The organism is Vreelandella titanicae BH1 (assembly GCF_000336575.1).
Taxonomy (GTDB): Bacteria; Pseudomonadota; Gammaproteobacteria; order Pseudomonadales; family Halomonadaceae; genus Vreelandella; species Vreelandella titanicae.
Genome location: NZ_AOPO01000007.1, coordinates 114,555 through 172,225, shown reverse-complemented (window position 1 = coordinate 172,225; position 57,671 = coordinate 114,555). Strand labels below are relative to the sequence as shown.

The 57,671-nt window shown below is 53.8% G+C and carries 49 protein-coding genes and 1 pseudogene (2 of these 50 cut by a window edge); 2 read left to right on the top strand and 48 right to left on the bottom strand.

What is annotated here, in order from left to right; translation table 11 throughout:
* From HALTITAN_RS14505 to tssB, 26 genes and pseudogenes are all read right to left on the bottom strand, one after another.
* A protein-coding gene (locus HALTITAN_RS14505; RefSeq protein ID WP_009287545.1) for an SMI1/KNR4 family protein crosses the window boundary here: on the bottom strand, nt 1-286 show its 5' portion. Its footprint begins 236 nt before the window's first position; only the first 286 of its 522 coding nucleotides appear in the window; it begins with the start codon at nt 284-286; the stop codon falls past the left edge of the window.
* Nucleotides 287-306: 20 nt separating this feature from the next.
* Nucleotides 307-453: an HNH endonuclease gene (locus HALTITAN_RS26280; RefSeq protein ID WP_081742590.1), complete on the bottom strand. Its 147-nt coding sequence runs from the start codon at nt 451-453 to the stop codon at nt 307-309.
* A 507-nt stretch (nt 454-960) separates the two neighbouring features.
* A complete protein-coding gene (locus tag HALTITAN_RS14500) occupies nt 961-1,434 on the bottom strand; it encodes an ankyrin repeat domain-containing protein (protein ID WP_039859560.1) in 474 nt (157 codons plus the stop codon).
* A 2-nt stretch (nt 1,435-1,436) separates the two neighbouring features.
* A complete protein-coding gene (locus tag HALTITAN_RS26375; protein WP_081742584.1) occupies nt 1,437-1,664 on the bottom strand; it encodes an HNH/ENDO VII family nuclease in 228 nt (75 codons plus the stop codon).
* Between the two features lie 102 nt (nt 1,665-1,766).
* The gene (locus HALTITAN_RS24540) at nt 1,767-2,870 is read right to left on the bottom strand and encodes a hypothetical protein (protein WP_051052066.1); all 1,104 of its coding nucleotides are present in this window, start codon (nt 2,868-2,870) and stop codon (nt 1,767-1,769) included.
* A pseudogene (locus tag HALTITAN_RS26055) lies at nt 2,860-3,590 on the bottom strand (DUF2169 domain-containing protein). The gene HALTITAN_RS24540 and the pseudogene HALTITAN_RS26055 overlap by 11 nt, the downstream one beginning before the upstream one ends.
* A 141-nt stretch (nt 3,591-3,731) precedes the next feature.
* Entirely contained in the window at nt 3,732-4,067 is a 336-nt protein-coding gene (locus HALTITAN_RS14480; protein ID WP_027956904.1) for an antitoxin YezG family protein, read from the bottom strand.
* Between the two features lie 16 nt (nt 4,068-4,083).
* Nucleotides 4,084-5,787 (bottom strand): DNA/RNA non-specific endonuclease, encoded by a 1,704-nt coding sequence (locus HALTITAN_RS14475; RefSeq protein ID WP_039859556.1) that lies wholly within the window; start codon nt 5,785-5,787, stop codon nt 4,084-4,086.
* A complete protein-coding gene (locus tag HALTITAN_RS14470) occupies nt 5,777-6,931 on the bottom strand; it encodes a DUF2169 family type VI secretion system accessory protein (RefSeq protein ID WP_039859553.1) in 1,155 nt (384 codons plus the stop codon). The genes HALTITAN_RS14475 and HALTITAN_RS14470 overlap by 11 nt, the downstream gene beginning before the upstream one ends.
* A gap of 3 nt (nt 6,932-6,934) precedes the next feature.
* Complete coding sequence (locus tag HALTITAN_RS14465) at nt 6,935-9,154, bottom strand: type VI secretion system Vgr family protein (protein ID WP_039859551.1); 2,220 nt, start codon at nt 9,152-9,154, stop codon at nt 6,935-6,937.
* Nucleotides 9,144-9,284 (bottom strand): hypothetical protein, encoded by a 141-nt coding sequence (locus HALTITAN_RS25585; protein WP_161609183.1) that lies wholly within the window; start codon nt 9,282-9,284, stop codon nt 9,144-9,146. Before HALTITAN_RS25585 ends, HALTITAN_RS14465 begins: the two co-directional genes overlap by 11 nt.
* A 100-nt stretch (nt 9,285-9,384) precedes the next feature.
* Nucleotides 9,385-9,996: a GNAT family N-acetyltransferase gene (locus HALTITAN_RS14460; RefSeq protein WP_039859549.1), complete on the bottom strand. Its 612-nt coding sequence runs from the start codon at nt 9,994-9,996 to the stop codon at nt 9,385-9,387.
* Nucleotides 9,980-13,630, bottom strand: a complete 3,651-nt coding sequence (gene tssM / locus HALTITAN_RS14455) for a type VI secretion system membrane subunit TssM (RefSeq protein ID WP_039859548.1) — start codon at nt 13,628-13,630, stop codon at nt 9,980-9,982. Before tssM ends, HALTITAN_RS14460 begins: the two co-directional genes overlap by 17 nt.
* A 57-nt stretch (nt 13,631-13,687) precedes the next feature.
* Entirely contained in the window at nt 13,688-15,151 is a 1,464-nt protein-coding gene (tssA, locus tag HALTITAN_RS14450) for a type VI secretion system protein TssA (protein WP_051052064.1), read from the bottom strand.
* An 18-nt stretch (nt 15,152-15,169) separates the two neighbouring features.
* Complete coding sequence (vasI, locus tag HALTITAN_RS14445) at nt 15,170-15,763, bottom strand: type VI secretion system-associated protein VasI (protein WP_223828105.1); 594 nt, start codon at nt 15,761-15,763, stop codon at nt 15,170-15,172.
* A gap of 62 nt (nt 15,764-15,825) precedes the next feature.
* Nucleotides 15,826-17,409: a sigma-54 interaction domain-containing protein gene (locus tag HALTITAN_RS14440; protein WP_051052062.1), complete on the bottom strand. Its 1,584-nt coding sequence runs from the start codon at nt 17,407-17,409 to the stop codon at nt 15,826-15,828.
* 4 nt (nt 17,410-17,413) lie between these two features.
* The gene (gene tssH / locus HALTITAN_RS14435) at nt 17,414-20,035 is read right to left on the bottom strand and encodes a type VI secretion system ATPase TssH (RefSeq protein ID WP_039859547.1); all 2,622 of its coding nucleotides are present in this window, start codon (nt 20,033-20,035) and stop codon (nt 17,414-17,416) included.
* A gap of 8 nt (nt 20,036-20,043) precedes the next feature.
* Nucleotides 20,044-20,889 (bottom strand): type IVB secretion system protein IcmH/DotU, encoded by an 846-nt coding sequence (icmH, locus tag HALTITAN_RS14430; RefSeq protein ID WP_009287540.1) that lies wholly within the window; start codon nt 20,887-20,889, stop codon nt 20,044-20,046.
* Nucleotides 20,890-20,892: 3 nt separating this feature from the next.
* Nucleotides 20,893-22,227, bottom strand: coding sequence for a type VI secretion system baseplate subunit TssK (tssK, locus tag HALTITAN_RS14425; protein WP_039859546.1), 1,335 nt, complete (start codon nt 22,225-22,227; stop codon nt 20,893-20,895).
* A complete protein-coding gene (tssJ, locus tag HALTITAN_RS14420) occupies nt 22,227-22,766 on the bottom strand; it encodes a type VI secretion system lipoprotein TssJ (RefSeq protein ID WP_009287538.1) in 540 nt (179 codons plus the stop codon). The genes tssK and tssJ overlap by 1 nt, the downstream gene beginning before the upstream one ends.
* A complete protein-coding gene (gene tagH, locus HALTITAN_RS14415) occupies nt 22,763-24,214 on the bottom strand; it encodes a type VI secretion system-associated FHA domain protein TagH (RefSeq protein ID WP_009287537.1) in 1,452 nt (483 codons plus the stop codon). Before tagH ends, tssJ begins: the two co-directional genes overlap by 4 nt.
* A gap of 3 nt (nt 24,215-24,217) precedes the next feature.
* A complete protein-coding gene (tssG, locus tag HALTITAN_RS14410) occupies nt 24,218-25,237 on the bottom strand; it encodes a type VI secretion system baseplate subunit TssG (RefSeq protein ID WP_027956916.1) in 1,020 nt (339 codons plus the stop codon).
* Nucleotides 25,201-26,964 (bottom strand): type VI secretion system baseplate subunit TssF, encoded by a 1,764-nt coding sequence (gene tssF / locus HALTITAN_RS14405; RefSeq protein WP_022521992.1) that lies wholly within the window; start codon nt 26,962-26,964, stop codon nt 25,201-25,203. The genes tssG and tssF overlap by 37 nt, the downstream gene beginning before the upstream one ends.
* A gap of 18 nt (nt 26,965-26,982) precedes the next feature.
* The gene (gene tssE, locus HALTITAN_RS14400) at nt 26,983-27,414 is read right to left on the bottom strand and encodes a type VI secretion system baseplate subunit TssE (protein ID WP_022521991.1); all 432 of its coding nucleotides are present in this window, start codon (nt 27,412-27,414) and stop codon (nt 26,983-26,985) included.
* A gap of 15 nt (nt 27,415-27,429) precedes the next feature.
* Entirely contained in the window at nt 27,430-28,911 is a 1,482-nt protein-coding gene (gene tssC / locus HALTITAN_RS14395; protein WP_009287536.1) for a type VI secretion system contractile sheath large subunit, read from the bottom strand.
* Between the two features lie 53 nt (nt 28,912-28,964).
* Nucleotides 28,965-29,474 carry a type VI secretion system contractile sheath small subunit gene (gene tssB, locus HALTITAN_RS14390; protein ID WP_009287535.1) on the bottom strand — a complete coding sequence of 170 codons (510 nt, stop codon included), beginning with the start codon at nt 29,472-29,474 and terminating at the stop codon, nt 28,965-28,967.
* Nucleotides 29,475-30,116: 642 nt separating this feature from the next.
* Between tssB and HALTITAN_RS14385 the strand changes: the two genes are divergently transcribed.
* Nucleotides 30,117-30,635, top strand: coding sequence for an Hcp family type VI secretion system effector (locus HALTITAN_RS14385; RefSeq protein WP_009287534.1), 519 nt, complete (start codon nt 30,117-30,119; stop codon nt 30,633-30,635).
* Between the two features lie 139 nt (nt 30,636-30,774).
* On the opposite strand, the gene HALTITAN_RS14380 is transcribed toward HALTITAN_RS14385, so the two are convergent.
* From HALTITAN_RS14380 to rpsT, 12 genes are all read right to left on the bottom strand, one after another.
* Nucleotides 30,775-31,797: a tryptophan--tRNA ligase gene (locus HALTITAN_RS14380; protein WP_039859591.1), complete on the bottom strand. Its 1,023-nt coding sequence runs from the start codon at nt 31,795-31,797 to the stop codon at nt 30,775-30,777.
* Between the two features lie 149 nt (nt 31,798-31,946).
* Nucleotides 31,947-32,378, bottom strand: a complete 432-nt coding sequence (locus HALTITAN_RS14375) for a hypothetical protein (RefSeq protein ID WP_022521987.1) — start codon at nt 32,376-32,378, stop codon at nt 31,947-31,949.
* Nucleotides 32,378-33,487: a PilW family protein gene (locus tag HALTITAN_RS24535; protein WP_051052059.1), complete on the bottom strand. Its 1,110-nt coding sequence runs from the start codon at nt 33,485-33,487 to the stop codon at nt 32,378-32,380. Before HALTITAN_RS24535 ends, HALTITAN_RS14375 begins: the two co-directional genes overlap by 1 nt.
* Nucleotides 33,484-34,092: a type IV pilus modification protein PilV gene (pilV, locus tag HALTITAN_RS14365; RefSeq protein ID WP_236614962.1), complete on the bottom strand. Its 609-nt coding sequence runs from the start codon at nt 34,090-34,092 to the stop codon at nt 33,484-33,486. The genes HALTITAN_RS24535 and pilV overlap by 4 nt, the downstream gene beginning before the upstream one ends.
* Nucleotides 34,079-34,474, bottom strand: coding sequence for a type IV pilin protein (locus tag HALTITAN_RS14360; RefSeq protein WP_022521984.1), 396 nt, complete (start codon nt 34,472-34,474; stop codon nt 34,079-34,081). The genes pilV and HALTITAN_RS14360 overlap by 14 nt, the downstream gene beginning before the upstream one ends.
* An 81-nt stretch (nt 34,475-34,555) precedes the next feature.
* A complete protein-coding gene (gene ispH, locus HALTITAN_RS14355; RefSeq protein ID WP_009287532.1) occupies nt 34,556-35,560 on the bottom strand; it encodes a 4-hydroxy-3-methylbut-2-enyl diphosphate reductase in 1,005 nt (334 codons plus the stop codon).
* Nucleotides 35,561-35,571: 11 nt separating this feature from the next.
* The gene (gene fkpB, locus HALTITAN_RS14350; protein ID WP_022521982.1) at nt 35,572-36,018 is read right to left on the bottom strand and encodes an FKBP-type peptidyl-prolyl cis-trans isomerase; all 447 of its coding nucleotides are present in this window, start codon (nt 36,016-36,018) and stop codon (nt 35,572-35,574) included.
* A gap of 35 nt (nt 36,019-36,053) precedes the next feature.
* Nucleotides 36,054-36,551 carry a signal peptidase II gene (gene lspA, locus HALTITAN_RS14345; RefSeq protein ID WP_039859584.1) on the bottom strand — a complete coding sequence of 166 codons (498 nt, stop codon included), beginning with the start codon at nt 36,549-36,551 and terminating at the stop codon, nt 36,054-36,056.
* A 58-nt stretch (nt 36,552-36,609) separates the two neighbouring features.
* Nucleotides 36,610-39,441: an isoleucine--tRNA ligase gene (ileS, locus tag HALTITAN_RS14340; protein ID WP_176316388.1), complete on the bottom strand. Its 2,832-nt coding sequence runs from the start codon at nt 39,439-39,441 to the stop codon at nt 36,610-36,612.
* 7 nt (nt 39,442-39,448) lie between these two features.
* Entirely contained in the window at nt 39,449-40,486 is a 1,038-nt protein-coding gene (ribF, locus tag HALTITAN_RS14335; RefSeq protein WP_039859542.1) for a bifunctional riboflavin kinase/FAD synthetase, read from the bottom strand.
* Between the two features lie 66 nt (nt 40,487-40,552).
* On the bottom strand, nt 40,553-42,136 hold the full coding sequence (gene murJ, locus HALTITAN_RS14330; RefSeq protein ID WP_027956925.1) for a murein biosynthesis integral membrane protein MurJ: 1,584 nt from the start codon (nt 42,134-42,136) through the stop codon (nt 40,553-40,555).
* 84 nt (nt 42,137-42,220) lie between these two features.
* Nucleotides 42,221-42,487 (bottom strand): 30S ribosomal protein S20, encoded by a 267-nt coding sequence (gene rpsT, locus HALTITAN_RS14325; RefSeq protein WP_022521977.1) that lies wholly within the window; start codon nt 42,485-42,487, stop codon nt 42,221-42,223.
* Between the two features lie 295 nt (nt 42,488-42,782).
* Here rpsT and HALTITAN_RS14320 point away from each other — a divergent pair, with 295 nt between their 5' ends.
* Nucleotides 42,783-44,759, top strand: a complete 1,977-nt coding sequence (locus HALTITAN_RS14320) for a sensor domain-containing diguanylate cyclase (protein ID WP_009287531.1) — start codon at nt 42,783-42,785, stop codon at nt 44,757-44,759.
* A 17-nt stretch (nt 44,760-44,776) separates the two neighbouring features.
* On the opposite strand, the gene HALTITAN_RS14315 is transcribed toward HALTITAN_RS14320, so the two are convergent.
* The 10 genes from HALTITAN_RS14315 to HALTITAN_RS14270 form a co-directional block, all read right to left on the bottom strand.
* Nucleotides 44,777-45,532: an amino acid ABC transporter ATP-binding protein gene (locus HALTITAN_RS14315; RefSeq protein WP_039859541.1), complete on the bottom strand. Its 756-nt coding sequence runs from the start codon at nt 45,530-45,532 to the stop codon at nt 44,777-44,779.
* Nucleotides 45,529-46,197 (bottom strand): amino acid ABC transporter permease, encoded by a 669-nt coding sequence (locus HALTITAN_RS14310; protein ID WP_035538134.1) that lies wholly within the window; start codon nt 46,195-46,197, stop codon nt 45,529-45,531. Before HALTITAN_RS14310 ends, HALTITAN_RS14315 begins: the two co-directional genes overlap by 4 nt.
* An 82-nt stretch (nt 46,198-46,279) precedes the next feature.
* A complete protein-coding gene (locus HALTITAN_RS14305; protein ID WP_009287529.1) occupies nt 46,280-47,050 on the bottom strand; it encodes an amino acid ABC transporter substrate-binding protein in 771 nt (256 codons plus the stop codon).
* 235 nt (nt 47,051-47,285) lie between these two features.
* Nucleotides 47,286-47,540, bottom strand: coding sequence for an adenylyl-sulfate kinase (locus tag HALTITAN_RS26220; RefSeq protein WP_027956929.1), 255 nt, complete (start codon nt 47,538-47,540; stop codon nt 47,286-47,288).
* A gap of 378 nt (nt 47,541-47,918) precedes the next feature.
* Nucleotides 47,919-51,110, bottom strand: coding sequence for an FkbM family methyltransferase (locus tag HALTITAN_RS24530; protein ID WP_236614961.1), 3,192 nt, complete (start codon nt 51,108-51,110; stop codon nt 47,919-47,921).
* A 49-nt stretch (nt 51,111-51,159) separates the two neighbouring features.
* On the bottom strand, nt 51,160-52,473 hold the full coding sequence (locus tag HALTITAN_RS24525) for an O-linked N-acetylglucosamine transferase, SPINDLY family protein (RefSeq protein ID WP_009287527.1): 1,314 nt from the start codon (nt 52,471-52,473) through the stop codon (nt 51,160-51,162).
* Nucleotides 52,474-52,660: 187 nt separating this feature from the next.
* Nucleotides 52,661-53,854, bottom strand: a complete 1,194-nt coding sequence (locus tag HALTITAN_RS14285; protein WP_009287526.1) for a FliC/FljB family flagellin — start codon at nt 53,852-53,854, stop codon at nt 52,661-52,663.
* A 248-nt stretch (nt 53,855-54,102) separates the two neighbouring features.
* Entirely contained in the window at nt 54,103-55,494 is a 1,392-nt protein-coding gene (gene fliD / locus HALTITAN_RS14280) for a flagellar filament capping protein FliD (RefSeq protein WP_027956930.1), read from the bottom strand.
* A 203-nt stretch (nt 55,495-55,697) separates the two neighbouring features.
* On the bottom strand, nt 55,698-57,059 hold the full coding sequence (fliD, locus tag HALTITAN_RS14275) for a flagellar filament capping protein FliD (RefSeq protein WP_027956931.1): 1,362 nt from the start codon (nt 57,057-57,059) through the stop codon (nt 55,698-55,700).
* A 128-nt stretch (nt 57,060-57,187) separates the two neighbouring features.
* Nucleotides 57,188-57,671 carry the final stretch of a UDP-glucose dehydrogenase family protein gene (locus tag HALTITAN_RS14270; RefSeq protein WP_009287525.1) on the bottom strand. It continues 845 nt past the right edge of the window, so 484 of the gene's 1,329 nt are visible here — the last part of the coding sequence; its start codon lies off the right edge, out of view; it ends in the stop codon at nt 57,188-57,190.

Below are 57,671 nucleotides of genomic sequence, written 5' to 3'. Positions count from 1 at the left end.
CTTTATACATCACATTTTTCTTTATTAAATTATTCTTTCCACTTAAACCATAAAGAATCTCCAATGACTGAAAGCCATCTTCTGAATCAATCGGAGTTTTTTGTTTTGGCTTAAACATAGTCCCATTATCAAAAACAATTGAGCCATTATAATCATTTAACAGCAACACATAATCATCTGGTAGTCTGATATCGAGCTCTGAGCATACTTGCTCATAAGAACATTGCTCAATTGAATCATCTTTCAATGCCCTTGCCCCAAGGTTACTTAAAATTTCACTGTACATTAAAACCCTCCTCTAAGATCTTATGCAGATCCTATATGCGGTATATTTCCGTGCAACTTTGTAGGAATAAACTGTATTGTCACATTATCTAGATGATGTAGTGCTGTCCCCCTATGCCAGGTATAATTATCGCACTTGACCTCTTCGCTGCGGTCGTTGAGGGCCAGTAGGTCGAGGTCTTTTTGGACGAGGAGCCAGCCTGCTCCTCGCCGGTGGCATCTTCAAAGCGCAGTTCGTTAAAGCCTTTGCTTTTATGGCTCTGGGTGCGGATCACCATGCGGGTTTTGTTGGCCGGTAGCGGTTAAGGTGGCGTGTTCACCGCATAAAAGGTGTGCCCGGTGATCAGCGACTGATCTGGGTCAGGCCGCCCCTGGGGATCGCGATGCTGCCGTAGCCGCCGCCCGCCCAGCCTTGAACCACGCGTATCCAACGGCTTCGTTAGAATCGGTCTGAATTCAGACGGGACGAACGGCTGACACAGAATTCTGAACACTACCGGTCTGCATGATACAGGCTTTTGAATACATTACTCATAGGCAGTTACAGAACTTGGTTCACAGGCTCATATTTCAGACGTCAACAGTCCGAAAGCCTGAAGGTTGTGACGATCGAAAAGCTCCGGGTAGTCACCTCGAAGTATATCCTCAATCTGCCTTGGAGGCTCGTCTTTGATACTACTCATTCTCAAGCATTGTGATCAATCCGAAATCTTTAATTTGCTTGGCGAAATCAAACTGGGACTTTCCACTATCATTTTTATGGTTGGGGTTTGCGCCGTGCCTTACAAATAGATCGACTGTTTTATAGTTCCCTCTGGCATTAAAAACCGCTGTCCACAAAGGCTCATTTCCGTACTTATCACTGATAGAAAAGTTTGCCCCACCTTCAGCTAAAATCTCGGCAACCTCAAACGCTCCATTGGCAGCAGCATAGTGTAAGGGAACCATTTCCTTCGGATCCTGGCTATCTACATCCGCTCCTCTGGAAATTAGGTCCCGGGCGCACTCAAGGCTATTGTAAGCAGCAGCCTCATGAAGCAGTGTTTGTCCATCTTCGTTTTCTGCGTTTACATCAACGCCATCAATTAAACGAAGATAGTCTTGGTAGTTCTTTAATCGGATCGCCTGAAAAACATCTTCAATACTCATATTTAGTCGACCTCGTACTTACGGCTCCGGTTTGCACTAGGAGATTCCGGCTGATAATTATTTGGGTCTCTATAAAACGTCATGAACTCTTCCTTCGTGATCTTATCATCCATGTAGTCCTTGTGTAGTTTTCGATATTCGTGACCAGGCTTATGCCCCATATCCCACTGACCAGCCCTTGACTTCGAAGTGTCCCATTCTAGTAACTCACCTGTATTCGGATCATAGATATTTCCGTCAGGTTGCTTCGCGTTCTCCCATACATCTTCAACCTGACCCTTACCGTACTTAGGCCTTCTCTTAGAGTCAGAGTAGGGGTTTTAACTGGAACATCAATATCCCCTCCTTGCCCAGTTTTTCCTCGCCCCGCAATCTGCCCCCCCTTCCTCAGGCGCCGGTGGTGGCACATCCGCCTTAGTCGAGGTGTCGTCAGTGCTACTAGACGAATCTCTGTCAACCCTCTTGGGCTTTTTGAAACCGCCAAACACCTTGTTAACAAAGGAACCGAGAGAGCGCCCGATGGGCGTAGCATCAAGTAACACAGGCAAAATGGCCTGGCCGTATTGGCCTGACCTGATGCCATCTCCCACTCCTTCAAGCAGCTGTGCTCCCGCTATAACGGGGTTAAAACCAATAAGAAAATCAACCCATGTCCCTTTGCCATTGGCACGCGCGGTCTGCCGTCCAACGTTCTCTCGCAACTCTCCAACACTGGCGGTAGCTTCATTGATGTAGTCTATCAAATCATGCAGCTCATCATCCGTGAGGGTGCCGTTGCGAGAGGCCTCCATCATCGCTTGCTGCTGGTGCTCCACCGTCTGGGAAAGCTCCTCTACCTGCGCCCGCAACGCCAGGGCTTGTTCCGAGGTTTTGCCTGTGGGGTTGTCATTCAAAGCCTCTCGTAGTTCGCCTACGCGTTCCAGGTTGGCTTGTGCCTCTTGCTGTAATTGCTCGGCCACGCTGAGTGACTCGCTGGTCTCTTCGGGCTGGCTGTTGACGGTCTCGGTGTTGGTGTGGACATAGCCCTTGGCGCCGCCTACCCCGGCGGCGTTGCAGTTGATCGTGCATTCGCTGCCGTCATGGACAACCGGTTGGCCGTTGGCTTTGACGTTGTCCTGTCCGGTCAAGAACAGCACGTGACCACTGCCTTGGGAGGTGCCGGAGCCCACCCCCGAGCCGTCGTTGCCCTCGGTGCCTTGGCACAAATCGCCGACCCGGTAGGTGCGCTGCCCGGCGGTGATCACGTTGGGCGAGTAGTTCACCGGGTTGCCGAGCGTCGCCTCGGAATCGAAACCTATGATCTTGTCGCCCACTTGGCAAAAATCAGGGTAGCTGGTCAACGCTCTCCATCGGGCCTCCGCATTACCGGCGTGGCGAGCCTGGCCGTTACGGGCTTGCCCCTGGGCGTCTGGTGGCGTGTTGCTGTCATCCGACATGGCGTGCCCCTCCGGTGGATGAGGTCGCCGCCAGCCGTGTGCGCCGGATGCGTACCTGTTTGAGCGGGTCATCGAGCGGGAACAGCGCCCGCCAGGTGAGGCTGACGTCTTCGTGATCCAGGTCGATCACCACGCTGTCGAGGGCCAGTGGGGTATTGCCGCGCTGGCCACTGGCGTGTTCGGTGAGAGCCTGCAAGGCGATGCCCGGTAGCCGGGTGCGGTGGCGAAAGCGTTGGCGGTCTCCCACCATAATCGCCTGGCTATTGGCTAAGCAGTTGGTGAGGATCATCAGTTCGTCGCCGCGCAGGTAGTCGGGGGCGACCAGATCCGCCGGGGCGCTGTGGTGAAAGCGATAGTCGAAGTCTTCGGGCCAGTAGGGCAACCGCTGGGTTTTCCAGTGATCGTCGAAGGTGCCTTGATAACTGACCCGGGGCTCCCACCAGGGGGCGATGGACCAAAGCCTGCCGGGGCCGGGCGGTCAAAGGGTGAGGTGACCAGCCAGTCTGGGTCTTCCAGTTGGGGGGCGGGTAGCCGTGTCACAGCGTTAAGGTCGGGTTTTAGGTACCGGGCGACCTCGCTGGATACCCGCTTGTAGTCAGCGCGCGATGGCAACGAGCCCCGCCCGGCGGGGTTGTCGGGGTAGTAGAGTGTGTTAGCGAGGGCGTCCTCGTCGGGCAGGCTGTAGTGCCCACCGAAGGCGTAGCGGTAGTCCAGCGGCACTTCGCTGACCGGTGTGGGGTCAGTGACCCGCCAGCCACCGAGCAGTTGCCAGCGGAACTAGACGATCATATCTACCTGTGAGCTAGCTGACACAGAATTCTGAACACTACCGCTGGCACAGAATATTAAGAGCTCTCTTTGTCATTCCTTCAAAGTAGCCAATCTAGGCGGTTCATCATATGAGAACTTAAATTTGAATTGTCCATCATTCTGAATTTCAAGATCGCAAATCGTCCAGGCACGATTTTCCTTATCGTTCTGGGCCATAACCTCACGAAGCTTTTTAAAAGAATTTCGAGCCACTATATCTAATCGAAGTTCATCGGCACTTCCGTCATACCAAACATCAGCCTCTGGGCTTACCACTATTTCTCCTTCAACATCATCAATTTCAATATTTACAGTTATCTTCTCCCATCCTGGCCCAACTAAGCCTGCCACCTCTTGAACAACATTTTTCTGAAATTCTATAGACATTTACTTACTCCTTTCTTTATCCACCTTGTTTATTTTCAAATACAAACGTTTTCCAGCGCTCTCCATCAACACGGTATGAAGCTTCAAACTCATCAGGCCTATTTGTACTATTATTGGGGTTATACTGAGGCGAAATCCTGACTTCCACATTCTTCCCAACATTCACTGGATCTTGGGCAGCTCGCTTCATAGAGCGCTCAAATTTCCCATATTGGCCCTGGTTCAAATTCGGCGGACCATTGGGATTTACTCGTGCCCCATTACCCGGCACCACATTCAATCTATTTGTAGGCCCACCGAACTGATCACCAATAAGGTGAAAGCCTACATCTCCTGGCTGTCCTTCCTTTCCAATAACACTAGTGCTAATGCCGTCCGTGCCTGCTCGGCCATCCAGCGCATCCAACCGGACTGTTCCGGAAGCTTCCGTGACTCGGCCCAGATTATCAGTTTCCCAAGCATACGTACCATATTCATAACGCGCATTTGGTAGAGGATTGTTAGCCGCCCGATTGAAATCCGTAACATTATCAAACCGGTGAACAATCTTCCCTCCTTGCTTTGCGCTAATCTGCACCCCTTCGTTGTCTCCTGGCGTCCCACTGCGATTGGCACTTCCCGCCGCATCTCCTGTCCTATCAGTATTCCGGGCAATGTCCACGACGTCATCCGCCTTACGTAAAAGCCTGACACCTGGGAAAACCGATACAGCCGTCAGCAGGGTCATGCCCGACGCGGCGAGTACTCTACCTTCGCCCCACAATGCCATGGTGTCTTGTATATCCACAATGGTGCCATATGGCGTCGCAGCTTCGGCCATAAACACCCCCGCCGCACGGATATTGCGACCACTTTCTGAGGTATAACGCACTTGGCGCTCGGCTTCTTGCTGCATACCGGCAGCACGATTAGCCGCTTCGTCGACCTCAAAACTACTCTCGATATAGTCGTTACCGCTGATGCGCCCTTCCCTTAGCGCATCCATAAGGGCGTCTTGTTGAGCTCGGGTCTCGCTGGCTAATTGCTGAACCTCCGCATAGAGCGCTTCAGCCTCGGCAGCGGTTTTGCCGTTGGGGTTATCGTGCAGGGCGTCGCGTAGCTCGCCCACGCGTTCTAGGTTGGCTTCGCCTTGTTGCTGAAACAGTTCAGCCTCGCTGAGCGCCTCGCTGCTCTCTTCGGCCTGGCTGTTGACGCTCTCGGTGTTGGTGTGGACATAGCCCTTGGCGCCGCCTGCCCCGGCGGCGTTGCAGTTGATCGTGCATTCGCTGCCGTCGCGAACGACAGGCAGGCCGTTGGCTTTGACGTTGTCGTGCCCGGTCATGAACAGCACGTGGCCGCTACCCTGGGAGGTGCCAGAGCCCACGCCTGACCCGGCGTTGCCTTCGGTGCCTTGGCATAAATCGCCGACCCGGTAGGTGCGTTGCCCGGCGGTGATCACGTTGGGCGAGTAGTTCACGGGGTTGCCCAACGTTGCACAGGAATCGAAGCCCACAATCTTATCGCCCACCTGACAAAAATCAGGGTGGCTGGTCAACGCTCTCCATCGGGCCTCAGCATTACCGGCGTGACGAGCTTGGCCGCTAAGGGTTTCGCCTTGAGGTGACTCTCCCTGGGTATCGCGCGGTGTGCTGCTGTCAGCACCGGGTGGGCCGTCGCCCTCTTCGCACAGTCCGTCAGGTGTCACACACATGGGGGCTAGCTCGTGCGCGTTATCCGACATGGCGCGCTCCTCCGGTGGATGAGGTCGCCGCCAGCGGCGTGCGCCGAATGCGTACCTGTTTGAGCGGGTCATCCAGCGGGAACAGCGCCCGCCAGGTCAGGGTGACGTCTTCGCGATCCAGGTCGATCACCACGCTGTCGAGTGCCAGCGGAGTATTGCCGTGCTGGCCGCTGGCATGCTCGGTGAGAGCTTGCAGGGCGATGCCCGGTAACCGGGTACGGTGGCGAAAGCGTTGGCGGTCTCCCACCATGATCGCCCGGCTATTGGGTAGGCAGTTGGTGAGGATCATCAGTTCGTCACCGCGCAGGTAGTCGGGGGCGACCAGATCCGCCGGGGCGCTGTGGTGAAAGCGATAGTCGAAGTCTTCGGGCCAGTAGGGCAACCGCTGGGTTTTCCAGTGATCGTCGAAGGTGCCTTGATAACTCACCCGGGGCTCCCACCAGGGGGCGATGGGCCCAAAGCCTGCCGGGGCCGGGCGGTCAAAGGGTGAGGTGACCAGCCAGTCCGGGTCTTCCAGTTGAGGTGCAGGCAACTGCGTGACGGCGTTGAGATCGGGTTTTAGGTACCTGGCAACCTCGCTGGATACCCGCTTATAGTCAGCGCGTGATGGCAACCAGCCGCGCCCGGCGGGGTTGTCGGGGTAGTAGAGCGTGTTAGCAAGGGCGTCCCCGTCGGGCAGGCTGTAGTGGCCGCCGAAGGCGTAGCGGTAGTCCAGCGGCACTTCGCTTACCGGCGTGGGGTCAGTGACCCGCCAGCCACCGAGCAGTTGCCAGCGGAACTCCCGTGGCCCACGCACGATCAGGCGTTTGTCCACCGGGCCTACCTGTACCCGCACCTGCCAGGTGCTGCGCGGTTGCCCGGTGGGCGAGCGCAGGGTGCCATGCACGTGCACTTCGGTGCTGAGTTTGCCGAGCAGTACGTCGCGGTCATCGGTGATGACCTGGGCATACAGGTTGTCGCTGTCGCCCTCAAGCGTGGGCTGCCAGCGAATCGGCTGCTGGTGGCTGGACTCGAACAGCGGCCAGTTGTCTTCGGTGAATCGGTAGGTGGCGCGGACCACCACCACATCATACTCTTGGTCGCCCGGGCCGAGCTTGCGATACAGCGCATGGGGGAACGACGTTGGATTAATCACTTGCGCCATGTACTACCACCCCGGCGACTTAGCGTCGCTTGGTTCAGGGCCATCGCTTTCCTCGGCGCCACCCGGCGCTGGCTGGGCGGTGCCGGTGTTGAGCAGGACGTCATCGGGGCCGTCGACATGCACCTTGGTGCCCGCCTTGACGTGGATCTCGCCCGCATCCAGGTAGATGGCATCCTCAGTGAGCACCAGCCGGCTGTTGCCTACCTGCAGGGTGAGCTGGTTGCCGGCCTTGAGGGTGATGTTGCGCCCGACATTGAGCGAGTGGTTGAGCCCCACCTGGGTGCTCTTGCTGAGCCCGACCAGGGTATTCATGATTGCCCCGACGTTGAGGCTGTAGCCCAGGCCGACGTTTTCCATACGGCCCATGCCGACGTTCTGCAGGTACGCCTTACCAACGGTTTCGGTTTTGTTCTTGCCGACTTTGCTCGACCAGTTTTTACCGATGCGGTCGGTTTCGTTGCCATCCACCGTCTTGCGGCGGTTCTTGTGCACGGTAAAGGTTTCGTTACCGTCCACGGTATGGGTCTCGTTGCCATGCACCGTATGGACTTCATGGCGGTGGACGGTGCGGGTTTCGTCGCGGTCGATGTCGGTGGTGCGGTCACGAAAGACATGCAGGGTGCTATCGCGCTTGATGTCCTCGGTGCGGTCGTTAAGGGTCAGCAGATCGAGGTCTTTTTGGGCGTGCACCCAGATTTGCTCTTCGCCCGCTTCGTCTTCAAAGCGCAGTTCGTTAAAGCCCTCCGCCTTGTGGCTTTGGGTGCGGATGACCGTGCGGGTTTTGTAGGCTGGCAGTGGGTAGGGCGGCCGGTTCACCGCGTGGTAGGTGCGCCCGGTGATCAGCGGCTGATCCGGGTCAGCCTCCAAGTGTGACACTATAACTTCATGCCCGATCCTGGGGATCGCCATGCTGCCGTAGCCGCCGCCCGCCCAGCCCTGGGCGACGCGCACCCAGCAGCTGGCGGTTTCGTTGGGAGCGGCGTAGCGATCCCAGGGGAACTGCACTTTGACCCGGCCATATTTGTCGCAGTAGATCTCTTCGCCTTCGGGGCCAACCACAAAGGCCACCTGGGGGCCCTCCACTCGGGGTTTGGGGTTGGGTACCGGACGGAAGGTCTGATCCCGGGGCATGATCACCACGTCATTGTGGTAGCGGGTCATCAGCTCGCCTGCTTGAGCCGAGCTTGCCCCGTTACCACCCCGCGCCATGCCATCCTCTTCCAGTGCCTGAGGTTGCTCGCCGTGGTGCACCACCGAGACCACCTGCCAAGCACGGTTGAGGCTGTCGATATCGTGGTCAGTGAGGGTAAAGCAGGTGCCGGGGGCGAGTTCAGGCAGGTCACTCTCGGCTTCGGCGGTAGTGGCATCGGCACGTAGCGATTCTAGCCGGTGGCGGGTGAACGGCTTGCCGGAGGCGTCCTTCTTATAGCGCCCTGGGTAGTCGTAGTGTTCGTAATCCTCTCGCTGAGCGTGCTCCCCTAGATTGGGCGCCTGGTGTTCGTGAAGCTGAGCGTAAGGCGGGTTCTTGAAGCTGTAATCCTTGAGTGTGGCCGAGGCGGGGCGTACCCGGCTAACCTGGCGTAGCTTGCGCAAGTGACGTCGGGGCGGCGTACCCCCGGCGCGGCCGTGGTAGGTACGCTCGCCGATGTTAGGCAGTACCACCGTGGCATCGGCAAACACCAAATGGTGTTTGCCGCCCTCAACATTCTCAAACTCATGGAAATAGAAGCAGCCCTCTTCGGCGGCCACACGCTCGATAAAGGCCAGGTCGGTCTCGCGGTACTGAACCAGAAATTCACGGCTGGGCGGTGTGCGCGTAGTGGCAAACTCGATATCGGTGAGGCCACGCTCGCTGGCTAACGTTTTGATTGCATCATGAGGGATGGTGTCTTGAAAGATACGAGAGTTATGCCGTAGCGATAGTCGCCACAGGGCGGGGCGAATTTCCACGCGGTAAAAGCTGCGCCGGTGCCCGCGATCGCCGCGATGCAGCTCAGCGATAATGCCATGCACCCGGCGCAGCGGCTCGCCGTCCTGCCAAATGGTCAGCGTGGCATTTTGATCCAAACAGTCGCTGGGCGACAGGTCGTGGGTGCGGCTGGCGAACTCAACGGTGAGCGCAAACGTCTCCGACAGCGCTTCGCGGTGGGTAAAGCTCACCACCGCCGTGTCAGTAGCCCCGGGAAGGGTCAAGGTAAACTGAAGACCCGTATTATCCGCCATTGTAAGCCCCCTCTTCGCGGCCACTGCCGATTAAGGTACCGCCGCAGACCGTTGCCTGATCGGTCAATACAACCGGCTTAGTGTCCAGAGTGATAATTAAGCGACTAGCCACTACCATTTTTTGTCCCATTACTGTTCCTCCGCTGCTGTTTTTCTAGACTGGGTGACGACAGTTGTGGCTATCAGCAGCGCTTCACAATCGGCGCTTAAAAGCCTTAGCTGCCGTTGCCTTACTCATCCCATTTTGCTGGCGCTTCGTAGCTCGCTACCTCAAAAGCATCGACGTACATTCGTTGAAACCCCGCCGCTTCCAGGCTTTGAATCGCCGTGTGGCACACCAGTGGTAGCCGCGTTTGTAGCGGCACACCGCTTAAACTCAGCCGCGCAGCGGTCAGCAGGCGCGCACCATGGCCGCTGCCTTTCCACTCTTGGCTGATAAAGAAGAAGCGCAGCTGCCAGGCGGCTTCGTCATCGGGTCGGCACGCCAACACCATTCCCAGCGGCGGGCCATCCCCATGGCGCAGGGCGAGTAAACGCCCCTGCCAGTGCTCAACGTGCTCTTGCTCGCGCTGCAACCACACCTGGCGATGCAAGGTAAATTCCAGAGCACGGCGCAGCGTATCCAGGTAGGCCTTGTCACGCAGTACCCAGGGCGAATGCCCTTTTGCATCGGCACGCTGGACGGCTTCGATAAAACTATCGATATCCCCTTCGCGGGCGCTTTCAAGCGCGCGGGAAGATGCTTGGCCATTAACATCAGGGCCGCTATCCACATGACCACCTGGGTGGTCATGGGTCGTGCTAGCTGAGGGGGAGAGCCACTGCTTAAGTTTCGTCAGCATAGGGCCCTCGTTCTGCATAGAGTGCCGACGGTAACTGGAAGCCTGCGGCGGGCGAACGGGTAAAGGGGTTGGGGGCGCTATCGGTAAATAGGCGATAACGCATAGCGCCCCCGTCCACGTTGAAACGTAGCTCTAACTCACGCTCATTAACGCTGGTGATGTTTGCCTCTTCCAACAGCCGGAACCAAGCCCAGGCGCCATCGCGGGTTATACTCCGCGGCGAGTGATTTACCTGGCTGGGCACCATGGTGATGCGGCTATCCGTGCCGCCACGCAACGTATTTGGCCAAATCATGGAGACCCGACTACTGGCGCTGTGAGTGTAATCAATGAGCTGGCCATCGGCGCTGATCACACTGCGCCGCTTGTCGGGGCTTAAGCTGATCGGCTCAAGAGAGAACTCGACGTCTAGTGCGCCATCAGGGCCAAAGTAGGCACGGCGAATTTGTTCCGCCTGTGACACAGCGGCAAACACGCTCTCACGCAGTAGCGAATTACCCTGGGTATCCACCAACTGCTCAGGCGCACCTTCGATAAAGGGCTGCAAGTTATCCTGATAGAAGTTGTCGAGGATACCTTCAGGAGCAAAGAAGGCTTCAAAGTCGCTTAGCGAAGCATCCCGGCTTGCACTGGGCACCAGCGGATAGCGCCCGGCTAAACGCTCCTGGTAGGGAGCCACCACTTCATCTATCCAGATATTTTCCAGGTGACTGATAGCGCTTGCCATGATGAGCTGCCAGCTTTGATCCGCCAGGCTTTTCAACATGCTTGCGACAGGCTCGGGCGAGCTGTCAGCAATACGCTGCAGGCGATAAATAGGGTCATCACCGCGCAGCGATAAGCGGTCACGCGCGCCGATGAAAGCGGCGCGCCCTGGGTCGCTGGCTTCTTCTATATCAAGCAGGTAATCACGCAGCTCCGTTACCGCCGATTTGATCTCTTCCAGGGAGGAGGGATCCCCCTCTTGAGGATTGGAGAGCTTGTTAATCGCGGTAAACTGCTGCTCGATATCGTGAGCAAGCTGATAGCGCGGTGAACGCTGCAGCGCTTCACGGGCTTCCTCGTCATCTGCAGGCAGTTCCGGATAGAGACGGGTATTCTGCTCGACCGCTGCTAACAGACGGTCTAGCGGGCGCTCGGCGCTGACCAGCGCATCGGCGACCACCGCCGCCTGATGAATGTCCGGTAGGGGCACAAGCTGGGTATTGCGCAGGGCATCACGCCAACTCACGCGATAGTCACTGACATAATAGTCACGCAGGGCGTTTTGCAGTTGCTGACGGTCAGCGTTGCTGAAGTTGATGTCTTCGCGCTGATCCAATACCCACAAGTCGATAAGCGCTAGCTCGGTTGCCCTATCAAGCTGTTGCAGGAAGTGATTTTCGAAGCCACCCCGGGTAACCAGATACGGCAGTTGCACATACGAGGGCTCATCGTTACGCGCCATAAACACCGTGTTGAACATCGACCCCACCTGACGGCGCAGGTCGAGAGGGTCTCCGCGACGGCTACTGTCAGCTTTCATGGTGGCGTAGACCCGCTCATCCATCGGCAGGCGTGATAGGTCGTCAATCGCGGCGACTAAGCTGCCGCGTAGTGGCGCCATGGCATATTCAGCGCGCCGATTACCAGCGGCAACCCGGCTTTCCAAATCGCTGTGCTGCAGGGCGTAATCTAAATGAGCCAGTAAGCGGTCTTGGATTTCACCACGCTGGGGGAAATCCGACTGCCAACGCTGTGCCATATAGTCGTGTACGCGTTCGGGCTGGCGGCCGCTGGCGTCAGACATCATGCGCAAAATGCGCAGCAGCGCCAGCTTGGCGTTACTGCCCTCTTCTTCGCGGTTCATGTCATCCATGATGCCCACCATCAACGCCGGCAGGAATTGGTACTCCAACATGGCGAGGTAAGCATTCTCTAACTGGCCACCAATAATGTGGCCTTGATAAAGCCCCATATCAGCAAGGAAAGGTGTGTGTGTACGGTAGCCCTCGAAGGTTTGCATCGCATCGCGTAGGCGATCCAACGGCGCCAGCATTTCGTAGCCCGTTGGGTCGTCGCTCTGGAACTCTTCCGGGTGAGTGGCCAGGAAAGTTTCCGCCCGATGCTCGACGGTGGAAAGCGAGGTCGCGTTTTTCTGGTAGAAATGGCTCCACCCACCGATCATTACCGCAGCCACTAACATGCAGCCAACAATGCATGCTTGGCGAATACGCTGTCGGCGATGGGCGACTTTGGCGTTATCACCGGCCAGCCCCGCTTCTGGATAAATGACTTTCTCAAACAGTTCTTCAGTGAAATACAGCGCGCTGCGCGTCGCACGGTGCGCAGGCTGAACGCTTTCGGACATGCCATAACGGCGTGCCGCAGCATCCACGAAAGGATCTTCAGGCACCCCCTGCTGATAAACCGAGGTGAAATACGTGCCGCGTACAATCGCCGCGGTGGAAAAGCGGTCGCTGGAGAGCGCTTCGTTGAGGAAGCCGAGCAGCACATCGCGCAGCCCTGCTAGCTGGCGCACAAAGCGAAACACCGACTCCCGTTCTTCCCGGTCGCGGCACTCTGCCAGCATGGTGGGCATTGCGCGGTTAAGGCGTTCCAGCATGTTGTCGTAAGCGGCGGCGAACTCTTCTTCCCACTGTCCCGGTGTATCAATGGATTTAGCCGAGAAGGTAAAGCCTAACGGCGCCCGCCGTGCAGCACGGGAGTAATGGCGGAAGAAATCGTCAAAACCGTGCAGCAAATCCATTTTGCTAAAGGTGACGTAAACCGGTAACCGGCTGCCGTGGCGCTCCATCAACTCGCGCAGGCGGCTACGTAACAGCGTCGCGTACGCTTTACGAACGGCTACCTGGGCGTGGCTAAGACGGGCTAGATCCAACACCAGCACAACGCCGTCCAGCGGGCGGCGTGGGCGGTTACGCTCTAGCCACTCGGTGAAGTGATCCCATAGGCGGCTATTCAGTTCGTCAGGCTCGCCAGTTTCCAGTGCGCCTTGGGTCAATAACTCGCCATCAGGGTCGATGAGTATCGCTTTATCGCCAATCCACCAGTCAAAACCAAAGCGGTTTTTCTTGCTGCTGATGCCAGAGGCTTTCATGACATTGGACAGCGCAAAGTTTTGCCCAGAGCGGTTGACCAAGCTGGTTTTGCCCGCGTTTTCGACCCCCATGACCAAATACCAGGGAAGGCGATAGCGGCTGCTGTCCCCACTGCCAACGCTATCAATGATTTCGGATAATACGTTGTTCAGCGAGGTTTCCTGCTGGTCGATACTCTCCTGAATAGGGTCTGACTGCTGCGACTCCATATCCTGCGCGAGCTCATCGGCTTTGCGCAGTCGACGGGAAAGCCGAACGCCCCAAATCACCGCCACTAACGTTGCCAGCGCCAAGGTAGCCAGTAACCGATTGACCCAGGGGCCTAATGGGTAGCTGTCTCGCACTTCCCAACTAGGCCCTAACCACCAGATAGCCACTAATAGGAGCACGATTAATACGCCCCACATGGCCATGGAAAGCCGCCCTAGCCCCTTGACTCTGTTAGCTTGCGCTTTGGCGCGATTGTGAGTGCTCTGTGCACGTGAAAAGCCGGGCACCCAGCGGCTCAGCCTTGATTTCAATGTTCCCCACATGAGCCTTTAATCCTCGTCCCTAGTGATAAAGTCGATCATCGTTGCCATACCCTGAGGTCATGTCCTAAGCGATGCCTGAAGCCGCGAAACCAGCGCTGGTTCCCACTGCTCTAAATCAAGTTCATTAACAGTTTGGTGCAGCGTGCTGTAGTGCTGCTGGGCGAGCGTTTCTAGCCCCGCCTCCTGCAGCAAATCAGCGCTGGCCAAGCGCCAGTACGTGCTCTCGCGCAAGGAGCGTGCCGACGCTAACCCCTGGTCAAGCACCTGCAAGGCAGGCCCTAACCCTTCACTCCCCATATAGCTACGCGCTTCCTCTAACCCCGCGTGCCATGCTTCACCGCCACCGGCGCCGTCATTTACGCCGTTGCCAGCACCGCTATACAGCCACTGCTGTGTTTCCTTATCTAAAAAAGGCGAGCCATCGTTAAACGTTAACGACTCAATACCGGGGAGCCTTTCCACAAACCGCACCGACTCATCGCGAATAGCCTCAGCGCACCGCGGCCGCCCTAGGCGCTTGGCCAGCTCGGCACTCAAGCGGTGTCCTTCTAGCCAGTAGGGGCTGACCGCAACGCTTTTCTCTATGCGCTGCCAAAGCGCTTCGTCACCGCCCCGGGAAAGCGCCTCTCGATAATCCGCCACACGGTCAGCAGCCACAGGGGCTAACTCGGTACGCCCCCCTTCCCTTGCAGCAGGTAACGCCTGGATGGCGCTCCAGATGGCATAGCGACGCAAGCGGTATGCCAGCGGCTCGCCCGGGTTTTGCTCGTTTAGAAAATCGGCCATTTTGAGCAGAGACTGGCGGTTGGCGCGCTCATTGCCCGCCTCCAGACGCAGTTCGGGGACTTTTGCCCCACCGGGCTGCTCAACCTTTTCAGCCCCGCTGGAGGAAGAAGACGCGGCCGTCCGTGCATCGCCACCGGACGCGTTGCCGCCTTGAGAGTCCGATGCAGCACGGTTTTGATTAGGCTGTTTTTCATCCAGCAGGCGCATCAGCTCGTCAAGTGAGTCAGCGGGCAACTGCTTGTCCGCGGCTAACGTTTGCAGGTTTTCCAACGAGTGGCGGCAGGCCAGAAACTCATCCTCGGCATTATGAAAGTCGAGGCCCGCGGCAAGCTTCAGCGTGCGTTGGGTAAATTGCTGGAACAGCCTGGGCCGCAACTTAGCCCCACGTGCGCCATTGAAGGGGTATGCCAACGCCCACCAGGCTTCAAGACAACCGGCCAGCAGCCTTAGGGAAAGCGCGAAACGCACGCCATTGCCTTCATGCTGCAGGCAGTGCAGCAAGTGTCCCAACACCTTTAGGTCTTTGCCCTTATGGCTGAGCATAGTGATGGCTAATGCTTCTGCCGTATCCCAATCAACGTCTTGGTGCTGCAATGAGCCGACCTTCATCATTTCAGCCTCAAGGCGCAGGTAGTCGGCGCTGTCCTCCAGCACAACGCCGATCTCCTCGCCCTGCTCATTGGCAGGCAGAGGCGCTAGCAGGGGTTCAAGGTGACTATCCGCCGTTATACGCATCACGAACTCCTATACCCACTACCAGCGACAGGCGCTGCGAAGCGGTTGAATTTGCTGACGCAGTCCTGATACATCAAAACGCAGCCCGTCCAGAGCCGCTGCGTCGCTACTCAACACAAGCTCGTTGGCGCTCAATAATTGCCGCAGCGTTTCAATGGCGGGCAGGCCGCGCCCACCGCTTACCACGTGGCCGTCATCGCGCACTCGCCATTGTTGAGAGACATCACGTCCATCCGCGACGACCCGCAACGACACGCGGGGCGTATCCAAGGCATTGGGCAGGTGCACCTGGAAGCGGGTAATTAACTTCTCGCAGGCCAGTACTAATACGGGCCGCGGAGGCGTTGTGCCCCGCGCGGGCACCGTCATTAATACTTGGCTTCCCTCGGCGCTGACTATCAGGCCAAAGTCATCGGGATTGCGTTTCTCCTCTTGGCTGACAACTGCGTGCCAAAGTGGCGGCAATTCAGCGCTATCACTTGGCGTGCTCTGCTCGTCCAGGAACAGACTGTCGTAGCACCCCAGGCGATCCAAACGGGAGCTTTCTTGGCCACACTGATGCGCCTGTTCCAATACCGCCGCGCTATCCTCTGCTTGTAGTGCGCTGCTCATGCTTAGTAGCCAGAGGCAAATCAATAGCCTGTGCTGCCATCGGCAACTTACGAATGTCACTTTCATTTAGCATCCAGTTCTAGCAATTGGCATTTGTGGGAGAGCGTTCGCTTGGGTATTCCCAGGCTCTCTGCTGCAAGGGCACGATTCCCGCCGTAGTAAAGCAATCGCTGGCTAATCAATTGCGCTTCATAATCGCGAACCGCTTGGCGCAGATCATGGATCTTATTCAGCGTGCCGCTGGCTTCTGATGTCGCTGAATCAGCGCCACTGGCGGTATCGCTGGGCAGGAGCAAGGCTTCAATATCGCCACCGGCGGGGGTCATGGCGCAGGCATAATCGATCAAGTTTTTGAGCTCACGCACGTTGCCGGGGTAATCACGCTCTTTTAGCTGCCGCAACGCGGCGGGTGTGATGCCCATCTCACTGCGTTCTTCCCGTGCACAGAAATCAGCAACAAAGTGCTCGGCCAGAAAGGCGATGTCTTCACGCCGTGCCGACAGCGAAGGCAGCGAAAGCGGGAACTGGCCTAAGCGATAATAGAGGTCAGCGCGAAACCGCTGCTGTTTGATCTGCTCGCGTAGCGGCTGATGGGTAGCCGCAATAAGACGCAGGTCTGCACAGCGTTCTTCATTCGACCCTAAGGGGCGATAGCGGCCGCTCTCCAGCACCCTGAGCAGTTTGGCTTGCAGCGCTAGCGGCATATCGCCGATTTCATCCAGAAACAGCGTACCGCCGTCGGCTTGGGCGATGAGCCCTTCCCTGGCTTGATCAGCGCCTGAAAACGCCCCTTTGGAGTGGCCGAACAGCTCCGACTCGAGCAGCGACTCGGGGATCGCGGCACAGTTAATCGCCATGAACGGCGCCTTGGCGCGTGCCGAGAAACGGTGAATCGCTCTCGCCACGAGGTCTTTGCCGGTACCGGTTTCGCCCTGGAGCAACACCGCTAAATTGGTTTCGGCCGCACGAATCACCTGCTGCCGAAGCTCTTGCATGGCGATGGAGTTACCCAGCAAATCACTCGCAAGCTTGGCCGCTAACCCCTGGCGCCGGGTGTTGTCGTTGAGCTTGGCTAACGAGTCACGCAATACCGCTGATTTCTGACGCTCTCCCTGACTGCTTGCCAGGCGCGACCACAACCGACACAGCAGGGCCTCAAAAGCGACAAAATCGCTACACTCCATGAGGTTCGTCAAGGTTGCCGCTTCCGTGACGAAGGCCAGCACGCCTAGCCACTCCCGCGAACTGTCCTGGAGTCGTAACGGCCTCACGTGTAGCCGCAAGTCGCCACTGAGGGAGGCTATTTGGGCTTGAAAACCGGGATGATCAAGCCGGGTACGCGCTTCCCCCACGCCCAGTGTCACCGGTTTACCGCTGCGGATGGCATGGGCGTAGGGGTGACTAAACTCATCACAGTTGAAGCGCGCCTCACTATTATCACGGCCCACCCAGCGGCCGCTGCTGTCTAGATAGAGGCACTCCACCCACGCCAAGCCCAGGCTATTACCCAGCAGTTGCCGACTGCGTAAGCGCAGCTCCCGTGGTGTGGTACTTTCAACCAACGCAAGCGCCATGGGCATAGCCGCCAGCCCAGCTAAAGGCTGCGCTTCGCTAGCATTGCGCTGGTCAAGAGCCTTTACCTGCATGGCGCTATGCCACCTCCGCAGTAAAGACACCGCTGTCGGCATCCGTGCCCAACACTACCCGGCTAACGTTCTCGCGCCGTGCCATACGCTCAAGCAGGGCACGGGAAAGCGGCGGCAGCAGTTCACCGTCGATCACCGACTCCAGCATGCGTGCGCCGTTTTCACTCCGCGTCGCACGTTTACAAATTGCCTCGGCCAGGCTGTCATCCAGCACCACCTCGGCATGGCGATGGCGCTCACGGATGCGTGTTGCCAAGGTATCCAGCTTGGCCTTGACGATGTCACGCAGGGTATCGCCGTCCAGCGGCAAGTAAGGCACCACTTCCATACGCGCTAATAGCGCCGGTTTAAAGAACTCAGCCAGCACCGGGTAGAGCGCGGCATCCAGCGCTGCTGGGTCATCGCCATAGCTAACGATGGCTTCGTAGCCCAGGTTAGAGGTCAGGAAGAACAGCACGTTTTTGCAATCGATAACGCGCCCTTCCCCGTCGGCCAGTTCGCCTTTATCAAACGCCTGGTAGAAGAGGTTAAGCACATCGGGATGGGCTTTTTCGACTTCGTCCAGCAGCACCACCGAATAAGGGCGCTGACGGATCGCTTCGGTGAGTAGCCCGCCCTCGCCAAACCCGACATACCCCGGCGGCGAACCAATCAGACGTGAAACCGTGTGCTTCTCTTGGTATTCCGACATATTGATCGTGGTAAGAAACTGACGACCGCCATACAGCTGGTCGGCAATTTGCACCACGGTTTCGGTTTTACCCACGCCGCTGGGGCCTACCAGCAGAAATGCGCCCAATGGCCGCCCTGGGCGGCGCAGATCCGCACGTGCGGTTAGCAAGTGGCGATGGATACGCTCAATGGCACTGCCCTGCCCTTGGATTAGCGCATCCAGATGGGTCGGCAGTTCGGTGAGGCGGGTTAGCTCGTCGCTGGTCATGCGTTCGACCGGTACGCCGGTCCAATCGCCAATCACCTGAGCAATTTGCGCCTCTTCAACGCTGGGATTAACCAGCGCAAACGCCTCTTGCAGTTGGGCCAGCTGCTGCTCCCGTTCGGCGAGTTCTTGATGCACGCCCTCGGGCAGTTGATCAACGGAATCATTATCCGTTGCCTCTAGCAGTTGGCGGTGTAGCGCCACAATGGCATCGACGCATTCGCGCTGCGCTTGCCAGGCAGTTTCCAGGCTTGCCAACTCCTCTTCCAGCTTGGCTAAGCGTTCGGTTAAGTCGTGGTGGCGTTCACTATCCGGTTCGCGCCCCAGCAGACGTTCACGCTCGACCTGATCGCGCTCACGTAGCGCGGCGATATGTTCACTCTGTAAGTGGCTTAGCTTGCGGGGCGGGGTATCCAGAGCCTGCGCCAATCGGGTACAGGCGGTATCCAGCACATCAATGGCTTTGTCAGGCAATTGCCGTCCGGCCAGGTAACGGGCAGAAAGCGCAGCGGCAGCACGCAGGCCGCTATCGCCGATCAGCACGCCGTGGGCGCGCTCATACACATCCCGCAAACCGCGCAGGATGACCAGTGCCTGTTCTACGCTTGGCTCGGAAAGCGCAATGGGCTGGAAGCGCCGCGACAGCGCCGGATCTTTTTCAAAGTACTTTTTGTACTCACGCCAGGTAGTGGCGGCGATAGTACGCAACTCGCCCCGGGCCAGGGCGGGCTTGAGCAAGTTGGCCGCGTCACCGCCGCCTTCCTGGTTACCAGCACCGATCAGCGTGTGCGCTTCATCTATAAATAGCAGCGTGGGACGAGGGGCGTTTTTGACTTCGTCAATCACCGCTTTAAGGCGCTTTTCAAACTCGCCTTTCACCGCGGCACCGGCTTGTAGCGCACCTAGATCAAGGGTCAGCAACTCAACACCTGCCAGCGCAGCGGGTACTTGTCCCGCCACAATGCGTGCTGCTAAACCTTCTACCACAGCACTTTTACCCACCCCGGCATCGCCAATCACAATGGGGTTGTTTTTGCGCCGACGCCCCAGGATATCGAGCATTTGGTCGATTTCCGGGTCACGCCCCAGCACAGGGTCAAGCTCACCCTTGCGCGCCTGTTCGGTCAGCGAGGTAGCAAAACGGGCGAGTGCGCTGTCATCGCCAGCAGGATGAGCAGCCTGGCGTTGTTTAGCGTCGGCACCCTCCCGAGGTGCTTCGGCTGAATCGGCCGTAAGACGCTCCAAGTGGCGGCGTAGATTTTCGCGATTGATATCTTCCAGTAGCGCCGTGCTCTTCGGACCTAAATAGCGCGGGGCGTTGTGCAGTAGCGCCGTGAAAAGCACGCCGCTGCGAAGCGCTTGATGTCCATACTCGGTGGCTGCCAGTAACCACGCGTCCTGCAGCAGCTCTACCAATAACGGCGAAAAGCTGGGTGTCGACACCTCAAGATCACGAGGCGGACGGCTCTCCTCAGCCATTCGTGCGCGCAGCTCCTCGACATCAATATCAAGCGTTTCCAGCAGTAAGCGCACATCACATAGCGGCTGGTCGACCAGCGCCAGCAGCAGGTGCCCGGTGGTCACCTCCGGTGCTTGCTGCTCTGCGCACAGCACGGCGGCCTGCTCGAGGCCATGACGAGAAATTCCATTCAGTCGACTAATAAGCGCCGGTAGCTCTACCCTAAGCATGCTATCTCCTAACGATAAATCTGATCGAGTAAAGCTCTGACTTGCTCAGCCTGCTGATCCAGCGACCAAGAAAGCCCCAAATAAATACCCACCAACGTAACGCCGAACAGGGCAAAGATGGCCCACAGCGGTAACCCCTCGTGCATCCCTTTGCCACGCCCTTTCACCACATGCCTAAGTGGCTGGGTCAGCATCTCATCTGGCGGCTCATCAAGTGACGCCAGTTGATCGCCCAGCGCGCGTACAATCTGGTCGTACTCTTCACGACCATGGGTTTTCACCCGGTAACGCCCCTCAAACCCAAGGCACAGGCACAAATAGATAAAGGCCAGCATGTCGCGATAGCGATGAGGCTCTTGCTGCAGCCGCGCGAGGATAGAGAAAACTTTTTCGCCACCCCAGGTCTCGTTATGAAACCTCGCTAGCAGCGAGTGCTCAGCCCACACGCTCTGCCTCCCCCAGGGCATGCCCATCACGGTTTCATCGATAAACGAGCAAAGCACATAGCGGTAGGCGAGCAGTGTCGGGCGGTCATACCCCTGTTCGGTTAGCTCAATTTCGATAGAGGCAATTTCGTCCACTACCTGACGATATAAGCGCTCGAGATCATCAGCGCCGTCCACCTGTCGGACGCGCACCGCCATGCCCAGCAGGCTGCTCGATGCATCGACCAGCGGGTTTAAGTTGTGCCCGCGCAGCCGAAACCAGTAGTCCTCGTCAGCATTCAGGTGCTGGGCATGGCTATGCACCAACTGCTCAACGCCGCTGTCTTTTATTTGATCTTCATGGCGAACCGGCTCACCCATCGGGTAGTCGTTTTTGGCGTCATCTTGATGCGTGGCAATATCTTGCATGGCTTAACTCCTGATCGCCCAAAACTGCATCTCCAACCCGGGAAATTCGCCCGCCACGTGGAAGGCAAAACCGCTTGCACCATCCAGCATTCCCCAGGCTTCGCTTTGTCGGCTGAGTTGGAAATAGGTATAGCCCGCGTGATAAGGCAACTCACGAGGGGCCACCGGTAACGGCTCCAAGGGCACACCCGGTAATTGCAGACTAATAAGGTCGCGAATACGCTCGACGCTGGCCACTTTGGTTTGCTGTAGAAACTGCTTACGCAGGCGCTCGCTAGGCATATCGGCGCGCACTGCCAAAATGAACTCGGCTGTTTCGAACAGGCTGGTATCCGAAAGCGGCGCCACCAGTAAGCCAAATTTCCGTGCCTGTATCTGAATGGCGATAGCGCGGGGTTCAAGCACGGTGGAGAGCGCTTGGCGCATCATCTGCATCAATGGCCGGAACCCACGTTCGGGATGCTCATGGTCATAAGCAGGGCACTCAGGCGGCAAACGCGACTCATCGGTAAACGTCACCAACTCACTAGCGATTTCATACATGGTGTCGTAGAGCCGCTCCGGGTGAACTTGCCCCAAGCGTGACAGATGCTGAAACCGTGGCTGGGCGCGGTTCAGTAGTTGTAACAGCATGAAATCGGTCACGTCGGCAACGCCTGCCTGATTAGGCGTCGACAGCCGCTGAGCAATATTGCGCGCCCGCTCTCGCATCAAACCGGCCATCTCACCCACAAACCGCTGCAGGCTTGGCGCTGCTTGCACGTTCATTAAGGTGGGAATAAATTGCTCATCCAGTACCAAGCTGCCGTCGGGGCGGCGCTCTAGAATGCGCGTAACGGCCAAGCAGGCATAACCACTGCGGTCTTCTTGCTCTAATAACAAGCGCGGTGAAACGCGCGCCACGTCCAGGTCGGCCATATCACCGTCGCGGGAGTGGAGGTCACGCACGCTGCGCGGCGAAAGGCGATAACGTGCAGGCAGTTCGTCATCGGGCCAGCGCACTTCCCCGACGCTATCCGTGGCTAGCGGCAAGCCTAAATACACCACCTGGTTAGTAATGCCCGCATCAACAACTTCCAGTGCAGAAGGCTCTAAATCATCCTCAGGCAATTGGAAAGCAACGCCATCGGGCATGACACCACTCGCCCGGCTAATCGCAATCCGGCCAAAGCTTAAAAACTCGTTGTTCAACTCCAGGGTCAAAAATCCGTACAGATAGTGACTAACTCCTTTAAGCCGCGTATCAATCAACCCTTCAAGGCTGCGCTGCTGCTGTTGAAAGTGCTGCGGCTTGATAAATAGCCCTTCACTCCATACCACGCGATTGCGACTGGCCATCACTCTTCCTTCCTTAGTTCTACTTCACTGTTGCGCAGATGAACCAGCAAGTGATAATTCTCTGAACTGGCCTTCACTTTGACGACTTTCTTCCACTCCGCCTCGTTTGGCTCAGCGTAGAACGCAATCAAACCGATATAGCGCGTGTCCTCTTCAATGGCGAAGGGTTCGTAGAATTTCCACTGGCCAGGTAGCAAGGTGAAGTCGTCATGGGTCAGATAGTTCGTGCCCAATGCCGCCTCCATATCCTCACTTAACTGATCCATGTCAGCCGCCATTAGCATGGAGTCATCTTTAAGCTGCAAAATTTGAAAGCGCAGCGGCGTCCCCTCGCCATCGATGTTTGGGTTCACATCGGGCTCTGCGACCATGCTTAAATCGACCAGCGTGGGCTGATCTTCTGGATAGCCAACCGGTATCGAGGGGTCTAGCATGACTTCCCAGGCTTTACCGGCTGCTTCACGGGTCGAGGCACAGCCCGTGATTGACAGCAGCACTAAAAGCACCCCAACAAGCCCGAGGCTCTTGGCCTTGCTCATGCGCCCTCCCGCTGCTGGCGACGAACAGACTGGTCATACGCCTGCTCGAAAACCTCCCAGAACAGTTTTTGGAAACCTAGCTGGCGGCCTGAGTTAAGCTCGTGGTAGTAGTGGCGGTACATTTCCCAGGCCCAGCTGTTTTCATCTTCAATGCGGGTGCCTGCCCCCCGATAAGCATGGAAACGTTTGAGCAGCGCTTCAGGTGAAAAGGCATCCAAAATAGCGGTTAGGGCGTACTCAATGGCTTCCTCAACTGCCGCTTGGTGATGGCCTTGATGACGCAGGCACTCCCCCACTGCTTCGGGCGCCGAAAGGTGAACCGGGCTGCGCTGGGCCGAAAACATCGTCTCGACAGTGGCCTCGTACGCCTGGCCAAGGCGCAGGGGATTATCTTCGATAGGCTGTAAACGACGATCCCGGAGGGGGTATTTGCTATCGTTTTGGGTTTGCTGCAGAGCACGTAAGCCATTAATAGCAGCCCGTAACGTATGGCCCGCTTCTTCAAGAAACGCCTGCTGCTCTTCGCTATCACGGAAGGGAATGTCGATATCCAACCCCCTTAATAGCGGGTCGGCCCCCACATGGCCAAGGGAACGGCCACTAGGCTTTTGCCAGCGATCCTCTAACTGCTCGCCAACGGAACGTTCGAGGTCATCTATTGCCCGCTCATCCATGCTACTGCTCCTCTCTGTCTGGTTGCCTGCTGTATAGCCGTTTGGCGAATGACTACTTGGTGAATAGCTGTCCGGTGAATGGCTGCCTAGCTTGCGTTTGATCGCGGGCATGCGAACAGCGCCTTCGCGCCGCTCTTGCTGGTCACGCCCCACACTTCCTTCAACGCGCCGCTCGGAGCCAAGCAACTCAGGCATCTCTTCAATGGATTCGGAAAGCTGAGCATTGGCAGCACGAGGGTCGAGAGCGGCCATTGGGTCTTCGTGCCCCACTCCACGCGCTACCCCGCCAAGAGCCTCCATGGGATCTTCTTTTTTTGCGGCTTCCGCACGTAGCGGCTGGTCTTCTTGAACCAACGGGCGGCCATACGCATCTACCGCCTCCTGCTCTTCATTGACTAACGAGGCCAGAGGTTGAGCACCGGGTTGAGTACTCTGCCGATCACCCAAATGCACTTTAAGACGGTACTCGCCGACTAGCACTTCATCGCCCTCGCTCAAAGCGACCTTACGGTTTCGCCCAATCGGCAGGGTGGCGCGATTGATAAAGGTGTGCCCGCTGCTATCAATCAGGCAGAACTTGCCGTCAATTTTGCTCACTTGGGCATGCTGCGGGCGAATTCGGCCGGCGTGATCGTGCAATAACCAGTCATCATCGGTTGAGCAGCCTAGGGTGCCGCCGACTTCATGAAAGACATGACTACTTGTCGAACGGCCTTCTAGGCGCTCACTATTGGCAATGACCAGCGTTACAGCGGAAATTGGGTTGGCGTTCATTGTTTAACCTGTCATCTGAATACGCACTCGGCGGCGTTTTGAGGCGCTGCCGGACTCGGGATTAACAAAGGTGGTCCAGCCGAGCTGGCAGGTGCCAGCATCGCCTAACCGCATCGGCTTTACGGCGCTGGGTAACAGCTCTAGCTCTAGGTCGTAGGCCAACGGCTCGCGCAGCACAAACTCAACCAAGGTGCGCAATGGGGCATGCTCCCTGCCATCGGGTAGGAAGTCGCGAAAACGCTCCAAAGTAAGACCAAATAAACCCAGCACAAATTTGCCGTTAACATCAGCAACGCGCTCACCGGCCACTACATCGCTGCCTAACGTCATTGCTGCCATACCGCTTCGGCTGCGTTGATCCATCGGAATCTGAACCCAGCGATGTACCCACTCTTCAATCTGCACATCATCAAGGTCAAAGCAGTGCCCTACGATGCTGCAGACGACCTCGGGTGAACGCGAACGGCCTGCCAGCAAACCGGCATAAGCCAGCATCTTGCTCCAGTTAATAGGCGTCTCAACGCGCAGGTCACTGTCCGCCAACCCCACCAAAGCAAAAATGGCCGCCGAAAATCCATCGCTAGCACCATCCTGATAGCGGATGTAGTGGCGATATTTACGCCAACTGCGGTGCACTAATGCCAGTAAGCGATTATTGAAAAAATCCAGGAAATCGCCTGCAACACCGTCGTGGTGGGCTGCCTCATGTGCCAATGTTTCAAGGTAATAGCTGGGCAGCGGCGACTGAGACCCCTGCAGACCCAAGAAGCTAACTTCCAGCTCATAATGGCCCTCAGGCTGAAAAGCCAGTGAGAGCACATCACTGCTGGGAAAGCCTAGTGACGCTGAAGCGCTATAGCGCACGCGCTCAAAAGCGGGCGCGCCTCGCTGAGCGCACTCTAGGTCATCGCCATGATGACGATGCAGAAGCTCTACTAGCTGATAAAAATCGTAACGCCGCGCCTTTGCCATCAAAGGGGCAAGCGCTACATCAGAGGCTGTTGCCCCGACTGTAAGGTCCATTTGTAGCGCTCGTGATTTTGACGGTTAATAACATGCAGCTCATGAAACGAGTTGATGCTGGCGTACAAGGAGAAGAACCGCGCCAGCACACTGCCAAATAAATACAGACTCCCTTCGTCGCCAAAGGCATCTTGATCTAGCGTCATGACCGAACGCAGACCACGAATGGGCAGCCCTCTTTTCAGCCGATCAATGGGCTGGGTTTCAATGCTAACAATGCCTGCCAGCCGTTTTTGAGCCACTCGCTCGGCCTGCCTATCGACCAAGGCACGGAAATCGTAGGCACGCAGCACAGAACACAGCGCATCACGCTCCAGTAGCGATAAGTAGTTAAGCGATAGATTAGAAATCAGTGTCCATAGCAAGCTGCCATCCAGCGTGGGGCGCAACACTGGCGTGGGGCGGGTGATATTTTGAAACATGGCATACGAGGGGCTCTCTTCCGTTGAGTAGCAAATATCGCCTACCGTCAAACGCTCAGGCAGCTCTCGATTACTACACGTCAATCCGAGCGAGACGGTTTCGGACATGCCTATGTAGCTGCGCTCATCGCCACGCACAAAGGAGATGTCGTGATCAAACCCATCCCCGCGCAAGCTGTCGCGCACGCGAAGACGGTAGTAGGAGGCATCGTTGCCACGGTCTCTCTTGACTTGGTGTTGAAAGCTTTCAAAAGGCACGTACTCACGCGGCGTACCGCGCCCTTTACCGGTCTCGTTCTCTAACCAGCCTTCCACCTTATCGACGCTAAAAATTTCATAGTGGCCGGGAGATCGACTATTGGGGTGAATGCGGTATTCACTGCGCTCCCCGCTAACATCAACAGGCTCTGCATCGTGAGAGAACAGGTTGATCGCCGGCGAGCAATACAAAGCGAAATGCTCGTCTCTCACCCGTGCGTCGGTCGGTAACGTACGCTCAAACTCTAGGCGCAAAATAATTTTGTCTGCGGGAATGGCCGGCAAGTGTTGGCTCAGGGCTGTTACATCAAAGAAATGGAAAGCCTCTGGAAAACACAAGTATTCCTGCAGTATCCGATACCCTTGATACACATTCCTCGGGTAGGGCAGTAGTGCATGATGGCGATCAAAACCAACCGGCTGCAGCAACTGCTTGGGCAGCGGCAGCCGTTTGCCATCAATTTCCAGCTCTACGCGCGCTAGGTAGTGGCTCATCCACAGGTAAAGCGTGCGCGCTGTATAAGCGTCTCCACCCAGGTGCAGACGCAATGTATCAATCCCCATCGCGCTGAGGGGCTGATCACTATGTACATCAAGCGCCAACTCAACAATGGAGGCATCACGTGTATGGCGTGCCTCAACCCCCGCATGTTCGAGCGGATAGAGCGTCACGTCATGACAAGTGCGGAACATGCAGGTAGTGCCATCCACTGGCTTACTGGCCAATTCTGTACCCCGCTCCAGGAGCTGATGGGTACTCAGCGCATGCCACGTAGGGGTAAATTGCACCACGGTCATGCTAGGCACCGGGCGCAAGTAGTTCGGCCATAGCATGCTGATCAGCGAATGGGTAAGTTCGGGGAACTCATCCTCCACTTTTTCGCGCATACGGCCAGTTAGAAAGGCAAAGCCTTCTAATAGACGTTCAACATCAGGATCGGTACTGCGCTCTGACAAGAAGCGACTCAGGCCGGGGTTGCCCTCCGCAAATTCTCGCCCTTGGCGCTTCAGAAAATTGAGCTCATCCCGGTAATAGCGATTTAGCATTCGGGCCTCGCAAGCCTATCAGTTAAGACACTGATAGCGCTTATTATTGAGCAATAAGTCGATCGTGGCGTGGGCGTTATCTCGCCCTAACGCTACGGTGGCATGTACTTGAAAATGCAGTTGTAAGGGATCGCCATTATTGGGTAATGACTCAACTTCAACGTGCTGAACCCGCGGCTCAAAGCGTTCGATGCATTGCCGAATGGCGCGCTGGATATTCAGCTCTAAATCCAGCACGCCGATCGTTGCATCATTGAAGTCCAGCAACCCCAACTCAGGCTCACAGGCGCTATTGCCCGGATGACTGTTGAGCAACTCCACTAAGTGTCGTTTGATCGACTCAACAGTTTCCGCCAGCCTCTCATCCTCCCCATGCGCTAACGGCTGTTCAGGCATCGCAAGACGCTCAAACAGACGGCTACCTAGCAGGCTGCCATGGTTAATAGCCATGATGGAGAGGTTCCCTTATTCCTTGTCGAGACGCCCGACTAACGACAGCTCAAAGTTGGCACCCATGTACTTAAAGTGCGGGCGCACCGACATAGACACCTGGTACCAACCCGGATCGCCTTCGACATCCGACACCTGAATAGAGGCGGCACGCAGCGGGCGGCGGCTGCGTACATCGGAGGGCGGGTTCTCTTGGTCGGCCACGTATTGGCGGATCCAGGTATTCAGCTCACGCTCAAGGTCTTGACGCTCTTTCCATGAACCGATCTGTTCACGCTGGAGCACTTTAATGTAGTGAGCCAGGCGGTTGATGATGAACATATACGGCAGTTGAGTACCCAGCTTGTAGTTGGTCTCAGCGTCTTTGCCTTCGGGCGTGTTCGGAAATACCTTGGGCTTTTGTACGGAGTTAGCCGAGAAGAAAGCAGCGTTATCGCTACCCTTACGCATCGTTAACGAAATAAAGCCTTCTTCGGCCATCTCGAACTCGCGGCGATCCGTTACCAGCACCTCTGTGGGGATTTTAGCCTGCAACTGGCCTAGCGCTTCGTAGGTATGGACAGGCAGGTTTTCAACCGCACCGCCGCTTTGAGGGCCAATAATGTTCGGGCACCAGCGGTATTTTGCAAAGCTGTCAGTCAAGCGCTCGGCCAGCAGGTACGCCGTATTACCCCAAAGATAATGGTCGTGATCTTCGCTGACGGTTTCACGATAGTTAAATGTCTTGATGGGGTTTTCGACCGGGTCGTAGGGCATCCGCAGCAAGAAACGAGGCGCCGTCAGACCTAAATAGCGCGCGTCTTCTGACTCGCGCAGACTACGCCAGCGAGCGTACTTAGGCCCTTCAAAGATGGCTTTAAAATCTTTGATATTGGGCAGCTCTTCAAAGCTATCGATGCCGAAGAAGGAAGGCGCCACCGCTGACAGGAACGGCGCATGGGCCATCGCCCCTACAGCAGCCGTGTGCTGCAGTAGTTTCATATCAGGGGTCGAGGGGGTGAAATCATAATGCCCGATAATCCCTGCTACCGGCTCACCGCCAAACTGACCATACCCGCCAGCATAAACGTGTTGGTAGAGCCCGCTTTGGGTAATTTCCGGAGCAAACTCAAAGTCATCCAGCAGTTCTTCTTTGGTGGCGTGAAGCACATCAAGCTTAATGTTTTCGCGGAAATCGGTGCGGTCGACCAACAGCTTCAAGCCACGCCACGCAGACTCCAGCTGCTGAAAGCTATTGTCGTGAAGAATCTCATCAACTTGCCGACTAATTTTCCGGTCAAGTTCAACGATCATGCTATCTACAACGGCTTTATTAACCTGCGGGGCAGCGTTCTCGCCGCTTAACAGTTCGGAAATAAAAGCGGCAACGCCTTGCTTGGCAACGTCGTAGCCCTCATCCGCTGGAGCCATACGCGTCTGCGCCATCACTTGGTCAAGTAAAGAAACCTCTTCCTGGGCTTCCACCGTTTGGCTTTTCTTTTGCGCCGTATCACTCATAGAGATGCCTCGAATACAATCCGGTTACTGGACTAGCACGAAAATAAGAATGCTTAATCGTTACGATTAGGGTCAGAATCAAGCAGCTCTAGCTCCGCCAACAGCTGCTGACGCGTTTCGTCACTTTCGAGTAGCTTCTGCAAACGATCACGAAAAGCAGGTACGTTGCCCAGCGGCCCCTTCAATGCCACCAACGCCTCCCTTAATTCGACTAGCTTACGCAGCTCCGGCACCTGCCGAGCGATACTGTCGGGCGCAAAATCATGGAGTGATTTAAACTCCAAATTGACGGCCAAATCGCTTGCTTCACCCTCTTCTTGCAATCGATTGGGAACCGCAGCCTGCAAGCCAAGGTTCGCTTCGCGCATAACAGACTGGAAATTATTCTTATCAACAGAAACAGCCTCACGCTCCTCAATGGAGGTATCTTCCTCGCCTCCCTTGAAGTCACCGACCACCAATAATTTCAACGGCAGTTCAGTCTCGGCCTGCTGATCACCTGTAGCGGGTACATACTTGATATTGATGCGCTCTTTCGGCGCGACCGTTCCTTGCTTAGCCATGGTTTTCGCCCGTAAAAATTAGAACATTTTCGATTCAAAGAAGAATGCTTATTAATTGCGGGAAAGTACCGGATTTACACCGAAAGTACCAAATGGCTCTAAGCAGGTATTGCGACAATCTGAGAGAAGAAGACTTTCAAGAAAACGTGTTTTACGACCTTTTTCGCGAATTTTAGCAGCACAATCAAAGAAGCTAATTAAAACTAATTCTTAAAAACCGCATTTGTAAGAGATCTCTTACAAAAACTGTCAGTGATTTCTTACAAAACGGAGAGCAAAATTCATACAAGAGAGGTGCTTAAATGGGCAGCGCCGTCATTTTTAGCGGCAAAAATATTGCTCCCATGGCCCTATTTCTGCTTAAAATTCCAAGAAAGGCTTTAGTCATAAAGCAAGGTAACGGTAGATGCAACCCAGCGTTACTAAGCGCTTGTAGATGTAACGAGCAAGCAAGCAAGTTCTTGCCCTGCCAGGCAATATCTTGCCCAGCACAGGCAACTTTTTGCCCCGCAGAAAGAAGCGCCCTACACAACAAACACATAACATATTGATATATAACAAATTTAAAAACTTGGCCCTGAAGTTGCTCTATTGTCTGAGTCCACGTGACATTTCTTTAATTTTTCAGTCAAGGAGCAGACCATGCCAACACCATGTTATATCAGCATCGAAGGCCAAACTCAGGGCAACATCACAGCAGGCGCTTTTACCCCTGACTCCGTAGGCAACATCTACGTTGAGGGCCATGAAGACCAAATGCTGGTACAAGAATTTAAGCATGTCGTTACCGTACCCACTGATCCGCAGTCTGGTCAGCCATCCGGTCAGCGTGCACACAAGCCCTTTATCTTTACTGTTGCCCTGAACAAATCAGTACCGCTGATGTACAACGCACTAGCGTCTGGTGAAATGCTGCCCAACGTTGAGCTGAAGTGGTACCGCACCTCTGTTGAAGGTAAGCAGGAGCACTTCTTCACGACCACGCTGACCGATGCCACTATCGTTGACATCAACCTGCGTATGCCACACGCCCAAGACATCACCAAGTCTGAATTCACCCAGTTGATGGACGTGTCACTGGCTTACCGTAAAATTGATTGGGAACACACTGTTGCTGGCACCTCTGGTTCCGACGACTGGCGCGCCCCGATCGAAGGTTAAGCTGTTGCTAATAGCCTAGCCCTGGCCTGAAAAACAAGGCCTGAAACAAGCGAAGCCCCTTCCACTTGGAAGGGGCTTCGTCGTTTCTGCTCTATTGCTGCAGGCGTGTCGCTATTGGTATTGCGCCAAGGCTCTGGGATTACACAAACCGCCCTAAACCTACCGCTGAACGTAGACGATCCATCGTTACGGCAGCTTCTTCCCGCGCCCGTTCGGCGCCTTTTTGCAACACAGCCTCAATGTGGGCCGGGTCTTCCATCAGTGCGTTATAGCGTTCACGCGGCGCGCTCAAGTGTGTATTCAAGTACTCAAACACCTGATCTTTAGCCGCGCCCCAGCCAATACCGTTCACATACTGCTCACGCAGGCTAGCGGTCTCTTCAGGTGTCGCAAAGGCGGAGTAGATTTGAAACAGCGTGCAGGTGTCCGGATCTTTCGGCTCACCGGGTTCCAGCGAGTTGGTCTTAATCTTACGTACCAGCTTTTGCAGCTTCTTCTCAGCGGAAAAGAGCGGGATCGTATTATCGTAGCTTTTGGACATCTTGCGCCCATCCAAGCCATTCAACAGTTGTATTTTTTCGTCTACCACGGCCTCAGGTAGGGTAAAGTGCTGACCTTTGTAGAGGTGGTTAAAACGCCCGGCGATATCGCGAGCCATCTCGATATGCTGAATCTGGTCACGCCCCACCGGCACTTTATTGGCGTTAAACATTAAAATATCCGCCGCCATCAGCACGGGGTAACCAAACAGCCCCATGGTGATACCTTTATCAGGATCCTGGTTTTCCGCCTCTTCGTTCTCTGCAACCGCTGCTTTGTAGGCATGGGCGCGATTCATCAAGCCTTTGGCACAAACGCAGGAGAGCATCCAAGTCAGCTCTGGGATTTCTGAAATGTCCGACTGGCGGTAGAAAATGGCGTTATCGGTATCCAGCCCCATTGCCAGCCAAGTAGCAGCAATTTCCAAGCGAGACGCCTGCACACGCTTCGGGTCTGGACACTTAATCAGCGCATGATAGTCGGCCATGAAATAGAACGACTGAACGGTTGGATCCTGGCTTGCCTCAATAGCAGGCTTGATAGCGCCCACATAATTGCCCAAATGGGGCGTGCCGGAGGTGGTGATACCGGTGAGAACGCGGGTTTTTGCGGTCTGGCTCATGGTTTTTAGGCTCATCATTGAACGTACATTGTCGTATGATACTTGTATGAACCTGGGGATGCGACAGGCAGAATTTGGTTTTACAATATCCGCAGAGAGTGGTGAGGATTTACAAGAGCATTATGCCGTTATCATTCTGAAAGAAATGCTCAATCGATGAAAAGAAAATAGGGGTCACTAAAGGCAAGCGGCTCTTCCTGATCATCATATACAGCTCCAAACGCGACGAAGCACTTTTCTCCATCAACAAGCAAAGGAAAATAAAAACACAGGAAGGCCTCCCCCTCACACTGATCTACGACCTGCCCAAGCCCTTTGATACTCTCCCAATTCATCTTTTCAATATAATTTTGGTCATAAGACTCACTACCCCAGTTTATTGTTTCGAGATTCTCCTCAACCGCTTTTGCGTAAGCCGACTCTGCATTCATATTGGCTTGCGCCACTATCCGGTAGTTACCTGCCAAATGCTCATTTATGATTGCTGACTGCATGCCGGCAGTCCCCAGTAGCAGTGCCCCGGCTAGTAGCGCCATGACGATGACCAATGCAGCGCCTTTCTGACGATTTTGCAGAGTCATCAGTCGTCACCAAAATCGATATTTTCTGACAAACCCTCTAATGCTTGACGCATAGAGAACTCATAACCATATACTGACAGTAACTCCCAAACACTCAGGTCAGCATTAATACTATTGACATTATTGAATACAACAGAGCCATTGGAGATAACACTACCAACAAACTCAACGCCAGACATGCTTAAATTGACACTACCCGCTCCCCAGATAAGTCCTCGAAACAGTGCATTGGTATTATTGCCATTAAAATTAATTTCGCCACCAGCGACAATGGCGACATCAGTGACTGAGGAGTTATCATTCTGCTGTATTGAAATGTCTTGCTCTACTACGACCACCTTTCCACTAAGTTCAGTCACGTTTAACTTATTTATATTTCCATCGCAATAAAAGACCTTGCCCGATGAAAACATGATTTCGTTTTCGGTACAGGTAGCAATCACGCCGTCCAGATTTTTAATGTTATTGATATAGCCTGTGTAGTAATCATACGAGTCGCTTGATTGCGGAGAAGGGATAATCGATGGATCTAAATTTGAGTTAACCGTTGATTCACTTACCAGGATATTTTCCGCCCCGCTCACGGCACCTCCCGCAATCACTGCATCGCCCTTCCCCTTCTGACTGGTAGGAGTATCAAAGAAGCTGGCATATATGCCCTGTCGCTCCATGACATGAAATACAATCGCCTCACCATTGTTCTCTAAGGGCAGTTCCACCCGGTAAAGCGGTGCGTCACCCGACACAAGTTCGCCTAACACGTGCTCGTCCTCATTACACTGGCTTGACGAATCATGATTCTGTACATCTTTAAGAAAACTTACCATCGGCTGCCCATTCTCTTCCTGATCCGCCACCGTACAGCTACAGGCATCCTGAGTCCGTTCACACCGTAACGTATAGCGACCCGGCCCACTTTGACGAATTTCACTGGTAAGCCTCTGGGCAATAAAAATCAGGTTCTCTTGCTTACGGCTTACCTTGTCAACATTTTGAAAGGTCTGAAAGGTCGTTAGAAACAGTTGGCCAGCCCCAAGGATAATGACCGTGCCGATCGCCAACGCCACCATCAACTCCACCAGTGTAAAGCCCTGTTGACGCTGCCTCATGGTGAACTCTCGACCTTGGGAAGAAGAAAGAAGTAGCTAAATTGATCGTCATTGTTCTCGCCCAAGGCCACAGTCACGTCAATGCGACAATCACTTCCACTGTCACCTTTTGCAATCCGGCTTTGGGAAGAAGAGGCTCCCCGTAGTGGTGTCGCACCACTATTTTGAAACCAATGCTCCTTCCATGCACTCTGCACGCCGGAGATGTCGATATCCTCGCAGGTCTGGCCTGTTTCGAGCGTGGCTAGCTGAGCCCAAAGCCGCTCCTGAGCATCCACAGCCGCAACACTTGCCACCGAACGCTGATAGCCTGCATTGGCACTTTGCAGTGCATTAAGCTGCATGGCGGCAACGCCGATCAGGCCAATCGAGAGAACCACCAGTGCGATTAGCGCTTCCAATAAGCTAAAGCCGCGCTGAGAGTTTATGACTCTCTCCTTCCTGCGAAGGCTGTCCGATGTGCTAATCACCAGCGTTACAGAAGGAGCTGAAGCACTTTGATGGGTGGGGTTTAACGTCATTTCGCAGGGAGAGTCAGGACAGTTGGAAGTGGCAGCGTCGCCCACACTTTGAAAGCGTTGTCGCCTTAACTCACCAACAGGCATTGGGTAACCTTTCGCCATTCGAACTTAAGGTTATATCCTCTTCACAGCCATCATCTTGAACGGTGCTCGCAGTCAGTAGGTAGCCGTCACCGTTAATACTCTCAGCAATCTCATAATTTTTTTCGGGAGATAACTCACTGATGGTGCAATCGCTATAGCTGTAAGAGCGCGTGTAACAGCGCTCAAGCTCTGAAGCGGCTTGCATAAGGCCTGCGTGGGCGTCGGTTCGCACTGATTTTTGCACGTAGCGGGTATAGCTGGGGTAGGCAATGGAGGCGACGATGCCGATGATCACCAGCACAATCATCAATTCAATGAGGGTGAAGCCGCGCTGGCCATTCAGTAAAGAATGGCCAGTCGAAAGATGAGAGGTATAAGACACGCGGCTTCGCTCCTGTATTAGTGGGCTCATACCGTTTTAGTATGTCGCAAACTAATACGCATTGCATTGCGAGGCCTATGGTTAGCTGCTGGCGATCACCTTTTCACGCAACTCCTTTGGCATAGAGAAAGTAATGGTCTCCTCGCGGCCCTGTAGCTCTTCAGGTAATGCAGCCCCCATAGTCTGCAACTTGGCAATCACACCTTTCACCAATACTTCAGGGGCACTGGCGCCTGCGGTGACGCCTACACGCGCTACGTTCTCAAGCCACTTGGGGTCGATCTGGTCAGCGTTATCGATCAAGTAGGCGGGCGTGCCCATGCGCTCAGAAAGTTCTCGCAAGCGGTTAGAGTTGGAGCTATTGGGGCTGCCCACCACCAGCAATAGATCGCTCTGGGCCGCTAGCTCACGTACTGCATCCTGACGGTTCTGCGTGGCGTAGCAAATATCGTCATTGCGTGGCCCCTGAATCTCGGCAAACTTATCGCGCAGCGCGTCGATCACCTTAGCGGTATCATCCATCGACAGCGTAGTTTGGGTCACGAAGGCCAGCTTTGAGGGATCATTCACCTCCAGCTTAGCGACGTCTTCTTCATCCTCTACCAAGTAGATACGCCCACCGTGGGAGGTGTCATAACGCCCCATAGTGCCTTCAACTTCCGGATGGCCTTCATGACCAATGAGAATGCACTCTTGACCACGCTTGGCGTAGCGCAATACTTCCAAGTGCACTTTGGTGACCAGCGGGCAGGTGGCGTCGAATACCTTCAAGCCCCGCCGCTCAGCATCGGCTTGCACCGCACGGGAAACGCCATGGGCGGAGAAAATGACGATGACATCGTCCGGCACTTCATCCAGTTCTTCAACAAACACTGCCCCACGAGCGCGCAGCGTTTCGACCACAAAGCGGTTATGCACAACCTCATGGCGCACGTAAATCGGCGGGCCAAACACATCCAACGCGCGATTAACGATATCAATCGCGCGATCCACACCGGCACAAAAACCACGCGGATTGGCTAACTTGATCTGTATGGGCTGTGCTTGCGTCGTTTGCATAGTAGCGCCTTGATGCGTAAGCGGCATCGCTTAGTGAATTAATGCGTTGTCACCGGTTTGACGTCGAGCACTTCGACCTCAAAGGTGAGCGTGCGGCCTGCTAACGGGTGATTGAAATCCACCTCGATACGATCACCGTCAATGGTTTTGACCACACCTGGCAATTCCGTTCCCGCTTTATCGGCAAACGACATTACCATACCAATTTCCGGGGCTTCATCGCCAAAATCTGCCCGCTTCAGGGTTTGAATATTTTGCGGGTTGTGCTGGCCGAATGCATGCTCAGGGGTTATCTGAAAGGTACCCTCCTGCCCCGCAGCCAAGCCTTTAATCGGATGCTCAAAACCGGGCGGCAAATTTCCGTCGCCAAACTCGAAGGTAGCCGGTGCTTTGTCTTTGGTGGAGTCCACCAAAGTGCCATCTTCCAGCTTTAAGGTGAAGTGTAGCGTCACCTCCATGCCTTCATCGATCAGATAGTCGCTCATAGCAGTTCTCAATATACGTTGTTCTCAACGTTCAATTAATGGGAAGTCTTGGCCGCTTTTTTGCGCCGCCGCTCGCCCATAATGGATTCCCAGATTAAAGCGACCGCCCCAAGGGAAATCGCTATATCCGCCACGTTAAACGCCGGGTAGTACCACCCAGCGACGTGAAACGATAAAAAGTCGACCACATAGCCATGCACTAGGCGGTCGTAGAGATTCCCCAGCGCCCCGCCAATAATCAGCGGCAGCGCTATCGCCAGTAACTTTTCATCGTGTTTGATGCGTGAAAGCCACACCGTCAACGCCACGCTGGCTCCCACAGCAATCAACGCAAAGAACCAGCGCTGCCAGCCAGGATGCGTGGCTAAAAAGCTGAACGCTGCGCCAGTATTGTGCAGCAGCGTCAGGTTAAAGAACGGCAGTATTTCGACCGGCTGGGCATAGCCCAACTGACTACTGGCCACGTATTTGGTGACCAAATCCAAGGCAATTACTGCCACAGCTAGCCACAGCCAGCGCAGCGGCCGCTGCATTGGCGGCCGTGTGTCGACATCGTCAGACGGTGTTTTAGTTTCTTTAGCTATGTTTTTATCAAGCATAGTAACGAATCTCACCGCTACCTTCGGGGAGATTGCTGATACAGCGTCCACACAGATCCGGGTGGTCCGCATAGGTGCCTACATCGGGACGATGGTGCCAGCAACGTTCGCACTTGGTGTTGTCGCTGGCTTTAACCGCGACTTTCAAGCTATCCAGCTCGGTCGCTTCTGCATCACTCGCAGCAGACAAGGGCTTAAGCGTCACTTCACTGGTTAGCATCACAAAGCGCAGTTCATCACCCAGTTTAGCCAGAGTCGCCTGCAGGTCATCGCTGACATACAGCGTGACTTCAGCTGCCAAGCTGCCTTTAATGACTTTGGCATTACGGGCATCTTCAAGACACTTGTTGACCGAGTGCTTGACTTCCAGCACTTGCTCCCAGAAAGCACGACCCAGTTCAGCATTTTCTTCCAGGTTGCCAAGGTTAGTGTAGTAAGTCTCCAGCAGCACGCTGTCGCCGCGCTTACCGGGGATGTTTTCGTGAATCTCCTCAGCGGTAAAGGAGAGAATCGGCGCGATCCAACGACTCAGCGCTTCCACCACGTGATAGAGCGCGGTTTGTGCACTGCGCCGCGCCAGCGAATCGGTTTGCGTGGTGTACTGGCGGTCTTTAATCACATCCAGGTAGAAGCCACCCAGTTCCCGGGCGCAGAAACCATGCACCTGTTGGTAAACATCCAGGAAGCGGTACTCTTCGTAGGCTTTTTCGATCCGCGCCTGCAATTGGTGCGCTCGATCCACCACCCACTGATCCAGTGCCAGCATATCGTCAAACGCTACCTGGTTTTTCTCTGGATCAAACCCGTTAAGGTTCGAAAGCAGGAAGCGAGCGGTGTTACGAATCCGCCGATACACATCAGAGGTGCGTTTCAAAATTTCGTCGGAGACGGCCATTTCGCCAGAGTAGTCGGTAGAGGCAACCCACAGGCGCAGAATATCGCCGCCCAGCTTGTCCATCACTTCCTGGGGCGCGACCACATTGCCCAGTGACTTGGACTGCTTGCGGCCCTGAGAATCGACGGTAAAGCCGTGGGTCAGCAACTGGCGGTACGGCGGATGGCCATCAATCGCTGAACCGGTGAGCAGCGATGAGTGGAACCAACCGCGGTGCTGGTCGGAGCCTTCCAGGTAGAGGTCCGCCCGCGGGCCGCTTTCGTGGCCATGGGGGTGCGAGCCGCGAAGTACGTGGCGGTGAGTGGTGCCAGAGTCGAACCAGACATCCAAGGTATCGGTGACTTTATCGTAATCCGCCGCTTCGGCACCCAGCAGCTCTGCCGGGTCGAGTTTGAACCAGGCATCGATGCCCTCCAGCTCAACGCGCTTGGCCGCCTCTTCCATCAACCCAACGGTGCGCGGATGCAGCTCACCGGTTTGCTTGTGTAGGAAGAACGGGATCGGCACGCCCCAGTTACGCTGGCGCGAGATACACCAATCCGGGCGGTTGGCGATCATGCTGTGCAGGCGCGCCTGGCCCCAGGCAGGCGTAAACGCCGTGGCCTCGATACCTTCAAGGGCACGTTCACGCAGGGTTTTGCCATCTTTGTCTTTGATGTCCATACCCACAAACCACTGCGCCGTGGCACGGTAGATCACCGGCGTTTTGTGGCGCCAGCAGTGCATATAGCTATGTTTGATCGGGATATGCGCCATCAGCGCACCCACTTCGCGCAGTTTTTCGACGATATGGGGGTTGGCCTTCCAAATCATCTGGCCGCCGAAGAACGGCAGGTCGTCAACGTAAACGCCATTTCCCTGCACCGGGTTGAGCATGTCATCAAACTCCATGCCATGCTCGCGGCAGGTGATAAAGTCATCCATGCCGTAAGAGGGTGCGGAGTGAACGATACCGGTGCTACCCACCTCAGACTCGACGTACTCTGCCAGGTAGACTGGCGAGAGCCGATCATAGAACGGGTGAAGGAAATTGATCAGGTCGAGGTTCTTGCCTTGAGTGGTAGCAATCACTTCGCCTTGTAACTCAAAGCGCTCCAGGCAGCTCTCCACCAGCTCTTCCGCCAGCAGCAGCAAACGCTCGCCAGTATCGACCAGTGCATAGGTAAACTCAGGGTGAACGTTGAGCGCCTGGTTGGCCGGAATAGTCCACGGCGTGGTAGTCCAGATCACCACTGCCGCAGGCTTGGCCAGCTCGCTTAAGCCAAAGGCGGCAGCGAGCTTATCGGCATCTTCTACCGGGAAGGCGACGTCGATGGCGTCGGATTTCTTATCAGCGTACTCGACTTCGGCTTCCGCCAGCGCCGACCCACAGTCAAAGCACCAGTTGACCGGCTTCAAACCTTTAAACACGTAACCCGCGTCGACCATCTCGGCCAAGGCACGAATCTCGCTCGCTTCGTTGGCGAAATCCATAGTGCGGTATGGGTGATCCCAATCGCCAATAATGCCCAAACGAACAAAGTCGGCCAGTTGTGTTTCAACTTGGGCGCCAGCGTATTCACGGCAAAGCTCACGGGCGTGTTGCGGCGCCAGGTTCTTGCCGTGAGTGGTTTCTACTTTGTGCTCAATGGGCAGGCCGTGGCAGTCCCAGCCGGGCACATAAGGCGCATCAAAACCGGCTAAATTCTTCGATTTAACGATAATATCTTTAAGGATTTTATTAACGGCGTGACCAATATGAATACTGCCGTTGGCGTAGGGAGGGCCATCGTGCAGCACAAACAGCGGCGCGCCCGCGCGCGCTTCCCGCAGGCGCTGGTAAATATTCATATCCTGCCACTGGGAAACCCGCCCTGGCTCCTGCTTTGGCAGCATGCCGCGCATGGGGAAATCAGTTTCAGGCAAATTCAGCGTGTGCTTATAATCCATAGTCCGGTCAGCCGTCGTTAGCATCGGCGGAATTTCCCGCCGAAGAAGAATCAGAAGAAGCGGTCTCACGCCCAAGCGGGGCCGAGGCCAGCGGAAGAGAATAGTCTTGCTTACCCACCATCGCGGTTAAATAGTGGCGAGCGCGGGCCTGGTCACGTTCAATTTGCGCTTTAAGCGCTTCAAGGCCGTCAAACTTCACCTCACCCCGTAGGCGCGCGCAGGGAAACACCGTCATGCGTTGGCCGTAGAGATCACCTTTAAAATCCAGCAGGTGCACCTCCAGCGTTGGCCGTTCCGAACCCACCGTAGGGCGGAAGCCCACATTCGCCACTGCTGGGTAGCGCTCGCCATTTTCAAGCTCAGCCACCACCGCATAAACCCCACGCAGCGTTAATGGCTGGGGCATCAGCGGCAAATTGGCAGTCGGTACACCAATGGTGCGCCCCAACTGCTGGTCGCGCACCACTCGGCCATGTAACGAATAGGCGCGGCCCAGCAAACGCGCAGCAGCAGAAAAATTGCCGCTGGCAAGCAGAGTACGCACCCGAGAACTGGAAACCCGCTCGTCATCCACGGTAAAAGTACGCGTGTGCTCTACGCCAACCCCCTGTTCGCGCCCGACCTCCGCCAGCAGGGCAAAATCACCGCGGCGGTCGCAGCCGAAGCGAAAATCATCGCCCACGACCAAGTGCTTAACGCCTAGCCCATCAATCAACACCTGATCGATAAACTCACGCCCGGTAAGGCTGCGCAGCGCATCGTTAAACGGCAAGCAGAGAACCTGTTCAGCGCCAAAATCGCGGAGCAGCCGTACTTTCTCGCGTAGCCGGGTTAAACGCGGTGGAGCTTGATCACCAGCAAAAAATTCACGCGGCTGGGGCTCGAACACCACCACTGTTAACGGCACACTCCAGCGCGCCGCATGCTCTCGGCACTGCTGCAGGATGGCTTGATGGCCGCGATGCACCCCATCGAAATTACCGATGGTGGCAACGCAGCCACGATGAGCCGCTCTCAAGTTGTGCAGACCTCGAATGACGCGCATGGCACCTCAGCCGTTGGAGGACATAAAGCCTCTGATTATAACGAACCCACACCCAAGGATGCAGTGTTATGAGTGCATTTTTAAATGACGAACGCGCAAACCCAGTGCCGCCAGCCACGCAAAGTACAGCGAGCCGCCCAGTATCACTAGCCCGGTGACCCAGCTTATCCGTTGCCAAAGGCCAAACGCGAGCCAAGCCTGCCAGTCGGGCGCAATAAAATAGAGGGCCGCGCACATTAGCCCGCTGCCACCTAGTAACTGCACCGCATAGCGCTTCCAGCCCGGCTGAAAGACCAACACTCCCTGCTTATGCAGTAAGTAACCCAACAGGCCCGCGTTCAAGAAAGCAGAAAGCGCGGTGGCTAACGCTAATCCAGCATGAGCCAGCGGCCAAATCAGCAGTAGGTTAAACACCATATTAGCGACCATGGCGATAATGCCTACCTTCACCGGGGTTTTGGTGTCTTGGCGAGCAAAAAATCCCGGTGCCAATACTTTGATCAGCATAAAGGCTACCAAGCCAAAGGCATAAGCACGCAGACTCATGGCCGCCATCTGGATATCGTTGTCGGTCATCGCTCCGTAATGAAACAGCGTGATTAACAGCGGCTCGGCAAGCACCGCCAGCGCCAGTGCCGCGGGCAAGCCTAACAGCAATACAATGCGGATCGCCCAATCAAGCATCGCAGCAAAGTGCTCCTTGGACTGGTCAGCATGGCGTTTAGAGAGTGCTGGTAAAATCACCGTCCCAATGGCCACCCCAAACACGCCCAGCGGCAGTTCCACTAAACGATCCGAGTAGTAAAGCCACGACACGCTGCCCGCCGCCAGCAATGACGCCAAAACGGTATCCAACAGCAGGTTAATTTGCGATACCGATACCCCAAACAGCGCAGGCCCCATGAGTTTCAGTATGCGTCGCACTCCCTCATGAGCAAAATTAGGCCAGGGAGTAGGCATCAATCCCAAGCGCAGTAAAAACGGCACCTGAAAAACCAACTGGGCCGCTCCGGCGATCAACACGCCCCAGGCGAGCGCCATGGCGGGCTCTTCCATTAGCGGCATTAAAAACAGCGCCGCACCAATCAGCGAAAGGTTAAGCAGCACCGGGGTAAACGCGGGAACCGCAAAGCGGTTCCAGGTATTCAGTACGCTACCGGAAAACGCGGTGAGCGAAATCAGCAGTAAATAAGGAAAGGTTAAGCGCAGCATATCCGCGGTCAGCGCCAGCTTGTCCGGCTCACTGCCAAACCCAGGGGCAAATACCCAAATCAGCCACGGCGCACAGAGCATCGCCACGGCGGTAATTAGCGCCAGCACCGCCGTTAAGCTACCGGCAGTGGCATTCAGCAGCGCGCGTATCTCCTCCCGACTACGCTGGGTGGAGTACTCTGAGAGCACGGGTACGAAAGCCTGGTTGAAAGCCCCTTCGGCAAACAGACGGCGCAGAAAGTTAGGGATCTTAAACGCTACGAAAAACGCATCAGCGCCATCCCCTGCCCCTAAGAAGGTAGCGATAACCACATCACGCGCCAGCCCCATCACCCTCGACAGCATGGTCATGGCACTGACTACAAGCCCCGAGCGCATTAGCCCGCGACGCACGACTGTGGTGCCTGGGGATGTGTTGGGTGCTTTCTTCGCTGTCATAAGCTATCCAGAAAAATCATCTAGAAAAATCATCCAGACACAAAAAAACCGGCCGCAGCCGGTTTTTTTATGGCGCCTGCCGGCTTACGCCGCCAGTGCCTTAATACGCTTGTTCAAACGGCTCTTCAGGCGAGCTGCTTTCTTCTTAGACAGCACGTCTTTGTCTGCAATACGGTCAACGACCGGTTGCATTGCCTTGAACTCTTCCATTGCCTTAGCGTGGTCGCCGGTGCCGATCGCTTTCACTACACGCTTGATGTAGGTGCGGACCATGCTGCGCTGGCTGGATTTCAGGACGCGACGGTTCTCGGCCTGGCGGGCGCGCTTGCGAGCTTGCTTGCTGTTCGCCACAGGGTATCTCCTTGGAGAATAAAGGTTGCCGACAAAACGGCAACGAAATTAAATATGTGTTCGTCTGCTGTGCTGCCACAGCACGACGTTTCCGCAACAACCAATTGATTTGGCAGGCGTATCACCCTACCAAAGTGTGTAGCAGGCAGTCGAAATAAGCTGCCCGCTCACGGGACTTGTCTGAGAGGATGGCGTAGTCTATCACGCGCTTGGCGAGCTTGCTAGCTACGCCTTTACAAGTACAACGTATAACTTTAAAAGCAGGCTGCCCGGCGCAGACCTACTCAAAGGAAACATGTCAGTGTCATTGCGGCGTTTACACACTCGCTTACTACTAGCCATTTGCATACCGTTGATCCTCGTATCGACAACGTTGCTGCCTGTGCTCCATGTCCATATGGAGTCCCGACTAGATAGCCTGCATACCGAAGCAGATGCCTTATTGAAAGCTGGCCAGGAGGCACTAACCCGCGATATTAATGAAAGCCTAAATTACGCGCTGGCGATTGCCGAAATGCCTGCGTTAAGGCGGTACCTGGCAGCACAGGACAACTCGTCGATATCAGCCCAGCCTTATTCGCTTAGCGACTTATCGCAACTTTCAACCTTTCTAAACACGTTGATCAGCCACAACCCTCGCTATACCAAGCTAGTACTCATTGATAATCATGGCAGCGAAGTACTCCGTGCACCTAAAAGTATTCAAACGGGGCCCCGCGTGAATGCCAATCATCATGCCTATACCGACTATTTCAAAGGAGCCTCTTCACTGCAGCCACGCGATCTTTATATCTCGCCACCGGGCCGTAACCTCCACTTTGAGCTAATGGGTCGCGACGTGATTCCTGTGGTCAATGTATCTACCCCTGTTTTTGATGCAGCAGGGGAACGCCGCGGTGTGGTGCTTTTGAGCCTCAATTGGGATTACCTTACCAGCGCCCTACGTCAGGCCATGTTGCTTGACCAAGATGCCAATGCGATTTTAATCGACGCCCAAGGACGATGGCTGCTCGATGAAGGCTTCCCGCCATTAAATACGACGAGCTTTGGCAGCGACTTTGCCGCCCTTTCACCTCTCTATTGGCAAGCCATGCAGCAGCGCAACACAGGTCATGCCAAGGTCGATGGCCAGCTATTACGCTTTCAGACTGAAGATATACGCACTCAGCGCTACCGTAGCCTAGCGGGTACTGTTTTCAGCGAAAACGCTTACTACCCTTGGAAGCTGGGCGTGACATTACCACTGCCTACTTGGCGATCCTTAATAGAAGAAGAGACCACCGTGCTCTGGTTTCTACTGTTGACCTACGGTGTCGCCGTCGCCTTTGGAATATTCTGGGCTCTCAGCAGCCAGCGTCAGCGCCAGCTACGTAGGGCGGCTCAGCGCCACGCTCATGAAGTCAGCGATCTTTATGAAAACGCCCCCTGTGGCTACCACTCGCTCGATACCACAGGGCGAGTGATCAAAATGAACCGCACCGAGCTCGCTTGGCTAGGCTACACCGACGAAGAAGTTATTGGTCACATCACTTACCGAGAATTGATCACGCCAGAAACCCGCGATCAGTTTGATAAAGCTTTCGCAAACGTAAAACAAAATCAACCCAGTAGCGCTGAATGCAGCCTGCTAACCCGAAACGGCGAGCAGCGTCACGTCATGATTCAAGCCTCAGCCTTCTGCCGCAATGGTCAGTTTGTGCATTCGCGCGCTACCGTCTTTGACCTTACCGAGCGCAAAGAGCTGGAAGAGAAACTACGCGCCCAAGCCATGACCGACCCCTTAACGGGGGTCTTCAATCGGCGCTATTTACAGGCCCAAGCAACGACTGAAATATCCCGGGCGCGAAGGCAAAACCACCCCATCGCGCTCATCGCCATTGATATTGACCACTTTAAGCACATTAACGATGCGTACGGACATGACGCGGGTGATGACGTACTGAAAAACTTCACCAAAATAGTAACCGAGCTGCTTCGTCAGGAAGACTTGCTATGCCGAGTGGGCGGCGAAGAGTTTGCTATTTTGCTTCCCAACACCTCGCTTTCTCAAGCGGAACAGGTGGCCGAGCGAATACGTAGAACAACGGCAGCGACCCCGATTAACGTCTCAACTGAGCACGCAGAAAAGGCACTTTGGCTGACCGCTTCGCTAGGGGTAACGACTATTCTAGACAACGAAAAAGCACTTAAGCCTGCCCTGAAACGCGCCGATATAGGGTTATATCAGGCTAAAGATAATGGCCGAAACCAAGTGGTTGTTAACGCGATGTAGCTGACCTACTGCGGCCTTTAAGGCACGGCCTGCCCCGTGGGCGCTAAAATTTTGCGCAAGAAATGGCGCGTTCGCTCATCTTTGGGTGCAGTGAACAACTCTTCAGGAGGCGCTTCCTCGACGATGCCGCCCTCGTCCATGAAGACAACCCGATCCGCTACTTCCCGGGCGAACTGCATCTCGTGGGTGACCACGATCATCGTCTGGCGCTCTACCGCTAACTGTTTCATCAGGCTCAATACTTCCTCTACCCATTGAGGGTCAAGTGAAGAGGTGGGCTCGTCAAAAAGAATCACGTCGGCGTTGGCGGCCATGGCACGGCCAATACCCACCCGCTGCTGCTGACCGCCGGAGAGAGAAGCGGGATAAGCATCTGCTTTGTCTGCCAGACCGATGCGCTCAAGGATCTCTCTTGCCCGTACATGGGCCTTCGCTTTCGGCAACTTATCCACCACGATCATCCCCTCGCTGATATTCTCCAGCGCGGTTTTGTTGGCGAACAGGCCGTAGTTCTGAAATACAAAGGCGGTACGCCGGCGCAATGCCAGGATATCTGCCCGGCTGGCACGCTGGGTATCAACGCTCAAATCACCCACCTGCAAACGGCCTGCATCAGGGCGTTCAAGAAAGTTGATACAGCGCAGCAACGTCGATTTACCTGTACCGGAAGGCCCAATGATCACAATGATCTCGCCCTGAGCAAGACTCAAGTCGATATCTTTAAACACCGTATGGCCACTAAAACGCTTGGTAATGCCTTGCAGCGAAATCATCGTTGGTAGGCCTTATTCAGATAAATTTCTAACCGGCGCTGCCCCCAAGAGAGCACTTCCACAATCGCCCAATAAATCAGCGCCACCAGCAGGAATGCTTCTAAATAGAGGAAGCTGCCCGCAGCTTCTTTTTGGGTAGCGCCCATCAACTCGGTCACCCCCAGCGTAAAGGCCAACGAGGTCGCTTTGATCATGTCGATGAAATAGTTCATCAGCGTCGGCGTTGCCACGCGGGTAGCCTGGGGCAAAATGATACGGCGCATCAGTTGCGACTGGGTCATCCCGATGGAAAGCGCGGCTTCAGTCTGGCTGCGATCAATCCCGACAATCGCCGCACGAATGGATTCGGCCATATAGGCAGAGAAGTGCAGCGTCAGGCCTAGCACAGCGGCGGTAACGCCGGTAATCGAGATCAAGGCGCTAATCAGTTGTGGTAGGCCATAATAGAACAGGAACAGCTGAACCAGCAGCGGCGTACCCCGGAAAAACGAGATAAACAGCAGTGAGAAGCCATTTAAGAACGGCACTTTCGATACGCGAACTACCGCCAGCAGGCACGCCAGAATCAGCGCAAAGAACATGGCAATCGTTGCCATTTGAAGGGTGAGCGGCAAGTAGCGCAACAGAACCGGCAGCAGCCCCCACATGTATTCGAGGTTAAGCATGATAATTAAACATAGGCTAAATCGCTTATAAGCAAACGGCCGTGGCAATGCCACGGCCGCGTTGAACGGATCAGTTCAGCGTTTAGGGCTGGGTGATATCAGTATTGAACCACTTTTCCGATATCTCACGCAGCTCGCCATTCTCACGCAACTCACTCAGCGCTGTATCGACACGGTCGCGCTGCTCACGGCCCGCTTCATCATCACGGAACGGCAATGCGTTCTCAATGGTCGAGAACGGCTGCCCCGCCAGCTCTAACGGTAAGCCTTTCTCTTTAATGACCTGTGTAGCACTCACGCGGTCCATCACAAAGGCCTCTACCCGGCCCAGCGCCACATCCTGTTCGATATTGGACTCATAGGTGCGAATGTCGATTTCATCGGCATTGGGCTGCTCACGCAATAACTGCTCGTAGTTCGAGCCCAGGTTGACGGCCACGCTTTTACCGGACAAATCTTCAACACCTTCAATGGTGTCATTGCCTGCCCGCACCACAACCTGCGCGCCGTCATACACGTAAGGCGAAGTGAACACATACTTCGCTTCACGCTCTGGGGTAATGGTGATCTGATTGGCAATGGTGTCGATACGGCCAGATTCAAGCATCCCCGCCAAGCCCGAGAAGCTCGCCGTAACGAACTCAATGTCATCACCAGTGATCTCACCCACGGCATTCATGACATCAACTTCAAAGCCTTTGAGCTCGTCTTGCTCAACGAAGGTAAAGGGGAAATAACCGCCGGACATGCCCACCCGGAGCGTATCGGCTTGGGCAGAAGCGGCGAAAACCCCACTGGCAACACTCAACGAAAGCGCAGCGAGAGTAAGATTAAGCTTGCGTGATAGTGGCATGAGTCTGTTTCCTCGTTAGTTGATATCCCGACGATCCGAATAGCCACACAAATAATCATGAGGCATTGATGCTGCTAGTTTACCTCTACGACAAAAGCATACAAAAGAATATTAAAGATAATTTTTATACTTTTATTGCATATAAAAGCTAAACAACTATCGTGACTTATTTTACTCTGCACAAGACACTCAGAATGCCCCTCAAACCTTATCATTGCGCATCTGCCTCCCAGCCCTACAAGCGCCAAAAAATTATCGAGCGGTGTATCACTTCACCACCCGTCTTTTCAATCAGCAGTTGTATCACCTGCTCAGCCGATTTCTCTGGAGTGATAGCCGCCGCCGTATTAAGTGTAAGCTCAGGGGCCTGAGGAGTTTCGTAAGCGGGGTCAATACCGGTGAAATTTTTCAAGTCGCCATGGCGAGCTTTTTTGTAAAGGCCCTTTGGGTCGCATTGCTCAGCAATTTCCAGCGGCGTATCGACAAACACTTCGAGAAATTCCCCATCCTCCAGCAGGTCACGGTCGAGTTGGCGCTCACTACGAATTGTGAGCCCAATCTGATCTCGTAGGGACGCCCTGCAGAAACAGGATTAAACATGGTCTCAAGTAGCGGGAGTGACGCCAACTCAGGCTCGATTTCATCAAGCAAGAGCATCCAACACCGCCGCTAGCATAAAAGCTAACGGCCGCGGATCCTCTAATGTTTGCAGGGCGGATTCAGACAACAGCCTACTCATCAGGGCGCTTTTAACTACTCCTAGGCTACCATCGACGAGAAAATGCGGCAGGCCGCCATTATGCTGAAAGGCTAGGCAACCCTCTACATGTCAACAAGCAGGTTTTGGTGAACCATGACGTGGTCAAAATCAAACGTCATATCCTAACTCAAGCATAATTTTTCTCGATGCTGTATCAACCGTTTCTGCTTCTTCTTTGGTTAATATATCTTTCCAAGTACCTCGTCTGTCTTGAATTGGCTGCTGCATTTGCCAAGCACGACGCTCTAAATGAGCTTGTTCACCCTTGCCATCTGTCTTTTGAGGATTGACACCAAACCAGTTATTTTTTGATTCATGATAACTAAGCATAGCTTGAGAAAATGGAACACCTAAAAAATCACACATTCTTTGAATTGTATTTTCGGCATCAGCAACAACATCTTCATAATGTATTAAAAGTGAATTTTTCTGCCGACTGACCTCCAGAGACTTCTTACTATCGTTCAGCCACCGATTCAATGCCTGAGAAAAATCGCCAGTACGGTTTTTGATTGAGGCAACAACATCTTTTGCTTCTCTTGTCATTACTATAAACTTAGCATCTGTAAATCTCGCCATTATTTTTTCATAGCAATACACATGTCGCGGTGTTTTTTCACAAAGCCAGTCACTGCGCAGCTCTTTGGCGTGCAACTCCTCCCTAAACAAATCACTATCAATATTTTGGTTATCTAAAAACCAACCTGTTTCTCGTTTAATCGAATATATAGCATCATTCTCGCCCAGAATCGTTGCAATCAATGTGGTGCCTGTATGCCCACAACCTACGACAAAGCAATGCTTTAAAGAAAAATCTTCATTTTTAAGTATAATCAAAGGTAGTTGTTTTTTTATTTTTTTAATATATTTATTTTCAACACCTTCACCCAGGAAATTTTTTATCAAGCGAAGAGAAAGATCATAACTTCCATAAGCCTCATGTAAAATGAAAGCCATCTTTTTAACTTCATCTTCAGTGAGCTCACTCGCTCGATTAATATCTTTTATGTACACTGCATCTGCAGTTGTCAGCTGATTAATCCCCTGATGAATTCCACCGTTAATTTTCATCGGCGCATAGAGGCGCCTTCTTTGCTCCAAAAGCGTGTGTAGCATAAAGCCATTTGCACGCATCCATTGGTCAATTTCGGCGAATAGTGGTTGATTTTCATAAAGTTGTATAAAATTGACTTCAGTTTGAATGACCAATGCGTTTTTTAGCTTAGTTTCAGCATTTTTAAATACATTCAATTCGCCGCCTTGAATATCGATTTTTAACCAGTCGATTTTTGTAATTTCGCTGACATCATCCAGCCGGACAGTATCTATCTCCTCGATCGATTTAACTTTCCCCCAAATTGGGTAGCCTTGGAAATGATCTAGCACTTGATTATTAGGTTTTAGCGTTGAAGTCATGCCCGAGGCTTGGCAAATATAAAGTTTAGTTTTCTCACCAGTACCAACAGCGTGGGGCAAATACGTTTCATTCGGCCCCTTCATTGTTAGAAGCTTTTGAAGAGCGTCTTTTTGTGGTTCGAAACCGATCAGATTCACCAAACCACGCTGAAGCAGCCCTGCATAAGGAGGGGTGCCATCAATAGGGTTTGCACCAATATCAATCACATAGATTGGCCCATCAAGTTCCCATAAGGCTGTGGGTTTCTTATGCAACTGAGATTTCGTAAGATTAGAATTACGTGCAACATCATTATGCGCTGATTCTTGGACGTCGCTTTGTGGTAACTCAGCATCACCATTCAGCGTATCATTATATGTCGATGCACTATCAGACACTAATTGCTCACTATTGGCCGGGGAGTACGCCAATCTAGGGCTAGACTCCTTCAGGCTATCAGTATTGGATTCATCAATACTGGGGTTCAGCAGTCTTTCTTCAAATAAGTATTTTTCTGCTTTTTTTTCATCTACTTTAACCAGCACCTCATATGCCATATCTTTAATGCCATACACGGTATGCAACAGAAAAGCCAGTTTGGAGCGCTGGTTTTCACTTAGCTCAGCCAGCCGCTCGTGAGTGGGTAGGAAAATGGCATCGGCACTTTGAAGCTCGGTAGCTTGGCGAATTTCTGCAGATACGCTGTCCGGCAGGTGGCTTAAGTGCTGTTGGTTATTGAAACGGTAGAAACGAAAGCCGTGGCGTGACATCCAGTGCTGAGTTTCAGCTAAATTAGGCTGCCGTTTATGCGTTGGCTGAAAGGCAATACGCACTTGAATAACAAGCGTATCTTTAAGGGCTTTTTCGCCATTTTCAAGTATCGCCGTGGAATCGCTTAGATCGTCCAGAATTAACCAATCCAAACTATCCAGCCCTTCGATGCTATCTAACGCGATAGTATTGATCGGAAGCTTGGCAAGCACGTTTGTTCCAGCTAGGTTGGCTCCGTACTGCTGCTCTTTAGGCAGCGGCTCCAGAATGCTGCTCAATGCAGGGTCTAAACACGAATATAGCGTCGCTGGACTTCCATCCCCTAAAACGGCGTGGGTAAATATCTGCACATCTTTGCTGCCCTCAAACCGCTCAGCATTTATTACTTGGCTTGCTGGGTCGAAGGCCACTATGCCAAAAGCATTTAGTTGCCGAAGGGTATCAATGCCCTTCTCAACAACCAATTTTGAGCCATTATCCAGCGCTATAATTTTGCTGGGCAGTGACCAGTTAAAACCAACCGCCCCCGATTCCATACTCTCTGCATAAACTACATTAACGGGCGTTTCTTCATCTTCAAATTTCGCCAACCCCATTTTATCGAACGTTAACGCGGCAGGCTGTTTTCCCTCACAGTGGCGCTGCCAAATGGAGCGCATTGCATCAGTAAAGTGTTTTGCAAACCGGGAAGCGTCACATACAGGCGACTCTAATAAGACTTGACGGAGGTGCTGCCTAATAGTGGAAAGGCTATCTAAATCAGATGCAAGCTCTAAGACTCTTTCTCGATACTCCTCCCAAGAACTAACGACAAGCTCTGGCATACCAGCATTAATCAAATGGGTAGCACTGTGGCGTCCTGCAAAGGTCGGCCCCGGGAGGGAAACTACCGGCACTCCCATTAGAAATGACTCACATGTGGTTAATCCACCAGAATAAGGCCAAGGGTCTAAAGAAATATCGACCTTATTATAAGCATCTAAAAGTTCGGCGTGCGGTGATGGTCCCTCGATTAGCAGACGATCACTTTCAATACCGTATAGGGCCATGGTGTCTTTAATTTTTTGGCAACGCTCCTCACTCTTATACTGCATGCTTTTGAGCATTAGCTTAGAATTAGGCAATGCCAGCATAATCTTAGCCCACTGCTCTAACACCACACTGTTTAATTTAGAGGCATTATTAAAACAGCCTAGCTGTTATATAGCCATTTCTGATTGCAGGCAATACCCCAACATTTGGCTCATACCCATTGGGTGGCACATAGCAAATATAGTCATCAGGTAAGCGTATTAGTTTTTCCACATAGTCTTCGTCGACATTTTCTGGCGTCTCGATGGAGTCACTGATCAAATAATCAATGGCCGATAAACCTGTGGTATTAATTAACCCACCTACCCACTTCACCTGTACCGGAGCAGGCTGCATGCTTACAGCCAACACCCTATTGCCGGCATTATGACCAGCTAAATCAATCAGAATATCAATGCCATCATTCACAATCTGCTCAGCCACCTGTTGATCTTTTAACGGCTGTACACTCATCCACTGCTCAGCTACCGATTTCAGTCTTTCGGTAATACCATCCGAAGCATTGTTGGTACTGTAAAAATAAAAAGCTATTTGGCTTTTTGAAACATGTTCTAAAGCCGATGTAATCATCCTCCCCACAGGGTGCCCTCGAAAACCATCTGAGATCAAACCAACCCTCAGACGTTTTTGGGGATCATTTAGATTGCTAAGAGGTAGGGCTGTAACGCTTGATAAAAACTTACTCTCCCACTTTTTACATAATGCTGTGATTTCTTTTCCTGTTTTCTCAGGATGATAGTGATAGGTAGTAATAATATTAGAAAATGGGCCTGGAGCCTGCGGATTTACACGATGGGCTTGCCAGTAGCTTTCAAGTCCTTTATCAAGATCACCAATGGCATTATAAACATTGCCCAGATTATTCCATGAAAGATAGTTTTTTGGGGCTAACCTCGCGGCTTTTTCAAGTGCATCTTTAGCACGATTATATTCAAATGCCTGCATCAAAGTGTTGCCCAATGTATTGAGCATATCTACATCGTCAGGCACCAATTCACAGGCTATCTCAGCATGCTGTAGCGCTTCATTAAAACGTGCCTGGGTGTAATAAATATAACCAATATAATGCTGTGCTTTGGCATAATTTGGATTTAACTTGATTGCATCATGTAAAAATATCAGCGCCTGCTCGGGGTTGCCCGCTTGATGTGTTATCCGGCCCTTTAGTGCTAACGTTTCAGCATCATCAGAAACCAAAGCACTAGCTCGCTCCAGTGCTATTAATGCTTCATCAAACTGTCCGACCTCAGAAAGCTCCGCACCCAACTGTTTCCATGCAGCTAAATTGGCTGGCTGCTGTACCGTGCGCTCTTTGGCTTTCTTTAATGCTTGCGCGGTTCCCTTCACCTCCAAGTTTCGCTGGCGAGCATTGCTTGATGAGCGGTAAGGCTTTTTATTAGACATGGCAAAGGGGTTCCTAATGACGGATGTACTAAATGCTTAGGATAACAAAGTAGCTAGCTGGGCTAAGGCGGGAAAAGCGCCCAATATCCTTGCCAACTGAATAGAGCAAGCCAAACATAAAAAACAGGCCCCCATAAAGGAGGCCTGTAGGTAATCCGAAAAGTTCGGATGAGTATATAGCGAGGGCTTAGCCCAGCAGAGACAGTACGTTCTGCGGAGTTTGGTTAGCCTGGGCTAGTACAGAGGTGCCCGCCTGTTGCAGGATCTGAGCACGAGTCATGTTGGCCACTTCACTTGCGTAGTCAGCATCTTCAATACGTGAACGAGCAGCTGAAAGGTTGGTTTCGTTAGTCTGCAAGTTGGTAATCGCAGACTCGAAGCGGTTTTGGATCGCACCTAAACCAGAGCGCAATTCATCAACCTGTTTTAGGGCCGAATCAAGCTGCTCCATCGGGTTAGCGGTCGCAGCGCTCAGCAGGTCTTTTGCACCCAGCTCGGTGCCATCAACAGTGTAGGCAGCGGTGGTGTTGCCTGTAGTAACGGCGGCCTCTGAAGGATCAAGCGCCACTTGGAAAGTTACTGCGGTACCTGAAACAGCTTCGATACCTTGTAGACTCAACGCTTTAACTTCTGATTCACTTGCAGCAGTAATGCTGACATCAACATACCAGTTACCGCTATCATCTACTTGGGCTGTGCCCGCAGTGGCAACGGAACCAGCCGCGACACCCAAGTTAGTAGCCAGCTCATCGCTAAAGCCAGTTGCTGAAACAGTATTAGAGGTTACACCAGTACCCTCACCGTATGCTGCTGTATAATCAGTCGCAGTTGCAGCGCCTAGATTCTCACCTGGGCCATTAACGTTGAAGCTGGCAAGGCTCAATGTGTCAGCGGTAATTTTTTCCAAGTTAACGTCGATTGACTCACCGTCGTTGGCACCTACCTGGATAGAAAGGCTTTGGTCTTGAGCCAAAACTTTAACGCCGTTGAAGTCAGTCTGTTCAGAGATACGATTGATCTCGGTCAGGCGCTGATCGATTTCGTCCTGGATGGAAGCACGGTCATTAGCTGAGTTAGTGTCGTTTTGAGACTGAACAGCCAGCTCACGAATACGCTGCAGGTTGTCGTTTACCTGGTTCAGGGCGCCTTCAGCGGTTTGCGCAACGGAGATACCGTCGTTAGCGTTACGCTGAGCCTGAGACAGACCAGTGATCTGTGAGGTCATGCGGTTGGCGATGGCTTGGCCAGCGGCGTCATCTTTAGCGCTGTTGATGCGCAGACCAGAGGACAAACGCTCCATAGCGGTAGACAGGGAATTCTGTGATTTAGCCAGGTTGTTCTGGCCGATCATCGCTGTGATATTGGTATTGATCACTGACATGGTGTGTATCTCCTTGCATGGACACTGGCCTTGAAGGCCCGCTTTTCGGCCACTTTGTGTGCCGTTATATTAATTAACGGCAGCGCGTAGGGGTTCTTTAGGGGAAGTGGTAAAAAAAGATGTAAAAGTTGGTAACTGAGAGGTGATGCAAGTAGTGTTTTTAGCAAACATAATGATTGTTTTGTTTCACTTGCAAAAACGGCCTCACAGTTAGGAGGCCGTTTGTTCATTTTGGGTTCTGGTGAACGTTACTTTTTACGGCCTAGCTGAGCGCCAAGTGCATCAAACTGCTGGGTGAGGTAAGAGCTGGTTTGGTTCATTTGAGCGATCATGCCATCTAACTGACCAAACTGCTTACGATAGCGGGCGATGGTGCTCTCTATCGTCTTTTCCATGCGTTCAAAGCGTTCATCTAAGCTTTTTACACGATTTTCCGCTCCCGTAATGGCACCTTTGATAGTTCCATTGTCACTTAATAAGTTGGTTAACGTCGTGGTTAGCTGCCCTGCCATGCCACTCGCTTCATCTTTGCCAGCAAAAAAATCGCTGAGCGCGTCGGGACTCTTGGCCGCCAGATCACTTAACTTGTCTTCATCGAGCTCTAGCTTACCGTCACGCTGCAAGGTAATGCCTAGCTGGTTAAGGGTAGAAAACTCACCTTCCGCAACACTACCTATCATCACACTGCGCAACCGAGACTCAATGGTGCGTACCGTGCTGTCTCCTAGCAACTTACCAGCAGTTTGGGTTTTGCTATCATATTTTGTAAGGTTGTTAATTGTTCCTTCCAAGCTGTTATAGGCTTTAACAAACTCGCCTACCGCCTCGCGCAACGCTAGGGTGTTGCGCTCAACGCTTACCGTGCTGGTAGCCGTCTCACCATCTTCCAACGCTAAACTTGCAATGTTGAGTGTAACACCTTGAATAGCATCTTCAATTTGGTTACTGGCACTGGTGATATCAATGCCATTTACCTTCAATACAGCATCTTTGCCCATCTGCTGGGTAGCCGCATCTTCACTAAAGGGACCAACCACAGCTACACCACCGCCATCAACAAAACTAAAACTATTGATTGAGGCCTCAGCGCCGCTTTCCTTGGAACTCAATGCCAATCGATAGCCCGTACCGTCATTGATGATAGAGGCACTGACCCCCGACTCTTTGTCCGCATTAATTGCATCACGAATATCGCTTAGGCTGCTACCGGCTGTCAGGGCGATATCGACACTATCGCCACTGCCAAAGCTAAGCTGAAACGCAGTCGCCCCTTGTAAGTCGAGCGCAGCATCTTGATCACCAACGCGGGTAGACGCGAGCGTACCCGCAGTGGCCAACTGGCTAACTTGAACGCGATAACTGCCGGGCAATGCATCGGCTGTCGCTGTTGCTTTTACGCCCTCTCCCTGCACATTGGCAGACAGGCTCTGATAGAGTTCAGGGTCGTTGATTTTTCCTACGGCGTCTTTAAAAGCGTTCAGCGATGTTTGCAGCTGGCCATAGGCCGAAACCTTGGCTTGTTGTTGTGTTTTCTGCTGAGTGATGGGCGCAAGCTTGCCGCGCTCTGCTTTCTGCAATTGATCCAATAGGCCAGTCAGGTCAAGACCCGAGCCAACGCCAAGGGAGGTTATCGTCGCCATATTGACTGTTCCTCAGTAAAAAGGCTAAACCTGAAACATTCAGCGCATGGGGGTACGCTGACAATTGTGATATGTAACCCCATCGGCTGATTAGCGGGTAACTTTAGCGCTTTTTCTTTCGCTAAATTGATTGTTTTTCTTTTGCTAACAAAAACGCCTGCTTAGCACAGGCGTTTTGGGGTGGGGTTAGGCGGCAGAGTGGATCAGCCTCGACCTAGCTGCGCATCCAGCGCATCGAACTGTTGGGTGAGATAACTGCTGGTCTGGTTCATTTGCGCAACCATGCCATCCAATTGACCAAACTGAGTGCGGTAACGAGATATCGTTTGCTCAATTGATTGCTCCATACGGGTATATTGCTCTACAAGCGATGCTTTGAGATTTTCAGCCCCGCTAATCGCACCTTCCACTCGGCCATTAGAGCTAAGTAATTGTTCGACAGCTGTATTAATTTGCCCTGCCATACCCGCCTCATCCGTATCGCCTGCGAAGAAGGTTGAAAGCGCACCTTGGTTATTAGCAATGGCATCATCAAGTTTGTCCTGATCGATCTCAAGCTTGCTATACCCAAGCTCGCTATCGTACTTATGAGAAATGCCAACATCGCTGAGAATGGAGAGTTCACCCTCAACAGCCCCACCCAGTACACCGCGCAAGCGCGATTCGACGGTACGGACGGTGCTATCGCCCAATAGCTCACCCGACTCGCCAGTTTCGAAATTGAAACTGGTGAGATCACCAATCTTGTCTTTAAGGCCATTGTAGGCTTCCACAAAGCTGGTCACAGCCTCGCGAACAGCGCGGGTGTCTTGCTCAACGGTGACCGTACTATCACCCTCTTCTTCAAGGTTAAGTGTCACACCTTGGATAGCGCCTTCTACCTTATTAGTGGAGCTGGTGATGTCAATGCCGTTGACGGTAAGCGCTGCGTCAGTACCGCTTTGCAGCGTATTGGCGGTATCTGAAGTGAACGGGGCAGTACCGTCAAAACTGAAATCAGCGATAGAGGCATCTGCGCCGGTTTCACTAGAGCTAAGCGCAAGGCGGAAATTGGTACCATCATTAATGATAGTCGCGTTCACGCCAGAATCTTCAGTGGCGTTAATTGTATCGCGAATATCTTCCAGAGTGCTGCCTGACGCTATATCGACCTCTTGAGTGGAACCATCAGCAAAGTTCAGGGTTAATTTTTGGTCAGCAGCTGTGATTGCCTCATCGGCGGCTGTCACCCCTTCTGAAGCAAGTGTGCCGCGAGTGGCTAGAGTGTCAACGGTAACGTTATAGCTGCCTGGCTGCGCTTCCGCATCAGCAGCGGCAGTAATGGCTGAACCGCCCACATTAGTGGAGAGACTTTCGTAAAGAGCACTGTCATTGAGCGCATCAGCAGCAGTTTGAAACTGCGAGAGCGCGCTCTTCAACTGCCCGTAGGCGGAAATCTTGGTCTGCTGGGTTTCCTGCCGCGCCGCAAGCGGAACAAGCTTCTTTTCCTCAGCGTCTTGTAACTGATCCAATAAGCCGTTGAGATCCAGGCCTGAGCCAATACCAAGTGATGAAATGGAAGCCATACTTTACCGTCCTCTTTTATAACGTCATCACGCTGTTGCTTACACTGCCCGTGAAGAAATTTATCATCCTAGTAGTTAATAGCTATCGACCGTTTGAAATTAAACTTAAATCTTTTTTTGCTCACCACCTAATCGTGGCTCTTCCGCCCTACCCCAATGTAACGCAACCCTGCCTCTTCAACAGCACTTGGCGTATACAAGTTACGCCCATCAATGACGACTTTTCCAGCCAACTGGTCGGCTAGCCAATCAAAATCGACACTGCGAAACTCTTTCCACTCGGTGCAGATAACCAAAGCATCGGCACCTTTCACTGCCTGAATTCGGTCACCTGCCAGCATCAGGTCATCCCGCTCGCCATAAATGCGGCGGCATTCTGCCATGGCTTCGGGATCAAATGCCTGCACCTTAGCGCCCGCTTGCCAGAGTGCTTCCATTAACGTACGGCTTGGGGCTTCACGCATATCATCCGTATTGGGTTTAAAGGCCAAGCCCCATACTGCAATGGTCTTACCGCTTAGATTGCCTAAGTTATCTTGCAGTTTTGTGAACAGGGTCTGCTTTTGGCGTAAATTCACTGACTCGACGGCGGTGAGCAGTTCCGGCATATAG

Coding starts and splice junctions, on each gene's coding strand:
- HALTITAN_RS14500 (WP_039859560.1), bottom strand. CDS start 1,434: ATGAGTATTGAAGATGTTTTTCAGGCGATCCGATTAAAGAACTACCAA.
- HALTITAN_RS24540 (WP_051052066.1), bottom strand. CDS start 2,870: ATGTCGGATGACAGCAACACGCCACCAGACGCCCAGGGGCAAGCCCGT.
- HALTITAN_RS14480 (WP_027956904.1), bottom strand. CDS start 4,067: ATGTCTATAGAATTTCAGAAAAATGTTGTTCAAGAGGTGGCAGGCTTA.
- HALTITAN_RS14475 (WP_039859556.1), bottom strand. CDS start 5,787: ATGTCGGATAACGCGCACGAGCTAGCCCCCATGTGTGTGACACCTGAC.
- HALTITAN_RS14470 (WP_039859553.1), bottom strand. CDS start 6,931: ATGGCGCAAGTGATTAATCCAACGTCGTTCCCCCATGCGCTGTATCGC.
- HALTITAN_RS14465 (WP_039859551.1), bottom strand. CDS start 9,154: ATGGCGGATAATACGGGTCTTCAGTTTACCTTGACCCTTCCCGGGGCT.
- HALTITAN_RS25585 (WP_161609183.1), bottom strand. CDS start 9,284: ATGGGACAAAAAATGGTAGTGGCTAGTCGCTTAATTATCACTCTGGAC.
- HALTITAN_RS14460 (WP_039859549.1), bottom strand. CDS start 9,996: ATGCTGACGAAACTTAAGCAGTGGCTCTCCCCCTCAGCTAGCACGACC.
- tssM (WP_039859548.1), bottom strand. CDS start 13,630: ATGTGGGGAACATTGAAATCAAGGCTGAGCCGCTGGGTGCCCGGCTTT.
- tssA (WP_051052064.1), bottom strand. CDS start 15,151: ATGCGTATAACGGCGGATAGTCACCTTGAACCCCTGCTAGCGCCTCTG.
- vasI (WP_223828105.1), bottom strand. CDS start 15,763: ATGAGCAGCGCACTACAAGCAGAGGATAGCGCGGCGGTATTGGAACAG.
- HALTITAN_RS14440 (WP_051052062.1), bottom strand. CDS start 17,409: ATGCAGGTAAAGGCTCTTGACCAGCGCAATGCTAGCGAAGCGCAGCCT.
- tssH (WP_039859547.1), bottom strand. CDS start 20,035: ATGCTTAGGGTAGAGCTACCGGCGCTTATTAGTCGACTGAATGGAATT.
- icmH (WP_009287540.1), bottom strand. CDS start 20,889: ATGCAAGATATTGCCACGCATCAAGATGACGCCAAAAACGACTACCCG.
- tssK (WP_039859546.1), bottom strand. CDS start 22,227: ATGGCCAGTCGCAATCGCGTGGTATGGAGTGAAGGGCTATTTATCAAG.
- tssJ (WP_009287538.1), bottom strand. CDS start 22,766: ATGAGCAAGGCCAAGAGCCTCGGGCTTGTTGGGGTGCTTTTAGTGCTG.
- tagH (WP_009287537.1), bottom strand. CDS start 24,214: ATGAACGCCAACCCAATTTCCGCTGTAACGCTGGTCATTGCCAATAGT.
- tssG (WP_027956916.1), bottom strand. CDS start 25,237: ATGGACCTTACAGTCGGGGCAACAGCCTCTGATGTAGCGCTTGCCCCT.
- tssF (WP_022521992.1), bottom strand. CDS start 26,964: ATGCTAAATCGCTATTACCGGGATGAGCTCAATTTTCTGAAGCGCCAA.
- tssE (WP_022521991.1), bottom strand. CDS start 27,414: ATGGCTATTAACCATGGCAGCCTGCTAGGTAGCCGTCTGTTTGAGCGT.
- tssC (WP_009287536.1), bottom strand. CDS start 28,911: ATGAGTGATACGGCGCAAAAGAAAAGCCAAACGGTGGAAGCCCAGGAA.
- tssB (WP_009287535.1), bottom strand. CDS start 29,474: ATGGCTAAGCAAGGAACGGTCGCGCCGAAAGAGCGCATCAATATCAAG.
- HALTITAN_RS14385 (WP_009287534.1), top strand. CDS start 30,117: ATGCCAACACCATGTTATATCAGCATCGAAGGCCAAACTCAGGGCAAC.
- HALTITAN_RS14380 (WP_039859591.1), bottom strand. CDS start 31,797: ATGAGCCAGACCGCAAAAACCCGCGTTCTCACCGGTATCACCACCTCC.
- HALTITAN_RS14375 (WP_022521987.1), bottom strand. CDS start 32,378: ATGACTCTGCAAAATCGTCAGAAAGGCGCTGCATTGGTCATCGTCATG.
- HALTITAN_RS24535 (WP_051052059.1), bottom strand. CDS start 33,487: ATGAGGCAGCGTCAACAGGGCTTTACACTGGTGGAGTTGATGGTGGCG.
- pilV (WP_236614962.1), bottom strand. CDS start 34,092: ATGCCTGTTGGTGAGTTAAGGCGACAACGCTTTCAAAGTGTGGGCGAC.
- ispH (WP_009287532.1), bottom strand. CDS start 35,560: ATGCCGCTTACGCATCAAGGCGCTACTATGCAAACGACGCAAGCACAG.
- fkpB (WP_022521982.1), bottom strand. CDS start 36,018: ATGAGCGACTATCTGATCGATGAAGGCATGGAGGTGACGCTACACTTC.
- lspA (WP_039859584.1), bottom strand. CDS start 36,551: ATGCAGCGGCCGCTGCGCTGGCTGTGGCTAGCTGTGGCAGTAATTGCC.
- ileS (WP_176316388.1), bottom strand. CDS start 39,441: ATGGATTATAAGCACACGCTGAATTTGCCTGAAACTGATTTCCCCATG.
- ribF (WP_039859542.1), bottom strand. CDS start 40,486: ATGCGCGTCATTCGAGGTCTGCACAACTTGAGAGCGGCTCATCGTGGC.
- murJ (WP_027956925.1), bottom strand. CDS start 42,136: ATGACAGCGAAGAAAGCACCCAACACATCCCCAGGCACCACAGTCGTG.
- HALTITAN_RS14320 (WP_009287531.1), top strand. CDS start 42,783: ATGTCAGTGTCATTGCGGCGTTTACACACTCGCTTACTACTAGCCATT.
- HALTITAN_RS14315 (WP_039859541.1), bottom strand. CDS start 45,532: ATGATTTCGCTGCAAGGCATTACCAAGCGTTTTAGTGGCCATACGGTG.
- HALTITAN_RS14310 (WP_035538134.1), bottom strand. CDS start 46,197: ATGCTTAACCTCGAATACATGTGGGGGCTGCTGCCGGTTCTGTTGCGC.
- HALTITAN_RS14305 (WP_009287529.1), bottom strand. CDS start 47,050: ATGCCACTATCACGCAAGCTTAATCTTACTCTCGCTGCGCTTTCGTTG.
- HALTITAN_RS24530 (WP_236614961.1), bottom strand. CDS start 51,110: ATGCTGGCATTGCCTAATTCTAAGCTAATGCTCAAAAGCATGCAGTAT.
- HALTITAN_RS24525 (WP_009287527.1), bottom strand. CDS start 52,473: ATGTCTAATAAAAAGCCTTACCGCTCATCAAGCAATGCTCGCCAGCGA.
- HALTITAN_RS14285 (WP_009287526.1), bottom strand. CDS start 53,854: ATGTCAGTGATCAATACCAATATCACAGCGATGATCGGCCAGAACAAC.
- fliD (WP_027956930.1), bottom strand. CDS start 55,494: ATGGCGACGATAACCTCCCTTGGCGTTGGCTCGGGTCTTGACCTGACT.
- fliD (WP_027956931.1), bottom strand. CDS start 57,059: ATGGCTTCCATTTCATCACTTGGTATTGGCTCAGGCCTGGATCTCAAC.